The sequence below is a fragment of the Rathayibacter sp. AY1E6 genome (assembly GCF_002931115.1).
Classification (GTDB): domain Bacteria; phylum Actinomycetota; class Actinomycetes; order Actinomycetales; family Microbacteriaceae; genus Rathayibacter.
The window spans coordinates 1-56,674 of sequence record NZ_PSVK01000017.1 but is presented as its reverse complement, the minus strand read 5'-3'; the positions used below and the strand labels follow the sequence as shown (position 1 = coordinate 56,674).

Sequence of the window (56,674 nt, the reverse complement as noted above, 5' to 3'; positions counted from 1 at the left end):
ATCGCGACCGCCAGCAGGAGCAGGCCGACCGGGTCGAGGGACCGGTCTCCCTCGGGCCGCGAGCGCTTCTTCGGGATGAGCTTCCAGGCGAAGACCAGCGCGGCGACGCCCAGCGGGATGTTCATCCAGAACAGCAGGCGCCAGCCGTCCTGCTCGCCTCCGATCGCGATCAGGAGGCCGCCGAGGGTCGGGCCGAAGGCGGTCGACAGGCCGATGGTCGCGCCGAAGACCCCGAAGGCCCGGGCCCGCTCGGCGCCGGTGAACATCTGCTGCACCAGCCCGAGGACCTGGGGCATCTGGATTCCCGCGGCGACGCCCTGCAGGAAGCGCGCGACGACGAGCAGCTCGATCGACGGCGCGAGCGCGCAGAGCAGGCTCGTCACCGTGAACGCGGTCAGCCCGATGAGGAACAGCAGGCGGCGCGAGCGGATGTCGCCCAGCCGACCGGCCGGCACGAGCGCCAGTCCGAAGGCGAGCGCGTAGCCCGCGACGATCAGCTGCAGCTGGCTCGCGTCCGCTCCGAGCGAGCGCTCGATCGACGGCAGGCCGACGTTGACCTTCGAGAGGTCGAGGATCGTGATGGCCGCGACTCCGACGCTCACCGCGAAGGCGCGCCACCGCGTCTTCTCGTCGGCGGCGCTCAGGGCGGCGGGGGCGCTGTTCTCGGGGGAGGTCACGCGCCCCAGTCTCCCAAAGCACGGGGCGCGAAGAAGAGGCTTGCGCGGCACCCGTCGGACAGTGCCCGCCGGGGCCTACTCGCCGAGGCGGCGGCGGGTCGACATCGCACGGTCCGCCTCGCGGCGGTCCTGGCGCTCTCGGAGGACCTGGCGCTTGTCGTAGTCCTTCTTGCCCTTGGCCACGGCCAGCTCGACCTTGGCCTTGCCGTCGCTGAAGTACAGCGAGAGCGGGATCAGCGTGTACCCGCCCTCCTTCACCTTGTTGTGGATCTTGAGGATCTGCGCCTTGTGCAGCAGCAGCTTCCGCTTGCGGCGCGGCGGGTGGTTCGTCCAGGTGCCCTGCGCCCACTCGTTGATGTGGACGGCGTCGAGCCACGCCTCTCCCCCGTCGACGAAGGCGTAGCCGTCGACCAGCGAGGCGCGGCCGGCCCGGAGGGACTTCACCTCGGTGCCGGTGAGCACGAGGCCCGCCTCGTAGGTGTCCTCGATGAGGTAGTCGTGGCGCGCCTTGCGGTTGGTCGCGACGACCTTCTGTCCCTGTTCTCTGGGCACGGCTGCTCCTCGGGTCGCGAGCGGATGAAGGGGGCGGGCATCGTCGGGGCGATGCACCGGTGGGCCGCCCCGAACGGGACAGCCCACCAGTATACGTCCGGTCCGGGATCAGACCCGCAGGTACCGCGCGATCGCGACGTTCGCCGAGACGGCGGCCAGGACGATGCCGACCACGATCAGGATCGGCACGACGATCAGAGCGTCGTCGAGTCCCACGAAGGAGGTCAGCGGGATCCGGTACGCCAGGAACCCCTGCACGAAGACCTGCACGATGGCGACCACCGCGACTCCCGCGAGGATCGAGCCGACCAGCGCGGCGAAGACCCCCTCGAGGATGAACGGGGTCTGGATGAACCTGTTCGAGGCCCCCACGAGCCGCATGATGCCCAGCTCCCGTCTCCGCGAGAACGCCGAGAGGCGGATCGTGGTGGCGATGAGCAGCACGGCCGCGACGAGCATCAGGACGGCGATGCCGATCGCCGTGTAGCTCGCCGCGTTGAGGATCGAGAAGATCTGGTCGAGGTACTGCCGCTGGTCGGTGACGCTCTCGACTCCCGAGACGCTCGACAGGCTCTCCACGATGACGTCCGACTGGGTCGGGTCCTTCAGATTGATCCAGAAGGTCTGGTTGAGCAGGTCGGGAGTGACGTACTCGGCGACCGGGTTGCCCGCGAACTGCTCCTGGAAGTTCGCGTAGGCCTGGTCGTGGTCCTCGAAGTAGGAGCGGTCGATGTACGGCGCGAGCGTGGCGCCCTCGAGCTGGCCCTGCACCGCGTCGATCTGCTCGGCGGTGGCGTCGGAGCCGCTGCAGTTCGAGCCGCCGGAGGTGGCGGTGCACATGTACACCGCGACCTGCGCCTTGTCGTACCAGAAGTTCTTCATCTGGCCGATCTGCATCTGGAGCAGGATCGCCGTGCCGACGAAGGTGAGGGAGATGAAGGTCACCAGGATCACCGAGACGACCATGGAGACGTTGCGCCGGAGGCCGCTGGCGACCTCCGACCAGATCAGTGCGAATCTCACTTGACGGGTCCTACGTTCTGCTGGTCGTCGCCGGTCTCGTCGCCCTCGCCCGCGTGGGCGCGGAGGCCGAGGCGTGCGGCGAGCGACTCCTCGGGCAGGGCGCCGGTGTCGGCGGGGAGGAAGATCGGACCGGTCTGGCTCTGCAGCTCGACGACGCGCGGGGCGGCGGCGGGCCCGGCGGCCGGCTCCGGCTCGCGCTCCGGCTCGACGGCGGCGGAGCGGCGGCCCTCGGGGACGCGGGGCTGGGCGGCGGTCTGCGAGAGGCGGGCCGGCTCGGGCGGCGGGGCCGGGGCCTCCTGGCGCAGGTCGATCTCGGGGACCTCGGCGGGCGCGAGCTCGCTGTCGATGATCGCCGGGGGCGCGGGCTGCTCGGCGACAGCGTGGTCGTCGGCCGCCACGACCACGACGCCGTCGTGGACGACGGTGATGCTCTCGGTCTGGCCGTAGCCGCCCTGGCTCTCGTCGCGGACGATGCTGCCTGCCGAGAGCTCGATGACGCGGCGCTTCATCTGGTCGACGATGCCGGCCTCGTGGGTCGCCATGATCACGGTCGTGCCGCCCGCGTTGATCCGCTCGAGCAGCGCCATGATGCCGGCGCTCGTGGTCGGGTCGAGGTTGCCCGTGGGCTCGTCGGCCAGCAGGACGGCCGGCTTGTTGACGACGGCGCGGGCGATCGCCACGCGCTGCTGCTCGCCGCCGGAGAGCTCGTGGGGCAGGCGCGACGCCTTGCCCGCGAGGCCCACCATCTTGAGCGTGTCCGGGACGGCCTCCTGGATGTAGCCCTTCGACTTGCCGATCACCTGGAGGCTGAACGCGACGTTGTCGAAGACCGACTTGTTCGGCAGCAGCCGGAAGTCCTGGAACACGACGCCCATGTTGCGGCGGAAGTACGGGACCTTGCGGCTCGAGATCTTGCCGAGGTTCTGCCCGAGCACGTGGATCGACCCGGAGGAGGGGCGCTCCTCCTTGAGGATCAGGCGGAGGCAGCTCGACTTGCCGGAGCCGGAGGCGCCGACGAGGAAGACGAACTCGCCCCGGAGGATCTCGAGATCGATGGCGTTGAGGGCGGGTCTCGTGCCGCCCCGATACTGCTTGGAGACGTTGTCGAAGCGAATCATGTCGGTACGAGGGTAAGCGACGATCCCGAAGAGTCCGCCGAGGGGGCGCGCGGCGCGTCGGTGGGGACGCGCCCGAGCCGCGCTAGGAGGACTTCCGCCAGCGGATCCCGGCGGCGATGAAGCCGTCCAGATCGCCGTCGAACACGTGCGAGGGGTTGCCGACCTCGTGGTCGGTGCGCAGGTCCTTCACCATCTGGTACGGAGCGAGGACGTAGCTGCGCATCTGGTCGCCCCAGCTCGCGGTGATGGTGCCGGCGAGCTCCTTCTTGGTGGCCGCCTCCTGCTCCTTCTGCAGCAGCAGGAGCCGCGACTGGAGCACGCGCATCGCCGCGGCGCGGTTCTGGATCTGGCTCTTCTCGTTCTGCATCGACACGACGGTGCCGGTGGGCAGGTGGGTGAGGCGCACCGCGGAGTCGGTGGTGTTCACCGACTGGCCGCCGGGGCCGGAGGAGCGGAAGACGTCCACGCGGATGTCGTTGTCCGGGATCTCGATCGCCCCGGCCTCCTCCATCAGCGGGATGACCTCGACCGCGGCGAAGGAGGTCTGGCGCTTGCCCGCGGCGCCGAAGGGGCTCATCCGCACGAGGCGGTGGGTTCCGGCCTCGACCGAGAGCGTGCCGAAGGCGTAGGGGGCGTCGATCTGGAAGGTGGCCGACTTGATGCCCGCCTCCTCCGCGTAGCTGGCGTCCATGACGGTCGCCGCGTACTTGTGCTTCTCGGCCCAGCGGAGGTACATGCGCATGAGCATCTCGGCGAAGTCGGAGGCGTCGACGCCGCCCGCTCCCGCGCGGATGGTGACCACGGCGGGGCGGTCGTCGTACTCGCCGTCGAGCAGGGTCTGCACCTCGAGCTCGCCCATGACCTTCTGGAGGGAGGAGAGCTCGGCGATCGCCTCCTGCTCGGACTCGGCGTCCTCGGCCTCGTTCGCCATCTCGACGAGCACCTCGAGGTCGTCCAGGCGCCGGTCGATCGCGGTGATCCGCGCGAGCTCGGACTGGCGGTGGCTGAGGGCGCTGGTCACCTTCTGCGCGTTGGCCGTGTCGTCCCAGAGGTCGGGGGCGCCGGCCTGCTCGCTGAGCTCGGCGATCTTCGAGCGGAGGCCGTCCACGTCGATGACGGCGCGGATGTCGGCGAAGGTGGAGCGGAGAGCAGTGATCTGCTCGGTGAAGTCGTTGTCCAGCATGGTGCGTCCAGACTACCGGGGGCCGGGGGCCGCCCTCCGGCCCGGGCGTACCCTGGGGACGGTGACCAGCACCGCTCCGCGCCCCTTCCCCGTCGGGCCGCTGCTGCTGTCGACCTTCCTCCCCACCCTCCTCTTCTCCATCGGCGAGGGGGCGATCATCCCCCTCCTGCCGGCCGCGGCCGGTGACCTCGGCGCGACACTGGCCCTGGCGGGCCTCGTGGCCGGGATGATCATGATCGGCGAGCTGGCGGGCGACATCCCCAGCGGCTGGATCGTCTCGCGGATCGGCGAGCGCGGCGCCATGCTCGGAGCCTCGGCCGCGTCGATCCTCGGGCTCGTGGTGTGCCTGCTCTCGACGTCGTGGGTCGGGCTGACGATCGGCGTCTTCGTGATCGGCCTCGCGACCGCGGTATTCGCGCTGGCGCGCCACGCGTTCATGACGTCGTTCGTCCCGATCACGCACCGCGCCCGCGCGCTCAGCGCCCTCGCCGGGGCGTTCCGCGCCGGCTGGCTGATCGGCCCGTTCCTGGCGGCCGGGGTGGTGCACCTCACCGGCTCCGTCGAGTCCGTCTTCTGGGTGCACATCGTCTGCTGCGTGGCGGCGGTCGTGGTCCTGCTGCTCGTGCCCGACCCCGCGACGGTGCTGCGGCGGGCGCAGGCCGCGGCCGACCGCGCCGCTCCGGAGGACGTGGTCGCCGCGGAGGCGTCGGCGACCGTCCCGGAGTCGCCGCAGTCGCTGCTCGGGACGCTGCGCGAGCACCGCGGGGTCCTCGCTCGGATGGGGACCGGCGCCGCCGTGATCGGGGCGCTGCGGGCGAGCCGGACGCTGATCCTCCCCCTCTGGGCGGTGAGCATCGGGCTCGCCGAGACCGACACCGCGATCATCATCGGCATCGCCGGCGCGCTCGACTTCGCCCTCTTCTACGCCGGCGGCCAGCTGATGGACCGCTTCGGCCGGGGCGCCACCGCGATCCCCTCGATGATCGGCCTCGGGCTCGGCCACCTCGCCCTCGCCGCCTCGGTGCTCGCCCTCGATCCGGTGCCCTGGTTCGTCGCCGTGGCCTGCGTGCTCGCGGCCGCGAACGGCATCGGCTCCGGGATCCTGATGACCATCGGCGCCGATCTCGCGCCCCCCGCCGATCCGGCCCCGTTCCTCGGCGCGTTCCGCTTCACCGGCGACGCGGGCAACGCCGCCGCCCCGATCGTCGTGTCGGCGCTCACCGCCCTGATCTCCCTCCCCTTCGCCGCCGTCGTGATGGGGGTGCTCGGTCTGGGCGGAGCGGGGGCGCTCGCCCGCTGGATCCCGCGGTACCTCCCCCGGGCGGCCTCCCGCGGCTGAGGCGCGGGGCCCTCCTCCTACACTGGAGCCCGCACGCGGGAGTGGTGGAATGGCAGACACGCAGGATTTAGGTTCCTGTGCCGAGAGGCGTGAGGGTTCGAGTCCCTCCTTCCGCACGGGATCGGCCGGTACGCTGAGCGCGCTCGCGTGACCGCCGACCGGCCACCGGCCCCCGTCGACTGGAGATCCGTTGAATCACGCCGCCCTCGTCCCCTGGCTCGATCCGGAGACGATCCTGACCTCGTTCGGCCCCTGGGGTGTGCTCGTGGTCTGCCTCATCGTGTTCGCCGAGACCGGACTGCTGATCGGCTTCCTCTTCCCGGGCGACACGCTGCTGATCATCACGGGCCTGCTGGCGCACGAGAACGCGTCGAACGGCGGCCTCGGCGTCCCGATCTGGGTCATCTGCCTGGCCGTCGGGTTCTCGGCCTTCGTCGGCGGCGAGGTCGGCTACCTGATCGGGCACAAGGCCGGCCCGCGCATCTTCGAGCGCAAGGAGTCCGGCTTCTTCAGCATCGAGAACGTGAAGCGGACCAACGCGTTCTTCGAGCGCTTCGGCGGCCTCGCCGTGATCCTCGCGCGCTTCGTGCCGATCGTCCGCACCTTCGCGCCGATCGCGGCCGGCGTGGCCCACATGAACTACCGCAAGTACAGCCTCTACAACCTCATCGGCGCCCTGATCTGGGGCAGCGGGGTCACCCTGATCGGGTGGTTGCTCGCCTTCATCCCGCCGGTCGCCGACTTCGTCTCGCACTACATCGACGTGATCCTGATCGGCGCGGTCGTGCTCGCGCTGGTGCCGACGCTGTTCCACTTCTTCCAGCAGCAGCGCAAGGCGAAGCTCGCCGCCGACCCCGAGACCGACTCGACCGAGTCGGCCGCCTACGTGCTCGACGCCGACACGCTGGACGACAAGCACCCGAAGTCCTGACCTCCGCCTCCGCGAGACGCCACTCCGGCACGCGGCACGCCGACAGGCGTGCACCGGAGTGACATCCCGCGGTGGGAACCCGCCGGGGTCAGAGCCGGGCGGACAGGGCGGCGAGCTCGGCGCGCAGCGCGGTGAAGGCGCGGGCGCGGTGGCTCCGGGCGTTCTTCTGCTCGGGAGCGAGCTCGGCCGCCGTGAGCGCCCCGGCCTCGGGGACGAACACCGGGTCGTAGCCGTGGCCGTTCGCACCGCGGGGAGCCGTCGCGATCGCGCCGTCCCAGCGGCCCTCGACCACCGTCTCCTGTCCGCCCGGGAGCACGGAGTCCGGCACCACGAGGGCGATGGTGCAGCTGAAGTGCGCACCGCGGTGCTCCGCCTTCACGTCGTGCAGCTGCGCCAGGAGGAGCTCGAGGTTGGCTGTCGCGTCGTGCGCGCGTCCCGACCAGCGGGCCGAGAAGATGCCCGGCGCGCCGCCGAGGACGTCGACGCAGATCCCGGAGTCGTCCGCGAGCGCCACGAGGCCGGTGTGCGCCGCCGCCGCGCGCGCTTTGATCAGCGCGTTCTCGGCGAAGCTCACGCCGTCCTCGACGGGCTCGGGTCCGTCGTAGGCGCGGACGCCGACTCCGGGGAGCGCGCCGGCCATCATGGCGCGGAACTCCTCCACCTTGCCCGCGTTGTGCGTGGCGAGGACGAGGTCCAGGCTCACGCTCCGGGCTCCGCGGCGAGCGCTTCGGCCTGGATGCGGGCGAGGTCGGCGGCACCGGCGACCGCGAGGTCGAGCAGGGCGTCGAGCTCGCGGCGGTCGAACGGGGCCCCCTCGGCGGTGCCCTGCACCTCGACGAACAGGCCGCGTCCGGTGACGACGACGTTCATGTCGGTCTCGGCGCGCACGTCCTCGACGTAGGCCAGGTCGAGCATCGGCACGCCGTCGATGATGCCGACGGACACGGCCGAGAGGCTGTCGATCAGCGGCTGCGCCTTCTGCCCCACGTACTTCTTGCCGCGCGCCCACTCGATCGCGTCGGCCATCGCCACGTAGGCGCCGGTGATCGCCGCGGTGCGGGTGCCGCCGTCGGCCTGGAGGACGTCGCAGTCGATCACGAGGGTGTTCTCGCCGAGCGCCTTCGTGTCGACCACCGCGCGCAGGCTCCGGCCGATCAGCCGCGAGATCTCGTGCGTGCGCCCGCCGACCTTCCCCTTGACCGACTCGCGGTCCATGCGGGAGTTGGTGGATCGGGGCAGCATCGCGTACTCGGCGGTGACCCAGCCCTTGCCCTTGCCCTGCAGCCAGCGCGGCACGCCGTTCGTGAAGGAGGCGGTGCAGAGCACCCTGGTGTTCCCGAACGAGACGAGCGCGGAGCCCTCCGCCTGGGTGCTCCAGCCGCGCTCGATCGTCACGGTGCGCAGCTCGTCGGGCGCCCGCCCGTCCTTGCGCGCGGCCTTCGATGCGGTGCTGTCGGTCACTCGGGTCTCCCTCGATCGTGCGGGAGCGCGGCCCGGTCGAGCTCGCGCAGGTTGATGGTGCCGGTCTCGACGAGGTCGACGCTCGAGACCTCCGGACCGAGGAAGCGGCGGGCGAGGCGGACGAAGTCGCTCGAGCCCGTCTCCTCCCACCGGTAGGTCGGAGGGGCGGCGGAGGTGCGCTGCAGGCCGTGCGCCACGAGGGTCCGGTAGACGTCGAGCGCGGTCTCCTCGGCGCTCGAGACGAGGCGGACGTCCGGCCCCATCACGTACGCGATGGCACCACGCAGCAGCGGGTAGTGGGTGCAGCCGAGGACGAGCGTGTCGACCCCCGCGGCCTTGAGCGGCGCGAGGTACTCCTCCGCCACCGCGAGCAGCTCGTCGCTCCAGGTGACGCCCGCCTCGACGAACTCGACGAAGCGCGGGCAGGCGGCGGTGAACAGCTGCAGGTCCGGCGCGGCGACGAAGGCGTCGTCGTAGGCGCGGGAGCGGATCGTCCCGACCGTGCCGATCACCCCGACGCGGCGGTTGCGGGTGTCGCGGACAGCGCTGCGGACGGCGGGCTGGATGACCTCGATCACCGGGATGCCGCGGCCGAGCGTGTAGCGCTCGCGGGCGTCGCGCATCATCGCGGCCGAGGCGGTGTTGCAGGCGATGACGAGCAGCTTGGCGCCCTGGTCGACCAGGGTGTCGAGGGTGTCGAGGGCGTAGGCGCGGACGTCGGCGAGCGGCTTGGGGCCGTAGGGCGAGTGCGCGGTGTCGCCGAGGTAGACGATCGACTCGTTCTGCAGCTGATCGATCACGGAGCGGGCGACGGTGAGCCCGCCGACTCCGGAGTCGAAGATGCCCAGCGGTGCGTCCGTCACGGAGGAACAGCCTACCCGCGCCCTGCGGCCCGGTCCCGGCCGCACGCCGCTCCCGGGCCCGGCGGCGTGCGCAAGCCCCGGCACCCGCGCCTGGGCCGCGCGGCGGCGGCCGTGGAACACTGAGCGGATGGACTCCACGGCCTTCCTCACCGACCGGTACGAGCTCACGATGGTCGAGGGCGCCCTCGGCAGCGGCACCGCCGACCGCCGCTGCATGTTCGAGGTGTTCGCCCGGAGCCTCCCGCCCGGACGCCGCTACGGCGTGCTCGCGGGCACCGGCCGGCTCCTCGAGCTGATCTCGCGCTTCCGCTTCGGCGACGACGAGCTGTCCTGGCTCCGCGAGAACCGCGTCGTCGACTCCCGCACGCTGGACTGGCTCGCCGACTACCGCTTCCGGGGCGACGTCTGGGGCTACCGCGAGGGCGAGGTCTACCTCCCGGGCTCCCCCGTGCTCATCGTCGAGGCGCCCTTCGCCGACGGCGTGCTGCTGGAGACCCTGGTGCTCAGCGTCCTCAACCACGACAGCGCCGTGGCGAGCGCCGCCGCGCGGATGATCTCGGCCGCCGACGGGCGGCCGCTCGCCGAGATGGGCTCGCGCCGCGCCGGTGAGCGGTCCGCCGTCGCGGCCGCTCGCGCCGCCTACATCGCCGGATTCGGCGCCTCCTCGAACCTGGAGGCGGGCCGCAGCTTCGGCGTGCCCACGATGGGCACCTCCGCGCACTCCTTCACCCTCCTCCACGACTCGGAGGAGGAGGCGTTCCGCGCGCAGGTCGCCGCGCTCGGCCCCGGCACGACCCTCCTGGTGGACACCTACGACGTGACAGCCGCCGTCGACCTGGCGGTCCGCGTCGCCGGCACCGGCCTCGGCGCTGTGCGCATCGACTCCGGCGACCTCCCCCAGCAGGTGGCCGCCGTCCGGCAGCAGCTGGACGCGCTCGGCGCGACCGGCACGCGCATCACCGTCACCAACGACCTCGACGAGTACGGGATCGCCGCGCTCGCGGCCTCGCCGGTCGACTCCTACGGTGTCGGCACCTCGGTGGCGACGGGCTCGGGCCACCCGACGGCGGGCCTGGTCTACAAGCTGGTCGCGCACGAGGACGACGCGGGCGAGTGGGTCGCGGTGGCGAAGAAGTCGGTCTCGAAGGCGTCGATCGGCGGGCGGAAGGCCGCCGGCCGTCTGCTCTCGGACGACGGGGTCGCCGAGGCCGAGGTCGTGCACGTGGGCGCCGGCCCCGAGGGCGCCGTCGGCGAGGGCGAGCGGGCGCTGCTCGTCCCCCTGATCGAGGACGGGACGATCCGTCCCGAGCACCTCGGCATCGAGGGAGTGGCGGCAGCCCGCGCGCACCACGCGAACGCGGTCCTCGAGCTGCCGATCGACGCGCTCCGGCTCGGCCGCGGCGAGCCCGTCATCCCGACCCGCTACGAGTGAGCGGGCGGGCGCTCACTTCATCTTCGCGTAGATCTCCTTGCAGGCCGGGCACACCGGGAACTTCTCCGGGTCGCGGCCCGGGAGCCACTTCTTGCCGCAGAGCGCGCGGACCGGCTTGCCGGTGATGGCGCTCTCGAGGATCTTGTCCTTCGGCACGTAGTGGGAGAAGCGCTCGTGGTCGCCCGGCTCGATGGACTCCTGGTTGAGGAGCTCCTCGAGCTCGCGGTCGAGCGTGGCGGTTCCTCCGCCTCCCTCGAGGGGGTCGGTGCTGCTGTTCTGGACGCGCGGAATCATGCCGACGATCCTACGCGCGGAGCCCGGGCCCGCGGCCGTGCGCTCCGGATCGGGCGGCGCTAGTAGCGGCTGGTGAACGCGACCAGCTCGGTCGCGCGGCGCTCGAACAGCCGGCCGCCGAGGAGCACGCCGAGGGCGAAGACGACCACGGCGCTGCCGAAGCCGACGAGCACGGCGTCGCCCGCCGCCTCCGGGTCGACGAACAGGGCCCGGACGCCGAGCACCACGGCCGGAGCCGAGAGGAGCAGCCCCAGGCCGAACGCGAGGGACTGCGGACCGGCGCCACTGGCTCCGGGGGCCTGGGGCTGCGTGAACGCGCTGTCGCCCGGGCGCGGAGCCGGATAGGCGAGCCGTGCCGAGACGGCGCTGGCGACGCCGGCGGGGACGAGCAGGAGGCAGGTGTTCACCGCGAGCACGACGGGCAGCGCATCGGGGAGCCCCGAGGTCGCGCTGCTGATCAGCGAGCCGAGCACGACGACCGGCACGCCGAGCAGGAGGGTCGGGAAGGCGCGGCCGAGCCGGTCCGACCAGCCGCGGACGCCCGCGGCCACGTGGAGCCAGAACGCCGAGCCGTCGTAGGCGACGTCGTTGTGCAGGAACCAGCCGAGGAACAGCGCGATCAGCGGGACCGGGAGCAGCGAGAGCAGCGGGAAGGGGACGCCGACGACCGCGAGCAGCAGCAGGGCCGCGACCGGCAGCACCGGCACGGCGACGAGCGACGCCTGGTAGCGCGGATCCCGGAGCCAGTAGGTGATGCTGCGCGCCGCGATCGCGCCGGTCCGGGTCGAGCCGAGGACGTCGAACCAGCCCAGCCGGAGGCCGCGCGGCGGCCGGTGCGTGCGCTCGGGGCGCCCGGTCAGCAGGCGGACGACGAGCCACCAGAGCGCGCCCGCCGCGACGAGCGTCGCCAGTGCCAGCAGGAGCGGGCCGAGCGCGTCGCCGGTCCGGGCGGCCGGGGCGATCATCCACGCCGCGCCGAACGGAGTGGCCCCCACCGCCGCGCCCCAGCGCTCGAGCACCGGGGTGTCCCCCGTGTCGACCAGCGCGGCGGCGCCGAGGGCTGCGGGACCGCCGAGCATCAGCACCAGGCCGAGGACGGCCAGCAGCTCGCGGGCGGTCCGGGAGGGGACGAGGGCGGCGGAGGCGGCGAGGCCGATCCGCGCGAACAGCGAGGCCGTCGCCACCGCGAGGAGCGGGCCGACCACGGCGAAGGCGCCTGCGCCCGGGACGAGCGGCGCGCTCGCGAGCCCGACCACCAGCAGGGCGAGCGTGGGGACCGAGACGAGGCCGGCCAGGGCGAGCGCCCCGGCGAGGCGGAGCGGCGGAAGGCCGAAGAGGCGGAACGCGCGCGGATCCATCGGGTCGAGCGGGCCGAGCAGGAAGGGCAGCACCAGGAAGCCGACGGAGACGAGGCCGCCGGCGGTCACGAGAGCGCCCGCCGCCGCGTCCGAGGAGCGCAGAGCGCCGATCGCCGCGATCAGCAGGGCCGTCACCGCGACGACCACGAGCACGCCCAGGACGGCGCCGGCCGAGCGCGCGGGCCCGGAGCGGAACGCGCCCAGGAGGACGTCGACCCTCAGCCGGAGAAGTCGTGCAGCCACTGCAGCCCCTCGGCGATCTGCTTGCCGCCCGCGAGCTCGAGGAAGCGCTCCTCCAGCGTCGCGGTGCCGGCGACCTCCGCGACCGTCCCGGAGGCGAGCACGCGCCCGCCGACGATCACGGCCACGTCGTCGCAGACGCGCTCGATGAAGTCGAGCCCGTGGCTGGAGAGGACGACGGTGCCGCCGCCCTCGACGAAGCGGCGCAGCACGGTGATCACGGCGGCCGAGGAGACCGGGTCCACCGACTCGAACGGCTCGTCGAGGACCAGCACGCGCGGGGCGTGGATCATCGCCGCCGCGAGGGCGACCTTCTTCGCCATCCCCGCGGAGTAGTCCGAGATCAGGCGCTCCAGCGCGTCGGAGAGGCCGAGCGCCTCGGCCAGCTCGACCGTGCGCTGCTTCGCCGTGGCGAGGTCGATGCCGCGCAGCGCGGCGGAGTAGGCGAGGAACTGGGCGCCGGTGAGCCGGTCGAACAGCCGGAGGCGGTCGGGCAGGACCCCGATCAGCGGCTTCGCGGCCGACGGGTCCTTCCAGACGTCGACGCCGTGCACGAGGACGCGGCCGGTGTCGGGTCGCAGAAGGCCCGTCATCATCGAGAGCGTGGTGGTCTTGCCCGCGCCGTTCGGGCCGATGATCCCGTAGAAGGTCCCCGCGCGGACGGCCAGGTCGATGCGGTCGACCGCCACCGTCCTCCCGAAGGTCCGGGTCAGCTGGTGCAGCTCGAAGACGACGGGCGAGGCGCCGTCCGGATCCGCGGCACCCTCAGCGGGCTCGGCGTTCGTCACGGACGTCATCCGGCTACGGTACCAACTCGCCCGCGGGCCCCCGACGCCCGCGCCGACGCCCGGCGACACGGCGAGAGGTCAACCACCCTGGCCCCGGGGGGCGTGAACTGTACACTAGGTCTCTACCCGAGGAGTCGATCAGATCGAGACGCAGCGGTTAATTCGAGGAGAACACACGATGATGCACACAGGTTCGACGAGCAGCAGCCCCGCCACCGTCGTCATCCTCGCCGCAGGGATGGGCAGCCGGCTCGGCCGCTCCCTCCCCAAGCCGCTCACGCCGCTCAGCGACGGGCGCACGATCATGCAGCAGCAGTTCGACAACATCCACCACGCCTTCGGCACGAAGGTCCCGGTGAGCATCGTCGTCGGCTACAAGCTCGAGCACATCATCGAGGCCTTCCCCTCGGCGACGTTCGTCTACAACGAGCAGTACGACCAGACCAACACCTCCAAGAGCCTCCTCCGCGCGCTGCAGGCGAGCGGGCAGGGCGGCGTGCTCTGGATGAACGGCGACGTCGTCTTCGACCCGCGCATCCTCGACCGGGCGGCCGCGCTGATCGCGAAGGACGTCTCCTTCGTCACCGTCAACACCTCGAAGGTGTCGGACGAGGAGGTCAAGTACACGACGAGCGCCGAGGGCTTCATCCAGGAGCTCTCCAAGACGGTGCGCGGCGGCCTCGGCGAGGCGGTCGGGATCAACTACGTGTCCGCCTCCGACAAGGCCGCGCTGGTGCGCCAGCTCGCCCGGGTCGACGCCCAGGACTACTTCGAGCGTGGCATAGAGTTGGCGATCGAGCAGGACCGCCTGCTCGTCGAGCCGATGGACATCTCCGACCTCTACGCCGTCGAGGTGGACTTCGCCGAGGACCTCGAGCGCGCGAACCTCTTCGTCTGACGCTCCCGGCTCCTCCCCCGGCTCGAGCGGAGCCGACGGGAGGAGTCGCGCAGTGAGCACGGCCGACACCCTCGCGACCGAGACGGCCCTGCGCCACCGGCGCTCCCGGGCCTGGCGCTACCGCCACTCCCTCTGGCTGCTCACCAGGCGCGACCTCACCGTCCGGTACGCCACGAGCGCGCTCGGCTACGTCTGGTCGGTTCTCGACCCGCTCGTGATGTCGGGCATCTACTTCTTCGTCTTCACCGTCGTCTTCCAGCGGACCGTCGGCGAAGACCCGTACATCGTCTTCCTGCTCGCAGGCCTGCTGCCGTGGATGTGGTTCAACCAGGCGACCTCCGACGCGACCCGCGCGTTCCTCCGCGAGGCGAAGCTGGTGCGGTCGACGTCGATCCCGCGGACCATCTGGGTCGGGCGGATCGTGCTCTCGAAGGGCATCGAGTTCGTGGCGAGCCTGCCGGTGCTGGTGCTCTTCGCCGTGATCGCCGGCGCGCACCTGACCTGGGCGGCGCTGCTGTTCCCCGTGGCGATCCTGCTGCAGGCGGTGCTCACGCTCGGCGTGGGTCTGCTGGTGGCCCCCCTCGTGGTGTTCTTCCGCGATCTGGAGCGGGCCGTGAAGCTCGTCCTCCGGTTCCTCTTCTACGCGTCGCCGATCATCTACTCCACGGCCAACCTGCCGGAGCAGATCCGGCCGCTCGCGGCGCTCAACCCGCTCAGCGGGATCTTCGCCCTCTACCGCTCCGCGTTCTTCGAGAGCGAGCTCGACGTCCCGCTCATCCTCGCCTCCGCGGGCATCTCGGTGCTCGTGCTGGCGCTGGGCCTCGTCGTCTTCCGCCGCTCCGAGCGCGCGGTGCTGAAGGAGCTGTGATGGCCGACGCCCCGGTGGTCATCGAGTGCCGCGGCCTCGGGATCCGCTTCCGCCGCAACCGGCGGGGCCGCCGCTCCTTCAAGGACCTCTTCGCCGGCCGCTCCCGCCGCTCGCGGCCCGGCGAGTTCTGGGCGCTGCGCGGGCTCGACGTGCAGGTGCGGGCGGGCGAGGCCATCGGTGTCGTCGGCCGGAACGGTCAGGGCAAGTCGACGCTGCTCAAGCTCGTCGCCGGCGTCGTGCTGCCGGACGAGGGTGCGGTGGAGGTGCGCGGGGGCGTCGCTCCGCTCATCGAGATCACCGGCGGCTTCGTGGCCGACCTGAGCGTCCGCGAGAACGTCTACCTGACCGCGGGTCTCCACGGGATGTCCAAGCGCGAGGTCGACGCGCGCTTCGACTCGATCATCGAGTTCGCCGAGATCGGCGACTTCCTCGACACCCCCTACAAGCACCTCTCGAGCGGGATGAAGGTGCGCATCGCCTTCTCCGTCGTGTCGCGGCTCGAGGAGCCGATCATCCTGGTGGACGAGGTGCTCGCGGTCGGCGACAGGGCGTTCCGCGAGAAGTGCTACGCGCGGATCGAGGAGCTGCTCGCCTCCGGCCGCACCCTCTTCTTCGTCTCGCACAACGAGCGCGACCTCCGCCGCTTCTGCACGCGCGGGCTCTACCTGGACAAGGGCCGCCTGGTGCTGGACGCGCCGATCGAGGAGGTGCTCGCGCGTTACGCTGAGGACTACGCGCCGACACCGCGGAGCAGCACGGCGCCGGCCGAGGGCCCGCCCGTCCAGGGCACCGTCTCCGACGGCTGACCCCTCCCGCACGCGGCACCCGAGGACGCAGGAGTGCACGACATGGCCCAGAAGGACCGCAAGCGCGAGCGCGCCGTGGAGAGGGCCGGCGAGGTGGAGCAGGCCGACGGCTCCGAGAACGCGCAGCTGGCGAAGCTGCTCGACCGGCTCCTCGCGGTGCAGCGCCCGGCCGTGCTGGCGAACATCCGCCTGCTGCGGCGCCGGCGTCCCGGGGCGACTCCGGAGCAGATCATCACGTCGCTCGAGCGGCAGTACCTCTCGAGCGTGGCCGCGGGAGGCGCGGCGATCGGGGCGACCGCCGTCGTCCCCGGCATCGGCACGGCCGCCTCGGTGGCTCTCTCCGGCGCGGGAGCCGCAGGGTTCCTGGAGGCGAGCGCGCTCTTCGCGCAGTCGGTGACGGAGGTGCACGGGATCCCGCTCGAGGACCCGGACCGCGCGCGGGCCCTCGTGCTCACGCTGATGATGGGCTCCTCCGGCAGCGAGATGGTGCGCCAGGTGGCCGGGCAGGCCGTCGGCGGGGGCAGCGGCCTCAACCAGTACTGGGGCTCCGTGGTCACGAAGGGCCTGCCGTCCTTCCTCGTGGGCGAGCTGGCGGACCGCGCCAAGAAGTCCTTCGCCAAGCACTTCCTCGCCCAGCAGGGCGCGGGCCTGATCGGCCGGGCGATGCCGTTCGGGATCGGAGCGGCACTGGGCGGCGTCGGCAACGCGATGCTCGGCCGCAAGGTGATCCAGAGCGCGCGCGATGCGTTCGGGCCGGCACCGCAGGCGTTCGGCAACACCCTCGTGCTCGAGCCGACCCGTGCCGAGCGGAAGGCGCTGGCCGCCGCGCCGGCCGAGCCGCTGGCGCTGTTCGTCCGCGACTACGGCGGAACGGGCGAGCGGACGGCGCTCCTCCTCCACGGCCTCGGCTCCGACTCCCGGATCTGGTACGCCCTGGTCCCGACGCTGCACGAGCACGGCTACCGCGTGGTGGCCCCCGATCTCGCCGGTCACGGCGGCTCGCCGGCGTCGCCCGTGTACTCGCCGGAGCGCTGGGCGTCGGACGTCCGCGCCTCGGTGCTGCAGACCCCCGATCTCGTCATCGGCCACGGCCTCGGCGCCGTCGTCGCCACCCGGCTCGCCCCGGAGTACGGCGCCGACCGGCTCGTCCTGCTCGACCCCGCGTTCTCGGACGCCCGCGGACTGACGAGCGCGCTCCACCGCGGCGGCTCGGTCGCGCACGTCGAGAAGGGCGACGCCGGCTCCCTCCGCCACCGCCACCCGATCTGGACGGACGAGCAGATCGAGCTCGACGTGTCGGCCCACGCGCTCTGGGAGCAGGACTCCGCCGGCGGGCTGACGGCACGGGGTGCGGCCGAGGCCCCCGAGACGTTCCCCGTGCCGACGCTCGCCGTGATGCCGGAGGACCCGCTGGGCCACGGCTCGCTGGGCGGCGTCCTCGCCGCCCGCGGCGTCGAGGTGCGGACCGTGCCGGGGGGTGGGGCCTCGATCCTCCGTGAGGACCGCGCGGCGCTGATCGCGGCGCTGGAGGACCGGATCTAGCTCAGACCATCCTGCTCGGCGCGGGCCGCGCGCTGTGGTCCGGAGCCGTCGGAGGCGTTCGGTCAGCGTTCCCGAGGCCGGCGCCCGGGCCCGACGAGCGGCATCCCGAGCACGGTGCGGACGAGTCCGCCGCCGTCGCGGTCCTCGGCGATCACGCGGAGGCCGGTCTTCTCGGCGACGCGCCTCGAGGCGGCGTTGTCCGGGTGCACGAGCGCCACGAGTCGTCCCGCGAGGCGGTGGGCGAGCGCGAGGTCGCGGCAGGCCGCAGCCGCCTCGGTGGCGTAGCCGCGGCCGTGCAGACCGGCCCGCACGTGGTAGCCGACCTCGAGCTCGATCCCGCCGTCGACGCGCTGCCAGGTCAACCCGCAGTCGCCGACGAACTCGCCGTCGAGGGTCTCGACGATCCACAGCCCGAAGCCGTGCTCGCGGTAGTTGCGCCGGTTCCACTCGATCCAGGCGGCTGCCTGCTCGCGGTCCTTCGGCGCGGGGTAGTACCGCATCACGACCGGGTCGCCGAGCAGGTCCGCCATGTCGGGGAGGTCCTCGGCGGTCATCTCACGGAAGCGCAGCCGGGCGGTGGCGGCGGGGATCATCGGGTCAGGCTGCTCGGCCTGCGACTGCGGAGACGGCGACCGGGACCGTCGTCGAGCGCTCGATCCATCCGGCCGCCGCCCCCGGCCCTACTTCTCCGCCTTGGCGGCGGCCTTCGCGGCCTGCTTGGTGGCGCGGACCTTCGTCAGCGACTCCGGAGAGACGATGTCGGCGACGGAGCGGAAGGCGCCCTCCTCTCCGTACGCGCCCGCGGCCGAGCGCCAGCCCTCCCCCGAGAATCCGCGCTGCTTGCCGAGCAGGGCGAGGAAGATCCGCGCCTTCTGCTCGCCGAAACCGGGCAGCGCCTTCAGACGCGCGAGGACCGTGCGGCCGTCGGGCTCGTCCCGCGTCCAGACCGCCGCGGCGTCGCCGTCCCAGTCGTCGACCAGAGCGCGGCAGAGGACCTGCACGCGCCCCGCCATGTTCGCCGGGTAGCGGTGGATCGCGGGCGGAGTCCGGCAGAGCTCCGAGAACGCGTCCTCGTCGAAGCCCGCGATCGACGCGGCGTCGAACGAGGCGCCCTCCGCCTCGAGGCGCTCCTCGATCTTGCGGGGCCCGGAGAAGGCCGTCTCCATCGCGACCTGCTGGTCGAGGAGCATCCCGATCAGCAGCGCCAGCGGGTCGCGGCTGAGCAGCGCGTCGGCGTCGGGATCGTCGGTGATGTGCAGGGCGGAGTCGCGGGTCATCCTCCAGGGATACCACGGACGGCCCCGGCGGCGAGCGCGCGGACGGTCCGGTCGACGAGGTCCAGCGCCGCAGCGAGCTCGAGGTCGCCGACATGGCCGTAGCCGAGGACCAGCGCCTCGGTCGCAGCCCGTCCCGACAGGGCGTACTCGTGCAGAGTGGCGACGAGCAGTCCCTCCCGGAGCAGCGCGGCCGCGACGGCGTGCGCGTCCAGAGGCGCGGGCAGGGAGAGGACGACGTGCAGACCCCCGTCGAGTCCGCTCGCGCGCCCCCACGGCACCGACTCCCCGAATGCGTGGACCAGCTCGCGGCGGTGGGCGTAGCGCCGTCTCGAGCGCGTGAGATGCCTCCGGAACGCCCCGCTCGCCATGAACTGCGCGAGCGCCGCCTGCGTCGGACCCGAGGCGGAGGCGTCCTTCTCGTCGTCGAGGCCGGTCAGCGCCCCGCGGAGCCAGGACGCCCGCGGAACGGCCAGATAGGCGATGCGGAGCCACGGCGAGACGGTCTTCGAGAACGACCCGACATGGGCGACTCCGCCGCCGGAGTCGAGCGAGGCGAGCGCGGGCAGCGGGGCGCCGACGTAGCGGAACTCGCTGTCGTAGTCGTCCTCCACCACGAGCAGGGGGCCGGCCGACGCGCGGCGCACCAGCTCCAGGCGCTCGGCGAGGGCGAGCCTGCCTCCGGTCGGGTACTGGTGCGACGGAGTCACGACGACCACGTCCGCGCCGGAGCTCGCGAGAGCGTCGAGGTCGATGCCGTCGCCGCGCACCGGGACGCCGACGACCTCGTGCCCGTCGGCGCGCAGGCGGCGCCGGACGGCCGGGTAGCCGGGGTCCTCGACGGCGACGCGCACCTCGCGTCCGAGCGAGGCCGAGGCGGTGCGGGCCAGGAGCGCGACGGCGCCCGCGGTGCCGCTGGTCACCACCACGTCCGACGCCTGCACGTCGACGCCGCGGGACCGGCGCAGCTGCTCGGCGATCCGCTCCCGCAGGGCCGGGTCCCCGGAACCCCGAGGAGGCGCCGAGGGCGGCGAGGCGAGCGCCAGGCGCCAGGCGGCCCGCCACTCCGGGGTGTCGAGGGCGCGGGTGTCCGGCCGGCCCGGCCTCAGGTCCGCCGCGGCGGGCGGGACGACGGTCTCCCGGGACTCCGGCCGCGGCTCCTGCGGCGCCGGCGCCAGCAGTCCGTCGGAGGCGACCGTCACCGCTGCGCGGGGGTGGGCGACGAGGTAGCCCTCCCCCACCAGCTGATCCACCGCGGCGACGACGGAGCCCCGCGAGACGCCGAGCCGCTCGGCGAGCACGCGGCTCGACGGGATCGGATCCCCCGCCCGGTAGCGCCCGTCCAGCACCGCCTGACGCAGCGCCTCGGCGAGCCCGGCGCGGACCGAGCCGCGCGGCGACGGCCCGAGGAGGAGCGGGATCTCCAGATCGCCCGACGCCATCGACCGCTCCGCTCTGGACCACTCCGATCGCGGCCCAGTGGCATCCTGGCAGATCCAGTCGGCGCGGGACGATTCCGACATGGACAGCCTCCCCGTCACCGACCGCACCCGCGTCTCCCGTCTCCGCGACCGCCAGCGCACCGATCCCGCCGAGCTGCACGCCCTGCTCGACGAGGCGCTCGTCGCCCACGTCGCCGTCGTGCGGGACGGCGCCGCGATCGTGCTGCCGATCCTCTTCGCCCGCGACGGCGACTCCCTCCTGCTGCACGGGTCGAGCGGCGGAGGACTGCTGCGGGAGGCGGCGCGGCACTCGCTCCTCACCGCCTCGGTCACGCTGGTCGACGGACTGGTCGTCGCCCGCTCCACCTTCGACAGCTCGATGAACTACCGCTCGGCGATGGTGATCGGCCGGGCCGAGGCGCTGGAGGGCGAGGAGAAGGCGCGGGCCCTCGATCTGCTGGTGGCACGCCTCCTCCCGGGGCGCGACGAGGAGGTGCGAGCGAGCACCGCCCGCGAGATCGCGGCCACGCTGGTGCTGCGCCTCCCCCTGGCCGAGGCGAGCCTGAAGGTGCGCGCGCACGGAGCCGGCGACGAGCCGGAGGCCGGGGTCTGGGCGGGCGTCGTGCCGCTGGTCACCCGCACGCTCGCGCCGGTGCCGGCGGAGGAGGGCGTCGCGGTCCCGGAGTCGGTCCGCCGCTTCAGCGCTGCGGTCGACGGCGCGGTGCCGCCCTGGCGCTGAGCGGACCGGCCGTCGCGGCGCGGTACGCTACTTGGCGTCCTGACGGGGGAAGACGACCTTCTGCACGACGATGATCACCGAGGCCGCGACCGGGATCGCGACCAGGGCGCCGAGCACGCCCGCGATGGTGCCGCCCGCCACCGCCGCGATCACGACGACCGCACCGGGGACCGAGACGGCCTTGTTCATGATGCGGGGGCTGAGGAGGTACGCCTCGACCTGCATGTAGACGAGGTAGTAGATCGCGGCGACCAGCGCGGTCAGCGGCGAGGCCAGGAGGCAGGCGAGCGAGATGATCACGGCGCCCGAGAGCGTGCCGACCAGCGGGATCAGGGAGCCGAGGAACGCGACGCAGGCCAGCAGCGCCGGCACCGGGGCGCCGATCGAGAGCAGCAGGATGAACGTGAGCACGCCGTTCACGCCGGCGAGCGAGACCTGGCCGACCACGTAGCGGCCCACGGCGCCGGTGATCTCGTCGCCGACCTCGTGCGCCTTCGCGCGGTGCGAGGCGGGGGCGAAGCGGTAGGCGACGGCCTTCATCGAGCGCAGCGACGCGAGGAAGTACAGCGTCAGGATCAGCACGATGACGGCGCCGGTCACGCCGCTGGCGATTCCGGTCCCGACCGCGATCAGTCCGCCGCCGAGCGAGAGCAGGTTGTTGGGGTTGCCGATGAAGCTCTGGACGCTCTCGATCAGCTCGTCGATGTCGATCACGCCGCGCAGCTGCTGCTCGAGGTCGAGCACCCACTGCTGCGAGGCGATGTCGGTGACGATCTGCGGGGCGCTCGTGACGAACATCGTCAGCTGCTCGACCAGGATCGGGATGATGTAGACCAGCAGGCCGGCGAAGATCAGCACCACCGCGGCGAAGACCGCCGTGATCGCGAGCGGCCTCGGCAGGCGCTTGCTCTCGAGCCAGGAGACCAGCGGATCGAGGCCGAGCGCGAAGAACAGCGCCACGAAGATGTAGGTCAGCACCGTGCCCAGCTGCACGACGAGGCCGCCCAGGACGAGCGCCACCAGCACGCCGAGCGCGCCGAACAGGCCGATGCGGAAGGAGCGGATCGTGAAGACCGGCTTCTCCGGGTCGGCGGAGACCACGATGTCCGGCTCGACCGCGGGCTGGGCGGGTGCCGACCGGCGCCGGCGGGAGCGGGCGAAGGCGCGCGGGGTCATCATGGGACGAGCGTAGCGGGGCGCCGGGAGGCCGCCCGGCGACCGGCCCACCCTTGACGCGGCCGTTCGAGCGGTGCTCCCGCCCGCTCAGCCCTCCGGATCGTGGTCGTCGACCGCGCCGTCGCCCCGGTGCAGAGCGGCGTGCCGCTCCCACTCGGTGAGCAGGTGCTCGATCGCCTCGTGGAAGCGCCGCGTGGCCGCTCCGGGCGACGTGTCGCCGAAGTAGCGGTGCACCCAGCGCTCCAGCCGCTCGACCGACTCCGGATCGTGCTCGGCGCTGTCGATCCGCGCGATGATCGCGGAGGCGTCCTCGGCGTGCAGCCACTCCGCGTCGCCGAGGTAGCCGCTCTCGTCGACCTCGGCCTCGGCGCTGACGGGCCGGGTGACCAGCAGCGGGCGCCCCGTGGCCAGCCGGTCGTAGACCATCGCCGACACGTCGAGGATCGCGAGGTCGGCGGCGGCGAGCTGCCAGCCGAGCTCGGCACCGGTGTCGTGCACGTGACCGGCGCGCGGATCGGCCGCGTTGGCGGCGGCGATCATCGCGACGATCGCCCGGTCGGCCGCGGCGTAGTCGGAGTCGACCGCGCCGCTGCGGGGATGCGGGCGGTAGACGAGCCGGAACCGCGGGTCGGCCAGGAGCCCGCGCACGAGGGCCGTGCCGTGGCTCCGGATCGAGCCGTAGCCCGCGGCGGGGCGGTCGCCCTCCCAGGTCGGCGCGTAGAGCACCACGCGGCGCTCGTCGGGCGTGAACGGCACGGCGCCGGCGAAGTGGTCCGCCTGAGGACGGCCGATGGCGAGGGCGCGCCTGTCGAAGTCGTAGTCCCAGAGCACGCGGCGCAGCCGGGCCAGGGCGGCGTCCCCGGCGATCATGCTGTAGTCGTACGCCTTGAACTGGTTCGTCGTCATGTACATCTTGTCGCTCTCGCCGTGGTTGACGAAGACGTGCCAGCGGCGCCCGTAGCGCATCATCTGGAAGTTGCGGGCGTTCTGGTTGACGTAGAGCACGATCCGCAGCGGCTGGCTCGCGATGGTGCTCTCGAGGTCGGCGACGGAGCGGACGTAGGCGACGGGGACCGGGCTCTCGCGCAGCAGCACCTCCGCGGCGCCGGCGTTGCGGCTGAGCAGCACGACCGGGTGCGTCTCCGCCAGCTCGGCCAGCGGCCGGTACCACTGCCGCAGCTGGTACAGGTTGATGTCGCCGTCGGCGAAGTAGACGCCGATCTCGAACCGGCCCTCGGGCAGCGGCCCGCGCTCCGCGAGCAGCCGGGTCACCGCGTGGCGGGCCCGGCGAGCCGCGAGCAGCTCGCCGCCCACCTTGCGCGCGAGTCGCGCGTCGGTGCGGAGGCGGGCGATCAGGGCACGGGGAGCGGGAGTCATCCGCCCCAGGGTACCGGCGACGGCCCCCGCGCCGGGGGCCTCGCACGGGCCGATCAGGCCGGGGTCACCCTCAGCCAGACGAACTGCAGCGGAGCGAGACGGAAGCCCTCGCGCAGGTCGACCGCGATCTCGGTGACCAGGTCGACCGCCTCCGCGGCGAACCCGCCGAACCGCTCGGCCGCGACCTCCTGGACCTCGTCCGACACGTTCGCGAGCACGAGCACCGACTCCCCGTCGCCGGGGCGCTGGTAGCCGAGCACGTGGTCGTTGACCGGGTCGAAGACGCTCAGCTCGGTGCCCGCGAACATCGGAACGGCCTTGCGCACGGCGATGAGGTGCAGCAGCCCGCCGAAGACCTCGCTCGCGGCCGTCCCCGGGACCTCGCGCTCGTCGTAGCGCTCCGCGGGGCGGCGCGGCCGGTTCACCCAGCGCGAGTCGCCGGCCGTCGTCGGGTCGTCGAGGTAGCCGTGGTCGTTGAGCTGGCCGACCTCGTCGCCGAGGTAGAGCAGCGGCAGCCCGCCGGTGCTCAGGGCGATCGAGTGCGCGAGCAGCACGCGGTCGATCCCGTAGGCGTCGCCCGCCTCCACTCCGGCGAGGGACGCGGTGGTGCCCGAGACGCGGCGGTCGCCGGTGCGCGGATTCTCCTGGAACGGCACTCCGCGGGCGAATGTGCCGTCGAACCGGTCCGTGTAGAAGTCGTTGAGGAACCGGCGGTGGCCGGCCGCGTCGATCCCGAGCTCGGCGGCGTCCTCGTCGGCGAAGGTCCAGCCGATGTCGTCGTGCCCGCGCACGTAGTTGACCCAGGCCGTGCCCTCGGGGAGGGCGTGCCGGCGCTCGAGGGCCTGCGAGAGGAGACGGACGTCGCGGGTGGCGAGCGCCTCCCAGGTGAGCGCCATCTGCAGCGGGTTGTACGAGAGCTGGCACTCCTCGACGTCGATGTACTCGATCACCTCGTCGGGGTGCACGATCGCCTCGGACTTGAACAGCAGCGCCGGAGCGGCCAGGCGGCAGACCTCGTTGAACGCGCGCAGCAGCAGGTGCGCCTGCGGCTGCGACTCGCAGGTGGTGCCGAGCTCCTTCCAGATGAACGCGACCGCGTCCATCCTCAGGGCGTCGATCCCCTGGTTGGCGAGGAAGAGCATCTCTCCCGCCATCGCCCGGAACACCTCGGGGTTGGAGTAGTTGAGGTCCCACTGGTAGCGGTGGAACGTGGCCCAGACCCAGCGCCCGTCCTCCAGCTGCACGAAGGAGCCGGGATGGTCGTCCGGGAAGATCTCGCGCGTCGTGCGCTCGAAGGCGTCGGGCTGCTCCCGGTCCGGGTAGATCCAGTAGTAGTCCTCGAAGCGCTGCTCGCCGGCGAGCGCGCGCTGCGCCCACTCGTGCTCGTTCGAGGTGTGGTTGAAGACGAAGTCGACCACGAGTGCGATGCCCTGCTCGCGCAGCTCGGAGGCCAGCCCGCGGAGCTGCTCCATGTCGCCGAGGTCCGGCCGCACGCGCCGGTAGCTCGAGACCGCGTAGCCCCCGTCCGACTCGCCCTCGGGCGCATTGAAGAGCGGCATCAGGTGCAGGTAGTTCAGGCCGATCTCGCGGAGGTACGGGATCTCGGCGCGCAGCCCCTCGAGGTCGCCCGCGTAGCGGTCGACGTAGCAGACCCCGCCCAGAGCCTTGTTCGAGAGGAACCAGGTCGGGTGCTGCTCGCGGGCGCGGTCGAGCGCGCGGAGCTCCTCGGGCCGCTCCTCCCAGGAGGCGGCGGCGAGCTCGACGATCGCGACCAGCTGGTCCTCGAGGTCGTCGCGGCCGGCGTACACCGTGGCGAGCAGATCGACCAGGCGCGGGAGGTGCTCGTCGAGGCGGCCGGAGAACTCGTCGTCGACGGCGCCGAGGCGCTCGCGGACCGCCGTCAGGAGGTCCGGTCCGGCAGGGGTCGCCTCCGCCTCGGCGCGCTCGGGCGGGGAGAGCTGGGTCGAATCGAACACCGTCGTCCTTTCGGGGGCCCCGGCGGGGGCGGATTCCCCGATGCTAGACGATCGGCGGACGCCCGGCGAACGCCATCCGGAGCACCGTGCGGGCCGAGAGGACGCGCCGGCCGCCCGGATCCGAGCGCCATCCCTCCCGCCAGCCGGCGAACCAGGCACGCAGGGCGGCCGGGTCGCGACGCCAGCGGAGGCACTGGATCGCGGTCCAGGACCCCACGTAGACGAGCGCCAGAGGTGCGGCGAGGTTGCGGCGGGCGAGCCAGACGCGGTTGCGCGCGTTCAGCCGGTAGTAGTCGGCGTGCCGGGTCGGCTGGATGACCGGGTGCTGGGCGACGAGCTCTCCCGCGTACCAGGCGGTGCGACCCGTGTCCCAGACCCGCCAGGCCAGCTCGATGCCCTCGTGGGCGTAGAAGAACGGAGCCGCCCAGCCGCCCGTCCGGGCGAACACATCGCGCCGCAGCACGACCGCTCCCTCCCAGACCGAGAAGACGGGGCCGGAGCGGCGGGGGTCGCCCTTGAGGATCCGCGGGATCCAGCGCCTTGGGCTCGGCGTGCCGTCCGTGCTGTCGACGCGGGGCTGCACCAGGCCGATGCGGCGGTTCGAGGCGAGCAGCGCGATCGCGTCGACGAGGAAGCGGGGAGACGGGATCCGGGCGTCGTCGTCGAGGAAGAAGAGGTACTCCCCCGCGACGGCGTCGACTCCGGCGTTCCGGCCCGCGGGGATGCCGAGGTTCTCGGGCAGCGCCAGGGCGCGCACTCCCTCGGGCAGGCCGTCGGGCTCCCAGCCGTTGCCGACGCAGACGACGTCCAGCTCGACGCCCTCCTGCGCGAGGACGCCGGCCAGCCCCGCGGCGAGGTCGTCGGGCCGGGTCCCCTGCGTCAGGACGACGACGCCGACCCGCGGCTCAGGAGCGGACACGCTTGGACGCCATGATCGCGACGAAGTGGCCGACCAGGGCGAGGAGGGCGAGCGGCAGCAGCGCCCCGACGAGGACCCGGTCGGCCGTGCCCGCTCCGACGACGAGGCCCACGAGGGCGGTCGCGAAGGCCAGCATCGTCAGCTCGACGGAGTGGTAGAGGCGGTGGAAGGGCAGGAAGCGGGCCGCGCGGCGAAGCCTCGCCAGCCCGGACGAGGACGGCGCAGCCTCACCCTTCGTGTCCGCCAGCTTCGTGAGACCGGCGTTCGCGCGCGCCACGTGCACCATGTCGTTGAGCGCCTTGTTGAGGACGATCACCAGGGCCAGGGCGAAGCCGATCGTGGTCCAGAGGAAGTCCGCCGGCGCCTCGAACGGGACGCCCGCCGCCCGCAGCCCGAGCGCGATCGGAATCAGCGCCTCGGTCGTGTAGTGCCCGACCTTGTCGAGGAACACGCCCGCCGGCGAGGACGTGCGGCGCCAGCGCGCGACCTCGCCGTCGCAGCAGTCCACCAGCATCTGCAGCTGGCCGAGGAGCAGCGCCAGCGCCGCTCCGGCGATCCCCGGGATCAGGAGGGCTGCCGCCGCGCTCCAGCCGACCAGGATCATCAGCCCGGTGACGCCGTTCGCCGAGATCGAGGTCTTCAGCAGCAGCCAGGTCAGGTAGGGCGAGAAGCGGCGCAGGTAGAGCGACGCCGTCCAGTGCTCGGCGTTGCGGCGCCCGCGCACCTCCGGGGGCTGCGCGACGGCGCGCAGCTCGGCGATGGAGCGGGGTCTCGTCGTCGTGGTCATGCGCCCCTCGGCGAGTCGGACCGCGGCTGGTGGCGGTGGGCGGAGATGTTGCTGGTCAGCCCGGCGAAGCCGAGCACGAAGCCGGTCCCCCAGGCCACGTGGACCGCCGGGATGACCACGGCGAACCACAGCATCGCACGCGCGCCGTCCGGCCGCGCGACCACGAGAGTGGCCGCCGCCACCAGGAGGAGGTAGGCGGCGGGCACCGCGAACCCGAGCAGGAGCCAGGGCGCGGCTCCGGCGAGCGCCTGGACGACTCCCGCCAGCCCGACGAGCAGCCCGATGGCGAGCATGGCGACGAGCACGGGCGGAGCGAAGTAGCGCAGCGACCGCGAGGCCGGGAACATCCGGGTGAGCTCGCCGCGCCACATCCCGGTCGAGAGGAACTGCCGGAGCAGCGCGCGCATCGAGGGCCGCGGCCGGTAGGTGACGGTGAGGCGCGGAGTGAACCAGACGACCTCGCCGCGCTCGCGCAGCCGCCGGTTCAGCTCCCAGTCCTGCCCGCGCTTGAAGCGCTCGTCGAACAGGCCGGCGCGCTCGAGGGCGGAGCGGCGGAAGACGCCGAGGTACACCGTGTCGGCCGGGCCCTCCTCGCCTCCCACGTGGTGGGGCGTGCCGCCCAGGCCGATGCGGGAGCCGTACGCCCGGGCGACCGCGCGCTGGAACGGGGTGAGGCCCTCCGCCGCCATCACTCCGCCGACGTTCGCCGCTCCGGAGCGCTGCAGCGCCTCGACCGCCGTGCGCGCGTACTCGGGCGGCAGGACGGAGTGCGCGTCGACCCGGACGACGACCGGGTGGCGCGAGGCGCGGATCGCGGCGTTGAGGCCCGCAGGAGTGGAGCCGACCTCGTTCGGCACGACGCGGATCCGCGGGTCGGCCGCGCTCAGCTCGGCGACGAGCTGCTCCGTGCCGTCGATGCTCGGGGCGACGGCGAGGACGACGTCGAAGGGGCCGGTGTAGTCCTGATGCAGCAGCGAGTCGACCGCGGCGCGCACGTGGGCGACCTCGTTGAGGACGGGCATGACGTAGGAGACGCCGGGCAGGTCGGAGAGGTCGTCTTCCGGGATCTCGTGCTGCATGGGTCCAGTTCGTGCGGGAGGAGCGCGGGCGCAGGGATCCACCACCCTACCAGCGGGGAGCGCCGCGCCCCGGGCCGGGCCCGGACGCGGAACAGCCCCCCGGGGACGGATCCTCGAGGGGCTGTGCACGGTGGCGGAGCACAGCCCCCCGGGGACGGATCCTCGAGGGGCTGTGCGCGGCGGCGGAGGGTCAGCCGGCGGCCATCTGGCCGAGCGTCGCCTTCGCCTGGTAGCTCTGGCCGTTGCGGACGTAGGTCAGCTCGACCGCGGCGTTCGCGGCCTGCGCGCGGACCTGCGCGGTGAGGTCGGACGCGCTCGTGATCGGAGTGCTGTCGATCGCGGTGATGATGTCGCCCTTGGCGAGACCGGCCGCCTGCGCGGCACCGCCTCCGGAGACCTCCTCGATGCGGGCGCCGAGGACGTCCGCGGTCGAGTCGGAGACGCTCGCGCCGAGCAGGCCGTGCGAGGCGGAGCCGTTCGCGATGATCTCCTTCGCGATGCGCTCGGCGATCGCGCTGGGGATCGCGAATCCGACTCCGATGTTGCCGGACTGGCCGCTCGAGGAGGACTGGCCGGCGCTCGCGATCGCGACGTTCACGCCGATCAGCTCGCCGTCGCTGTCGAGCAGCGCGCCGCCGGAGTTGCCCGGGTTGATCGCCGCGTCGGTCTGGATGACGGGCAGCGAGATGGTGCTCTTCGCCTGGGTCGGCGCCTGCTGGCCCGGGATGTCGAAGTTGAACGGGCTCTCGGTGCCGCCGCTCGAGCTGTCGCCCGAGTCGTCCGGAGCCGCCGAGGAGGCGACCTGGATGCTGCGGTTGAGCGCGCTGACGATGCCGTCGGTCACGGTTCCGGAGAGGCCGAGCGGGGCGCCGATGGCGACCGCCGTGTCGCCGACGTTGATCTTGGTGGAATCCGCGAACGTCATCGGGCTGAGGTCGGTCGCGCCGGTCAGCTTGATGACGGCGAGGTCGAGGGTCGGGTCGGTGCCGACGACGGTCGCGTCGAAGATCCGGCCGTCGCTGGTCGTGACCGAGACGGTGCCGTTCGCGATCTCGCCGTCGAGGGTGACCACGTGGGTGTTGGTCAGGACGTAGCCGTCCTTCGAGAGCACGATGCCGGAGCCGGTGCCGGCGGACGAGCTGCCGCTCACCGCGATGGTGACGACGCTCGGAGTGGCCTTGGCGGCGACCGCGGTGGCGGTCGTGGCGTCCTCGGCGTTGTTGACCGTGATCGTCTGCGAGCCGCCGGCGGAGACCACGCGGGTCCCGCCGCCGTTGGAGGCGGACCAGAGGCCGAACACGCCCGCTCCCGCGACTCCGCCCACGACCGCGCCGATGGCGAGCGCCGCGACGACGCCCACTCCGGCGCGGCGCTTCGTGGCGGTGGGGGCGGGGGTGTACTCGGCGCCCGGGCCGAAGGGGCTCGAGGAGGGCGGCTCCTCGGAGCCGTGCAGGGTGTTCGCCGCGGGCGGCGCGTACTGCCCGTAGCGGGCCGGCTGGGAGACGGGCTGCGCCTCGTTGCCGGCCGTCGCGTTCGGCGTGTACGGCGGCTGGGTGGCCGAGGAGGAGGGGTAGGGGACGGTCGGGTTCTCGCTCTCGCGGTGCGCTCCGCCCCGGTGGATCGGCTCGGTGGGCCCGGTGGTCGAGGACGACTCTCCGGAGCTCTCGCCGGGGGTGCGCTCGGTCGCCTCTCGGGCGCCGGACTCCGTCGGCGTGGTGGGTTCCTCCGGCTGACGAGGACCCTCGTGACTCTCGGTCATGGGTGCTGCTCCTTCCAAGCGGGGATAGCTTGGCGATCGTACCTGGGGGTTTCTTATGACGGGCCTGCGAGCGGGAAATGAAACCGGCCGGACTGCTCGAGCGGGCACACTGGGCACGTGAGCATTCCCGGATCCTGGTCCCGCGCCGCGGCGGGCGCCGGCCTCCTCGGCCCCGGTGGCGAGGTCGCCGCCACCGTCTTCAGCGAGATGAGCGCGCTCGCCCTGCGCACCGGAGCGGTGAACCTCGGCCAGGGCTTCCCGGACGAGGACGGCCCGCGCGAGATCCTCGACGCCGCGCGCGACGCCATCGCGTCCGGGCTCAACCAGTACCCGCCGGGTCCCGGCTTCCCCGTCCTGCGCGAGGCGATCGCCGCGCACCGGCTGCGCTTCTCCGGGATCTCCCTCGACCCCGACGGCGAGGTCCTCGTCACCACGGGCGCCACCGAGGCCCTGGCCGCGGCTCTGCTGGCCCTGCTCGAGCCGGGCGACGAGGTCGTCACCTTCACGCCCCACTACGACGCCTACGGAGCCCTGATCGCCCTGGCAGGAGGGGTGCATCGCACCGTGCTCCTGCGCGGCCCCTCCTTCGCGGTCGACCACGACGAGCTGACCGCCGCGGTGAGCGACCGCACGCGCGTCATCCTGGTGAACGACCCGCACAACCCGACCGGTGCCGTCCTCCCGGCCGAGACCCGCGAGCTGATCGTGCGGCTCGCCGAGCGGCACGACGCCGTGATCCTGACGGACGAGGTCTACGAGCACCTGCGCTTCGACACCCCGCACGTCCCGCTGGCCTCCCTTCCCGGAGCCTTCGAGCGGACGCTGTCCGTCTCCTCGGCGGGCAAGACCTTCAGCACCACGGGCTGGAAGATCGGCTGGGTGACGGGCCCGCGCGAGCTGATCACGGCCGTCCTCGCCGTGAAGCAGTTCCTCACCTACGTCAGCGGCTCGCCGTTCCAGGGGGCCGTCGCCCTCGGGCTCGGGCTCCCGGACGCCTTCTTCACCGGCGCGGCGCAGACTCTTGCGGCCAAGAAGGACCTGCTGTCGGCGGGCCTGGCTGCTGCGGGCTTCGGCGTCGCGCCCTCCTCGGGCGGCTACTTCGTCGTCGCGGACGCGGCACCGCTCGGCTACGACGACGGGGTCGAGCTCTGCCGGGCGCTCCCGGATCTCGCGGGAGTGGTGGCGGTGCCCGTGTCGGCGTTCTGCCGCCCCGAGGACGCCGCTCCCTACCGCTCGCTCGTCCGCTTCGCCTTCTGCAAGCGGTTCGAGGTGCTGGAGACCGCGGTCGCGGGCATCGCCCGCATGGCGCGCTGAGGAGCCGGCCTCAGCGGATTTGGTCGCATGCCCGGCGCCGTCGGCCCGGGGGCGGCGGTCAGAGCGGCAGCACCCGGAAGCGCCGCAGCGCGAGAGCGGGGTTCTTCGCGCGCGCCGCGTCGATCCGCTCGCGCGAGACCCAGGCGACGGCGACATCCTCGACCTCGCCGAGGGTGACGATCTCGACGCCCATCGGATCGACGATCATGCTCGTGCCGACCCCGATCGGCGGGGTCTGGTCGGCTGCGACGAGGTACACCGTGTTCTCGAGCGCGCGGGCGGTGACCAGCGTCCGCCAGTGCGCCTCCTTGAGCGGGCCGCGCACCCACTCGGCCGGTGCCGCGATGACGTCGACCCCGGCGTCGACCAGCCAGCGGCTGACCTCCGGGAAGCGCAGGTCGTAGCAGGTCTGCAGCCCGACGACGAGGCCGCCGACCTCGAACGTCTCGGGTGCGGCGATCTCCCCCGCGGCGACCCACTCCGACTCGGTCTGGCCGAAGGCGTCGTACAGGTGCAGCTTGCGGTAGCGGGCCACGAGCGCGCCCTCGGGGTCGAGCGCGACGAGCGTGTTCGCGATGCGGCGCCCGTCCACCGCCTCGACCATGCCCGCCACGAGGTGGATCCGGAGCTCGCGCGCGAGCGCCGCGAGAGCCGTGACGAACGGGCCGTCGAGCGCCTCGCCCGCCGCGACCAGCTCGGGCCCGAGCGGATCGGTGAAGGCGGAGCTGTACTCCGGCAGCACCACCATGCTCGCGCCGCGCTCGGCGGCGATCCGGGCCAGGCGCCCGATCGTCGCGATGTTCGCCTCCCGGTCCGTCGAGGGGGCGAACTGCGCGACGGCCATGCCGACGGCGCCGGTCATCAGCTCGGCGGGTAGAGGAAGAGGGCGACCTGGGAGGCCGGGATGGTGCGCTTGTGGTACGCGTGGTCGTTGCCCCAGTTGTACTCCTCGAGCGAGACCGTGCCGTCGGAGTTGACGGCCTGCACGTACGCGACGTGGTTGCCGGTGAACCAGGCGACCGCGCCGGGGACGGGCGTGCTGCTGGTCACCCAGCCGTGGGAGGCCCACTGGCCGGCCCACGCGTAGGCGCTGCCTCCACCCGGAGTCATGTTGCCCCAGGTCCACTTGAAGGGTGCGCTCGTCGAGCCCTGGTCGCGGTTGATCCGCCAGGCGACGAAGTCGACGCACTCGCGGTAGTAGTACCGCAGCGGCGAGAGGCCGCCGCCCTGGTCGTCGGTGAGCTGGTCGCGCCAGGGGTAGTCGTCGCCCTCCTCGCGGGGCGTGACCGAGGTGCTGGTGCCGCCGCTGCCCGCGGCGGCGCCGTCCGCGCCGGTCGTGCCTGCCGCGGCCTGCGCCTCCTGGGCGAGGCGGGCGGTCTCGGCGTCGCGGGCGGCCTGCTCGGCGGCGGCGAGCGCGCGCGCCTGGGCGGCCGCCTCGTCGAGCTGGGCCTGGGTCGGTGCGGTGAAGGAGTCGCGGATGACCTGCTCCTGGACCGCGGTCGGCGCGACGGTGAGCTTCTGGTTGCCGAGCGCCTGCACGCGGGCGGCGGCCTCGACGGCGGCCTGCGAATCGGGTGCCGGGTCGAAGGAGTAGGCGGGGAGCGCGGAGACCGCCACGAGGCCCGCGATGGCGGCGAGGGCGACCGTGCTGACGGTCGCGCGGAAGACACGGCCCCGGCGGCGCCGCACGGGGCGGACGGGCGTGAGGACCGGAGTGGCGACGCGTGCCGCGGGCAGCGCGTGCGGCGCCTGCCGCGGGCTCCGCCGGGTCAGGCGGTCGCCGAGCCCCTCGTCCGAGCCGTCGTCCCCGCGTTCGTCCCTCACAGCAGCACCCCTCGCATCGGGGTCGAGCCTAACGTGCGGGCCGGTCCGGCACACGCGCCGGCGCGGAGCGTCGGGAGGCCGGTCCGCGGATGCGGGTCGCGCGAGGCCGGCACGAAGTCGGCGGCGGCGCCGGGCGGATCCGACGGTGACGCGGACGGGCGACCGGAGTAGCGTCCGGAGCGGAGCGGGCGCGACGGTGCGGCCGCGGGACGGAGGACGGCGATGATCCGGAGCGAGAGGGCCTTCAGCGGCTTCAGCGTGGACGACGTGGAGGCGGCGCGGGCCTTCTACGGCGGAGTGCTCGGGCTCGAGGTCGAGCTGAACGCGATGGGGATCCTCGACATCCGGCTGCCGGGCGGAGGCCGCGCGATCGCGTACCCGAAGCCGGACCACGAGCCGGCGTCGTTCACGATCCTGAACTTCTCGGTGGAGGACGTCGACGCGGCGGTCGCCGAGCTGCACGCGGCAGGCGTCACCACGGCGATCTACGACGACCCGTCGCTGCCGACCGATGCGGACGGAGTGATGCGCGGCCACGGGCCGACGATCTGCTGGTTCCGCGATCCGGCGGGCAACGTGCTGAGCGTGATCGAGGGCGACTGAGGTCTCCGCCCGCGCACTGTCAGCCGCGGGCAGCACGTCCGCGACCTGTGTTAACGACGAAAGCCGGCCCTTCTCAGGACCGGCTTTCGCTTTCTTGTTGCGGGGGCAGGATTTGAACCTACGACCTCTGGGTTATGAGCCCAGCGAGCTACCGAACTGCTCCACCCCGCGGCACAAGAAGAGACATTACACGCGTTCCGGCGCCGGTGCAAATCGACGCGGCGGTGGGAGCGGGCTCCGGTCTCAGGCGGGCTTGGCGGCGCGCAGCACGGCGCTCCCGTCCACGCTCAGCCCGACCGCCGTCAGGGCGGCTGCGAGCTCGGACGAGGTGCGCGACCAGGTGCGGACGTCGGCGTCGACGGGAGCGGACGACGACGGGACGACGAGCACCGCGCCGCCGGGGGCGACGAACCACTCCACCAGCCGCGCCCACTCCTCCAGGTCGGGGAGCCACGAGACGACGCCGGCGCTGCAGAGCACGACGTCGAACGAGTCGGGCTCCGGCAGCATGTGCCGCAGCTCGTAGAGGTTCGCGCAGACGAAGCGGGCGGAGCCGGCGAGGTCCCTGTCCGCGGCGCCGGCGCGTGCTCGGCGCACGGCGGGCATCGAGAAGTCGACGCCCACCACGCGGGCGCCGCGCTCGGCGAGCTCGAGCGCGTCGAGCCCGTCGCCCGAGCCGAGCTGGAGGATCCTCGGACCGGGGTCGAGGAGCGCCGCGGTGACGAGCTCCGGGTGGAGCGCACCCTCGCCGGTGCGCTCCTCCCAGTACGTGCGGTTCAGCTCGAGCCACTCACCCGAGCGGAGGTGCTCGCCGCGGTCGACCTGCACCATGCGGGCTACTGGCCGCCCTCGGCCTGCAGCGCCCGCGAGAGCGCCTCGGTCAGCTGCTCGTCCGCCGCCGCGAAGGCGGTGAGGTCGCCCGCCTTGAGGGCGTTCTCGCGAGCCGTGAGGGCGTCCCGCGCGTCGTTCAGCGCCTGCTGCAGCGCCGTCTGGTCGCCCGTGGCCGGCGTGGAGCCGGTGCCGCCGGTCGTGCCGCCCGCGTCGCCTCCGGTGTCGCCGCCCGAGGTGCCGGTGCCCGCGTCCGGAGTCGTCGGCGTGCCGGTGTCGCCCGCGTCGGCTCCCGAGTCGCCGCCGAAGAGGCTGTCGAGGGCCGCGTCGAGGGTGTCCTCGAAGGCGATGTCGTCACCGAACGCGACCAGCACCTTCTGCAGGAGCGGGAAGCTCGTGTCTCCGTTGGAGCGCACGTAGATCGGCTGGACGTAGAGCAGGCCGCCGCCGACCGGCAGCGTGAGCAGGTTGCCCCTCGTGACGGTGGTGTCGCCGCGGGAGAGGATGTTCAGCTCGTTCGCGACCGTCGGGTCGGTGGTGAACGCGTTCTGCACCTGGCCGGGGCCGGGCACCGTGTCGTCCTTCGGCAGCTCGAGCAGGCGGAGCGTGCCGTAGCCGTCGGCCACGGAGCCCGCCGTCGAGCCGGCGTCGGAGTCGGCCACGAGGTAGCCGGTCAGCACGTTGCGGCTGGCCTGCGCGCCCTGGACGCTCGCCGGGATGTACGTCGAGTAGAGCGAGTACGACGGCACGTCCTGATCCGGCGTCTGCAGCGTCAGGTAGTACGGAGGCTGCAGGCTGGTGCCGGTCGCGGCGGCCGTGGTCGCGGCTCCGCTCGTCGGGTCGTTCGGCGTCGCCCAGGCGTCCTCGCGGGAGTAGAAGGAGCCCGCGTCGGTGACGTGGTAGGTGCCGAGGACCGCGCGCTGGACCTTGAAGAGGTCCTCCGGGTACCGGACGTGGCTGAGCAGCTCGCCCGACATGTCGCTCACGGGCTTCACCGTGGTCGGGAAGATCTTCTGCCAGGTCTGCAGGATCGGGTCCTCGGTGTCCCACGCGTAGAGCGTGACGCTGCCGTCGTACGCGTCGACGGTCGCCTTCACCGAGTTGCGGATGTAGTTGACGTCGTCGGTCGGGAACTGCTGCTGCGTGTTCGTGTCGGCGATCGCCTGCGAGAGGCTCTGCACCTCCGAGTACGGGTAGTCGGCCGAGGTGGTGTACCCGTCGACGACCCACTTCACGCGGCCGTCGACGACGGTCGGGTAGGCGTCGGAGTCGAGCTTGAGGTACGGCGCGACCTTCTGGACGCGCTGCACGGGATCGCGGTCGTAGAGGATCTGCGAGTCGTCGTTCACACCGTCCGAGAGGAAGATCTGCTCGGACTGGAACTTGATCGCGTAGACGAGCTTCTTGAAGACGTTGTCGAGAGCGGGGCCGCCCTCGCCGTCGAAGGTCGTGTAGGTCTGCTGCGCGCCGTCGGTGCCCGAGGGGTAGTCGAGCTCGATGTCGCGCGAGTCGTTGCCGCCCACGATCGAGTACGGCGGGGAGTTCTCGCCGAAGTAGATCCGCGGCTCGTAGTCGCCGAGGTCGCCCGTCGTCGGGACGCCGGACTCGATGAACACCGGCTCGCCGTCGGCCGACCGCTGGTTGCCGTACGCGGCGACCAGGCCGTAGCCGTGGGTGTAGACCAGCGTCTGGTTGTACCAGGTCTGGTTGGTGCCGAGGCCGTTGAGGTTCAGCTCGCGGACGCCGACCACGGCGTCCTGCGTCGATCCGTCGATGGAGTAGCGGTCGACGTCGAGCGCGTTCTGCGTGTCGCCGAACTTGTAGTACTGGCGGAACTGCTGCAGCTGCGAGAACGCGTCGGTGACGACGGCGGGGTCGAGGATGCGGATGTTCGCGGTGGTCTCGGCGTCCGAGCGCAGGGCGCCCGGCTCCGCGTCGGTGGTCGCGTCGTAGGGGATGACGTCGACGTCGCTGACGCCGTAGGCCTGGCGCGTCATGTCGATGTTGTTCTGGATGAAGGGCTGCTCGAGCGTGCGCTCGTTGGGCTCGACCTGGAACTTCTGCACGATCCACGGGTAGAGGGAGCCGACGAGCAGGCTCGACACGATCAGCAGCGCGGTGCCGATGACCGGGAAGCGCCAGCGGCCGATGAAGGCGGTGACGACGAAGAGGATCGCGACCAGCGCCGCGATGCCGGCCAGGATCTGCAGGCCCGGGATCGTCGCGTTGACGGTGGAGTAGGTGGCGCCGGTGATGCGGGGCCCCTGCTGCGCGAGCGTCGCGTACTGGTCGAGCCAGAGGCTGACCGCCTGCACGGCGAGGTAGAGGGCGGCGATGACCGCCAGCTGGATGCGCGAGGCCTTCGAGATGCGGATCTCGCGGCCGTTCACCCGGATCGCTCCGTAGAGGTAGCCGGTGGCGAGGGTCGCGAACGCCGAGATCAGCAGGACCGCCGACGCGAAGCCGACGATGCTCTGGTAGAAGGGCAGCTCGAAGAGGTAGAACGACGTGTCGAGGCCGAACTGCGGATCCGTGGTGCCCGAGGGCGTGCGGTTCCAGAAGGTGAGGCTCGTCTGCCAGCGGGTGGCGGAGGAGACGCCGGCGAAGAGGCCGAGCACCGCGGGGATCCCGAAGGTGGCCAGGCGCCGCAGCGGCTCCACGACCTGCTGGTAGCGGTCGATCTGCGAGTTGAGCTTCGCGTAGACCGGCCGGAGGCGGTAAGCCAGCATCAGGCTGATGAACACCGGCACCGCCATGGCGACGAAGCCGATGACGAAGAGACCGCCCGCCGCCGCCCACTGCGTCGTGAGCACGGAGAGGAAGCCGAGCTGGTCGTACCAGAGGATGTCGGTGTACAGACCGGCGAAGACGAAGAACGCCACCACCAGGACGGCCACCACCACGACAGTGACGGCGAGGACGCTCCGTCTCTTCCGCGGCGGGGTTTCGGTTGCTGTGGAACTCACGTGAGGGCCTCTTGCTGTCGAGATGTGAGGGGAGGCCACCCATGCTATGCGACGGCTGTCCGGCTCACCTGGGCGTCGACCCGGGGTCGGCGGGCGGGATCAGTCGAGGGGAGCGGCGGTGCTGCAGTCCGGCAGCCCGGAGGTGTCGCCCGCGGCGATGCCCTTCAGTGCGGCGAGGGCGTCGTCGAGGGTCGAGACCGCGAGCACGTCGAGCCCGTCGGGGACGTGGCCGACGACCTCGTTGCAGTTGGTCGCGGGGGCGAGGAAGTACTCGGCTCCGGCGCCCTCCGCCCCGTAGAGCTTCTGGCGGATCCCGCCGATGGCGCCGACCTCGCCGGCCGCGTCGATCGTGCCGGTCCCGGCGACGCTCCGCCCGCCGTTGAGCTCGCCCTCGGTGAGCTTGTCGATGATCCCGAGGGCGAACATCATGCCCGCGCTCGGCCCGCCCACGTCGTCCAGCTGGATGTCGACCTCGAACGGGAAGTCGAAGGCCGCTCCGGGGAGGACGCCGATGACGGCGGCGCCGTTCGAGTCGCGCGGCGTGACCTCCACCTCCTGCCGGGCGCCCTCGCGCTCGATGCTGACCTGCACCGGGGAGCCGGTGCCCACGGTCTGCAGGGTCGCGCGCAGGGCGGTCGCGTCGGCGACGGGGGTGCCCGCGACCGCGAGGATCTCGTCCCCCGCCTCCAGGACGCCCTCGGCCGGGGAGCCCTCGGGCACCTGCACGACCGAGACGCGCTGCTCGACGGGGTAGCCGAGCTCGGTGAGCGCGGCGGCGATCGCCTCCTGCTGGGAGTCGGTCATCTCGGCCTGGTTGGCCTCGTCGCGCTCCTCGACCGTGGAGGAGGGAGGGAAGATCGCGTCGACCGGGACGACCGCCTTGGTCCTGTCGAACCAGGCGCTCGCGACCTCGACCCAGGTGGGCAGGCTCTGCGGGTTGCCGACGACCGACACGGTGAGCATGTCGAGCGTGCCGGCCGTGGGGTAGGTGGTGCGGTCCGGGATCGAGATGAGGGGCACGTCCTTGCTGCTGCCCAGGGTGTCGAACACGGGGCCGGGCTGCTCGATCACGTAGGGGGCGGGCGCGACGCCCAGACCGACCACGACGGCGACACCCGAGAGGAGGACGACCGGTCCGACCCACGGGCGGCGCGGGGAGGAGGAGGGGCGCGGGTCGTCGGAGAACAGCGACACGGGGGCCTTTCTGGCAACGGATGGAGCGGCTCCGCCGGGATGTTCGCGGCGGGCGGAAGCGGGCTGGGCCCGAGCGGTGCTCTGCACGCCGAGGCCCCGGGCGCTCGGGCTAACGTAGCTTGCACGACTGGGAGTCGCGCCGGAACCGGCGCCCTGTGCAGGGCCTTGGAGGCGGTGCGGCGACCGGATTCACGTGAGCGACGGAGGGCTGATCCCGATGGCCGATGGCGACAGTGCGGACCGAGCGGGCGGCGGCTCCGAGGACGAGTTCCGGGAGATGCTGCGGCAGTTCCTCTCGGGGAACGGCCCGGTCGACCCCTCGCAGCTCGCCGGAGCGGCGGGACTGCCGAACGACCCGGTGGCCCTGCAGAACCTGCTCTCGCAGCTGCAGAGCGCGATGCAGCAGAACGGCGACGGCGGCGTCAACTGGACGCTCTCGCTCGAGCAGGCGAAGCAGCTCGCGCGCGCCGAGTCCGCGCCGGTGTCCGACTCCGTGCGGGCTCCGATCGACGCGGCCTTCGGCGTCGCCGCGCTCTGGCTCGACGAGGTCGCGTACGTCTCCGAGCTGAGCCGCACGCCGCGCTCGATCAGCCGCCTCGAGTGGATCTCCCTGACGATGCCGGTCTGGACCCAGCTCGCCGAGCCGGTGGCGCTGAGCATCTCGGACGCGCTGACCCGCGTGCTCCGCGAGCAGGCCCCGGAGGAGATGCAGGCGATGATCGCCGGTGCCGAGGGCATGATGCGCGGGATCGGCGGCACCCTGTTCGCCCTGCAGCTGGGCCAGGTCGTCGGGCAGCTCGCCGCCGAGGTCGTCTCGGGCGGCGACATCGGCATCCCGCTGCTGGAGGAGAACGACGCGGCGATCCTGCCGCAGAACGTCGCCGCGTTCGGTGAGGGCCTCGACATCCCGCTCGACCAGGTGCAGCTCTACCTGGCGGTCCGCGAGCTCGCGCACGCCCGCCTCTTCCGGCACGGCAAGTGGCTCCGTCTCGCCCTCATCTCGCAGATCACCGACTTCGCGCGCGGGATCAGCATCGACACCACCCGCCTCGAGGAGCTGGCCGAGGGCTTCGACCCGTCGAACCCCGAGGAGCTCCGCGACGCGATGACCTCCGGCGCGCTCATCCCGCCGAAGACGGAGGAGCAGCTCGCCGCGCACGGCCGCCTCGAGACCGTCCTCGCCCTCATCGAGGGGTGGGTCGACGTCGTCACCGCGGCGGCGACCACCCGCCTGCCCAGCGCCGGGGCGATCGCCGAGACGGTCCGCCGCCGCCGCGCCTCTGGCGGGCCGGCCGAATCCGCCTTCGCCACCCTCGTCGGCCTGGAGCTGCGCCCGCGCCGCCTCCGCGAGGCCGCCGCGATGTGGCAGGCCGTGACCGACGCCGTCGGGCCCGAGGCCCGCGACTCCCTCTGGTCGCACCCCGACCTGCTCCCCGGCTCGGAGGACCTGGACGACCCGAGCGCGCTCGTCGCCCGGCTCACGGCCGAGGCCCGCGGCGAGACCCCGGAGCCCGACGAGATGGACCGCGCGCTGGAGGACCTGCTGAACGGCACGATGCCGCGCGAGGGCGACGGCGCCTCCGGAGACGCCCCGGACACGACCGACGACGACGGCCCGCCGGACGACGACGACCGCGGCTCCTCCCCCACGGGCGACCGCCCCGTCTGACCCCCGTCCGGCGCCCGCCTGTGGACAACTCGCGCGGCGCCGGGCCGGTCTCGGCCATGATCGCCGGATGGTGCTCCGGCTCGATCCCCGACTCCCCCTGCTCTGGCGCTCAGCGACCGCGGTGCAGCTCGGCCTCGACCGGCCGCACGCGGTGCTGGACGGCGTCGGCTACCCGGAGGAGCTGCTGCTCGACGCCCTCCGCGTGGGCACCAGCGCCGGCACCGTCCGCCTGATCGCGGCGCGCGCCGGAGCGAGCGAGGCGCGGGTCGACGAGGTGCTCGAGGCGCTCCGGCCGGTCCTGCTGCGCAGCGTCGAGCCAGGCCCTCCCCCGGCACCGCGGGTCGTCGTCGAGGGGACGGGCGCGGCACCGGACGCACTGCGCACGCTGCTCCGGAGCGAGGGCTGCTCACTGCTCGCCGACGACGGGACGCCGGACCTCGCCGTGCTGATCGCCGACTTCGCGGTCGCCCCCGCCCGCGCCGCGCACTGGCTCGCGGCCGACGTGCCGCACCTGGCGGTGGTGTTCGGCGACGAATCGGTGCGCCTCGGGCCCCTGGTGGAGCCGGGGTCCGGACCGTGCCTGCACTGCGCCGAGCGGGACCGGATGGACCTCGACCCGGATCGCGCGCGCCTCGTGATCCAGGTGCTCGGCCGCACGGCCCCCACCCGCACGCCGCTCGCGAGCGCGGCGATCGCCGTGGCGGCCGCCGACGCCGTGCTGCGGCGGCTGCTCGCGGGCTGGCGAGGGCTCCGCGGGGCCGAGCGGATCTACAGCGACGCCTCCGGAGCGTTCACCGTGCGGGAGCGGGAGCCGCACCCCGAGTGCGCGTGCCGAGCTCTTCGAGGAAGCGCGACGGCTCCCTCCGCGTGACGCGGCCGACCGTCGAGCGCGCCCATGACAGGCGCAGGCGCCGGCGGGCCCGGGTGATGCCGACGTAGAGGAGGCGCCGCTCCTCGTCGATCGCCTCGAGGCCGGCGGCGTACGAGATCGGCAGCAGGCCCTCGGCGAGCCCCATCAGGTGCACCGACTCCCACTCGAGGCCCTTCGCCGAGTGCAGCGTGGCGAGGGTGACCGCGCCGCGGTCCGGCTCGTGGTGCACCTGCTGGCGTGCGATCAGGTCGTCCGTGAACTGCCGGAAGGTCCATCCGGCAGGGGCCTCGTCGACGAGGCGGGCCAGCGTGTCCAGCGACTCCCACCGGTCGCGCACCGCACCGGGCGCCGACGGGGGCTCGGCGCTCCAGCCGAGCGAGCGGAGGACGTCGCTCACCGACTTGAACAGCGGCTCGCCGCTGATCGACACGGACGCCGCGCGCAGCTGCATCACGGCCTGCTTCACCTCGGGGAGGTCGAAGAAGCGCTTGCCGCCGCGCATGTGCGCGCTCACTCCCCGCTCGTGCAGGGCGTGCTCGATGACCGCCGACTGGCTGTTCGTGCGGAAGAGGACCGCGATGTCGGAGAGGCGCACCCCCGCCTCGATGTCGGCCGCGACCCGCGCCGCGATCCCGCGCGCCTCCGCGATGTCGTCCGGGTAGGCGTCGATCGCGGGCTCCGGCGCCTCGGCGGCGGCGACGGCGTGGAGCGAGAGGGCGCCGGGCCTGCCCCGCATGAGGCGGTTCGCGGTCTGCACGATCGGCGCGGCCGAGCGGTAGTTCTCCTCCAGACGCACCACGGTGGCGGCCGGCCAGCGGGACGGGAAGTCGAGGAGGTAGTCGGCCCGCGCACCCGCGAAGGAGTAGATGGTCTGGCTGGCGTCGCCGACGACGCAGAGGTCGCTCCGGTCGCCGAGCCAGAGCTCCAGGAGCCGCTGCTGCAGCGGCGAGACGTCCTGGTACTCGTCGACGACGAAGAAGCGGTACTGCTCGCGCACCTGCATCGCCATCGCGGGCTCGGACTCGAGCATCCCGGCGGTCACGAGCAGGACGTCCTCGAAGTCGATCTGGCGGCGCTGGTCCTTCAGCCCCTCGTACTCGTCCACGAGCGCGACCGTCTGCTCCAGGGTGAGCCGTCCGGGCAGGGGGCGCGTGCGGGCGGCGACGGCGTACTGCTCGAGCGAGAGGGCGGACACCTTCCGCCACTCGATCTCGGCCGAGAGGTCGCGGAGCGTCGCCGTGTCGAGCTTCAGGCGGAGCCGCTCGGCCGCGTGCCCGAGCAGGCGGGCCTTGCCGTCGAGCAGCTGCGGCATCGTCCCCCCCACCAGCTGCGGCCAGAAGTAGCCGAGCTGCGAGAGAGCCGCTGCGTGGAACGTGCGGGCCTGGACGCCCCCGGCGCCGAGCACCCGCAGGCGCGAGCGCAGCTCGGCCGCGGCGCGGCTGGTGAAGGTCAGTGCCATGACGCGACCGGGCGTGTAGACGCCGGTCGCCACTCCGTGCGCGATGCGGTGCGTGATCGTCCGGGTCTTGCCGGTGCCCGCTCCCGCGAGGACGCAGACCGGCCCTAGCAGCGCCTCCGCCGCCTCGCGCTGCCCCTCGTCGAGTCCGTCGAGCAGGGTCACGCGATCGGGCCGTTCTCCAGCTCGCCTCCGTACCAGTCCTCGATCATCGCGCGGGCGATGGACGAGCGGCCGGGCAGCAGCACGGACTCGAGCGAGTCGTGCAGCTGCTGCCGGGTGAACCAGCGCAGCTCGACGATCTCCTCGCCGTCCGGGAGCAGATCCTCCGGGGACTGGTCCTCGGCGAGGCGGGCGGTGAAGCCGACCATGAGGGAGGCGGGGAAGGGCCAGGGCTGCGAGCCGAGGTACTGCGGGTCGACGACGCGCATGCCCGACTCCTCGCCGATCTCGCGGATCACGGCGGCCTCGAGCGACTCGCCCGGCTCGACGAAGCCGGCGAGCAGGGAGAAGCGGCCGGTGCCCCACATCGCGTTCGAGCCGAGGAGGAGGCGGTCGTCCGCGTCGAGGACGCAGACGATGATCGCCGGATCCGTGCGCGGGAAGACCTGGCTGCCGTCGGTGGGCGAGCGGCGGACCCAGCCGCCCTGCTCGACGACGGTCGGGTCGCCGTTGCGGGGCGAGTAGCCGTGCGAGGCGTGCCAGTTCGCGATGGCGAGAGCCTCGGTGAACAGGCCCGCGTCGCGGTCGCTCAGGCGCTCGGCGATCGGGCGCAGGCCGTTCCACCGCTCCTCGTCGGGCTCGAGCTCGGCGGCGGCCGCGTCGGTGAGGACGGTCGCGATGACGGGGGTTCCGACCGGCTCGCCGGGGGCCTCGGCGAGCGTGCGGCCGAGGTAGATCCGGAGGGTTCCGGCGGTCACGTCCTCGGGGCGGCGCAGGAGGAGGCGGTCGGCCTCGACCAGAGTCCGGTCGTGGTGCAGGACGAGCACGCGGGTGGCGGGATCGGCGAGCAGCTCGTCGAAGAGCGCGGGCCGCGAGCGTCCGACGCCGTCGCGGTCGGCCGCCTGTCGCGAGAGCGGGAGGCGATCGGCGAAGGGCAGTGACATCCGGGGCTCATTTCGTGACGGGGGCCGCGAGGACCGCTGTCGCGGGCCTTCGACGGCATCGGCGGGACAGCGCGTGGCGGCGGGCCGGCCGGGCACGAGCCGCCTACCCTGGAAACCATGGCCAGATCCCATCTCACTCTAGCCGCGCTGGCCACCTCGGCCGTCGAGGGCCTCGACGTCCGCTCCGCGCGCCCCTTCACCTCCTCGACGCACGGCGACTTCGACTCCGCCCTGCTGACGACGCGCGAGGGCGCCCGCCTCGTCGTGCGCGTTCCCACGTCCGCGCTCGCGGAGCAGGAGCAGCTCGGCGACCTCTTCGCGCTCCGAGCGCTGACCGCCGGCATCCGCAGCCGCCTGCCCTTCGATCTGCAGGAGAGCGTCGGGCAGACGCCGTTCGACGGCACCCGCGCGGTCGTCTACGAGTACCTCGAGGGAGATCGCGTCCTCATCGACGACGTGGCCGCGCAGAGCGGGCTCGCGGACTCGATCGGCCGGGCCGTCGGGGCGATCCACTCGCTCCCGGTGTCGTTCGTCCAGGAGGCGGGCCTGCCGATCGCGACCGCGCGCGACAGCGTGAACGAGACGGTCGCGGTGATCGAGCGCGCGGCCGACACCGGCCACGTCCCGGCGGCGCTCGTCGCGCGCTGGGAGTCGGCCTCCTCCGACGAGGCGCTCTGGCAGTTCGACCCGACCGTGGTGAACGGCTCGATGACCGCCGACTCCTTCCTCCGCTCGGGCGACGTCGTCGCGGCCGTGCTCGGCTGGGCGGCGCTGCGGGTCGGCGATCCGGCGCGCGACCTGCACTGGCTGCTGAGCGCCCCGGGCTCCGAGACGGCGCTCTCCGCCTACTCCCGGATGCGCGCGGGAGCAGTGGACCGCACGATCCGCCAGCGCGCCCAGCTCTACGCCGAGCTCGAACTCGCCCGCTGGCTGCTGCACGGCACCGAGACCGACGACTCCGCCATCGTGGACGACGCGGTCGCCATGCTCGACACGCTGGTGGACAGCGTGCTCGGCGACCTCTCCGCGCCCCTCTCGACCGACACCGGCCCGGTGCTGGAGGTCTCGGAGGTCGAGGAGCTGCTCAACCGCACGCCGGGAGCCCGCACGGGCTCCTCCGCTCACGGCCGCGGGCTCGCTCCCGTCGCCGAGGAGAGCGACTCCGCGAGCTCGCGCTCGGAGTAGAACCGCTCGGGCCGCAGCACGAGGTCGTCGGCGACGAAGTAGAACACGGCGTCGACGCTCTCGAGCGGCACCCCCCGCCAGCGCGAGTAGGCGAGCCGGTACAGCGCGAGCTGGAACTGCTTGAGCTCGAGGTCGGCGGCGTCCTTCGGCGCCCGCCCGGTCTTCCAGTCGACGATCTGCACGCCGTCCTCCGTCGGGTACACCGCGTCGAGCTTGCAGACGACGACGTGGCCGGCGAGCTGGAGGTGGATCTCGATCTCGACCGCCTCCGGGCGCCGGTCGGCCCACTCCGAGCGCTCGAACGTGGCGATCAGGGCGTCGAGCCGCTCCTGCTCGACGCTCGCGGGGCCGGCGTCGTCGAGCTCGTCGGGGAAGGTGTCGACCGCCTCCGCCCCGCCCTGGACGCCGAAGCGGTTCTCGACCCAGGAGTGGAAGGTCGTGCCGAGCCGGGTCTGCCGGTAGGGGCGCTCCGGCATCGGCCGACGCAGCTGCGCGGCGACCTCGTCCGGAGTGCTGACGATGTCCTTGAACCGGGAGGCGGGGATGCGGGTGGGCAGCGGCGTGCGCTCGCCCCCGGCCAGCCGCACCGCCCGCTCGGCGAGCAGCAGGCGGATGTCGTCGCCGTGCGCTCCGAGCAGAGCGGGCTCGGCGCTGCGGACCCGGGCGGCGGCGGCGCGGACCCGGTCGCCGCGGGAGCCGAGCGGATCGTGGGGCCAGCGGAACGTGCGCGGGGCCCGCTCGAGCGGGTTCTCCTCGTTCGCGGGCTCGGTCGGCAGCGGCGGGATCGTGCCGGCCTCCTCGAGGTCGCGGAGGAAGACGCCCGGTCCGCGCGGCTTGGCCTGGCCGGCCCACCACGAGCCGCTGAGCAGGAGGTGGTGACGCGCCCGCGTGACGGCCACGTAGGCGAGACGCCGCTCCTCCGCCTCGTTGCGCTCGCGGAGGGTGTCGCCGAACGCTCCGATCGCGTCGACGACCTCCTTCTGCGTGCTGCAGCCGCGCCAGGCGAGATCGGGGAGCTCGGCGGCGTCGCCGCGGAACGCGTAGGGCATCGCACCCAGTCTGACCCACCCGCGGAAGCCCTCGACCGGCGTGCCGGGGAGCTCGCCGTCGACCATCCGCGGGACGGCGACGAGGTCCCACTCCAGACCCTTGGAGCCGTGGATCGTCAGCAGCTGCACCGTCCCCGGCTCCGGGTCCTCCGGTCGCGGGGCCAGGCCGTCGCGCTTGTCCGCGAGGACGAGCCATCGGAGGAATCCGCGGAGGGAGGAGCCGGTGCCGGCGCCGCGGTCGTCCGTCTGCAGGTACCCGGCCACCGCCTCGCGGAAGGCCTCGAGGTTGGCGCGGCCGTCCCCGCGCGACTCGTTCGCCTCGACCTCGATGTCCAGGCCCAGCTCCTGCTCGACCAGGGTGACGAAGTCGAGGAGGTCGAGCCCGGCCCGGGCGCGCAGCCGGGCGAACAGGGTGCCCGCCTCGTGCAGGCGCCGCAGGCCCTCGGCGCTGAACCCGCCGAGCGCGGAGTGGTCGATGCGCCCGTCGTCGCCGGGGCGGCGCGCCGCGATGAAGTCGAGGGCCTCGACGATCGAGCCGCCCTCTCCCTCGGTGACGGAGGCGCGCATCCGCTCGCGCACCTCCTCCGGAAACAGCCTGTGCGCGTGGTCGCGCGCCGCGAGCCACGAGGCGAGGTCGCGCAGCGCCTTGAGATCGCGGACGCCCAGACGCCAGCGGGCGCCGGCCAGGAGGCGGACGAGCTCGCTGCCGGCGGCCGGGTCCTCGACCACGGTGAGCGCGGCGACGAGGTCGGCGATCTCGGGCTGCCGCAACAGGCCCCCGATGCCGAGGATGTGGTACCGGACGCCGTGCTTCGCCAGCGCGGCGGCGAAGCGGTCCATGTGCGCGCGCACCCGGAAGAGCACCGCGGCCGACGGCGGCTCGGCGCTCTGGCGCAGGCGCCCGGCGAACCAGGCGGCGACGTCGTCCGCCTCCTCCTCGATCGTCTCGGGGAAGGTGAGCTCGACCGGGTGCTCGGAGGCCTGAGGACCCGCGCTCAGCGTGTCGACCGCGACCGCGCTCCCCGCCGACAGCGGCTCCACGATCGCGTTCGCGGCGGTCAGCACGCGGCGGCCGTTGCGCCAGCTCGTGCTGAGGGAGAAGCGGCCCGCTCCCCCGAAATCGGTGCCGAAGCGGCCGAGCCCCTCGGCGCTCGCACCGCGCCAGCCGTAGATCGACTGGTGCGGGTCGCCCACGGCCATCACTCCCTGCCCGGCGAAGAGCCGCGAGAGGAGGCGGGTCTGCAGCACGGAGGTGTCCTGGTACTCGTCGAGGAGCACCACCCGGTACCTCGCGCGGTGCTCGTCCACGATCCGCGGCACCCGGTCGACGATCCGCAGCGCGAGGGCCACCTGGTCCGAGAACTCGACGAAGCCGCGCTCGGCCTTCGCCTCCTGGAACCGCTCGGCGAGCGCCGTCAGCACCGGCAGCGCGCCCACGGCCTGCAGCGCCTTCTCGAGCTCGCGGTAGAGCCCCGAGCCGCTGCCTCCGCGCGGCAGCTCGCCCAGGCGGAGGAAGTCCTCGGCGAACGCGGCGACCGCGGCCGGATCGGCGAGGTTGTCGGCGAGGTCGTGCGCGAGCGAGACGACGAGGTCGGTCAGCCGGTCGATGCCTGCCTCCACCTCGAGGATGCGCGGATCGGCCGTGTCGGCCACGACTCCCCGCGCGAGATGCCAGGCGGAGGCCTCGGAGAGCACGGTCGCATCCCCCTCGCGGCCGACCAGGGCTGCGTTGTCGCGGAAGATCGTGTTCGCGAAGGCGTTGTAGGTCGAGACGGTGGCGGCCTCGAACGGGTCGGGCGCCGACTGCCCGGGCGCGAGCGGGAGCAGGCCCGCCGCGCCGAGCTGGTCGATCCTCCGCCCGATGCGCTCGCCGAGCTCGGCCGCCGCCTTGCGGGTGAAGGTGAGGCCGAGCACCTCCGACGGCGCCGCGTGGCCGTTCGCGAGGAGCCAGAGGACGCGGTTCGCCATCGTCTCGGTCTTGCCGCTGCCGGCACCGGCGACCACCAGGGCAGGCTCGAGCGGCGCCTCGATGACGGCGCGCTGCTCGGCGGTGGGCGGGCGCAGGTCGAGGCGCTCGGCGATGGCCAGGGCGTCGATCACGGCAGCTCCTCCTCGAGGACGGCGGAGGGGTCGGGGTCGGCGGGGCCGGAAGGATCGGCCGGCGCATCGGGACCCGGCTCCTCGGAGTCCTCCGGGTCCTCTGTCTCGTCGACCTCGTCGATCGCCAGGAGTCCGTCCCCCGGGACCTCGGGCACCGCGTGGATGCGGTACCGCAGGGCGTCGCCGGGGGAGAACGGGGTCGCGTCGAGCAGGCCCGAGAAGCCCGCCGCGGCCATGCCCAGGGCCGCGGCGCGGACGCGGTCGCGCAGCCGCTCCAGCTCCTCCTCGCCGAAGCGCTCCTGGACCACCTCGCGGTACGGCTTCCCGCGCACTCCCGTCGCCACGAAGAGCAGCTTCGCGCCTCCCCCGTCGGCCGGGTCGGCCGCCTCGATCGCCCCTTCGGCGACGGCGAGCTGATAGCTGCCCAGCTGCGCGTGCTCGGCGATGTCGTCCTTGCGGGGGGTGCTGCGGCCCGTCTTGAGATCGACGATCGTGACGGAGCCGTCGGGCGCGCGCTCGACGCGGTCGATCGAGCCCCGCACCCGGGCGGGCGGGACGTCGAGCTCGAACTGCTGCTCGCGGCCGAGCACCACGCCTCCCCCGCGCTCGAAGTCGGCGAGGTAGCCCGCGAGGCCGTCGATCAGCCGCCGTGTGACGCGCTTCTGCCGCTCCCCCAGCCAGGGCGACTCGAAGACCAGCTCGGGCCACCGCGACTCGAGAGCCGCCCACAGCTCCTGCGGATCGGGCCGCTCGGCGTTCTCGAGGACCCAGTGCACGAGGGTGCCGACCCCCATCGCCGTGCTCGTCGTGGAGCCGGAGACGGCGTCGACGAACCAGTCCAGAGGGGACCGCTCGAAGGCCTCGAGGCGGCTCGGCGAGACGGAGACGGGACGCTCGGGGTCGCCGACGTCGAAGAGCGGCTCCGTGGTCGAGGGCTCGAGCACCCCGGACCAGGAGGAGGGGTCGGCGCCGGGGACCTCCGCGAGCGCCAGGGCGCTGAGCCCTCGGATGGCGGCGGGAGCCTCGGTCGAGTCCGGTGTGGTGGCGGTCCGGCGCAGCGCCGCCACCGCCCCGCGCAGCGTGAGCGGCACCGCGGAGGCCGGATCGAGCCGCGGCGCGTCCGGCGGGGTGAGCCGGAAGAAGAGGGAGGGCGTCTCGTCCTCGCCCGCGACGGCGCTGAGCACCAGCTGCCGCCGGGCGCGCGAGGCGGCCAGGGCGAACATCCGGAGCTCGTCGTCGAGAGTGGCCTTGCGGGCGTCGAGCGGCAGTCCGCCCTCGCCGCGGGCGTGCCGCAGCAGGCCGTCCGGATCGAGCAGCGAGCCGCGCTGGCGGAGGTTGGGCCAGACGCCGTCCTGCAGCCGCGCCACCACCACGACGTCGAACTCCAGGCCGACGACCGAGGAGGGCGTGCCGATGAGGACCGCGTCCTCGACGGAGCGCGGAGCGAGAGTGTCCTCGGGGACCTCCGCCTCGAGGATCTCGGTGACGAAGCCGATCGCGGAGTGCCCGGTCGCCCGCTCCACGAACCGGCGCGCGGCGCTGAAGAGGGCGACCACGCCGTCGAGGTTGCGGTTGGCCTCGGCGGCGGTCAGGCCGGTGCCGAGGGCGAGCTCGCGCCAGGAGGACGCGACGCGGCTGGACTCCCACGCCGACCACAGGAGCTCCTCGATCGAGCCCCCCTCCTCGTGCAGGCGGCGGACCCGGTCGATCGTCACGGCCAGCCGCTCGGCCTGCCGGGCGGGAGCGGAGTCGATGGTCGCGAATCGGCCGGGCGCGGCGAGGGCCTCGACCAGCAGCGGGTCGCTCGCGCGGATGCCGCCGCCGGCCAGCTCCTCCGCCCGGAGCGCGAGCCGGAGCCTGCGCAGCCCCAGCCGGTCGACCCCGCCGAAAGGGCCGAGCAGCAGCTCCGCCGCGAGCTCCGCGTCGAGGGGCCGCTCGCCGATCGCGACGCCGACCAGCACGAGCAGCGCCCGGGCCGCGTGATCGTCGCGCAGCGCCCGTCCGGCGAGCACGGAGCGGGTCGGCACCTCCGCCACCGCGAGCGCCTTCACCAGCGGCTGGACCGCGGCTCCGGAGCGGACGACGACCGCCATCCGCCGCCACGGCACTCCGTCGCGCAGCCGCCGCTCGCGCAGCAGCCGCGCCACCGTCGCCGCCTCCCGCGCCGCCGTCGGGGCGTGCAGCACCAGGACGGGCGCCGGGCCCGCCTCGGGGGCCGGAGCCGCGACCGCCGCCCGCTGCCGGCCGGCCGCCGCGGTGCCGATCCGCTCGGTAGCCGCGGACACGACCGCCCGCAGCGCGGCCGAGTGGCGGTGCACGCGCGCGAGCACCAGCGTCTCGACGTCGGACGCGCCGATGCTCGCGGCGAACCGGCCGAGGGTGTCGGAGGCCGCGCCGCGGTAGGCGCTGGTCGCCACGTCCGGATCGCCCAGCGCGATCACGGTCACCCCGCGCTCCGTCAGCGCCCGCAGCAGCACGAGCGTCGACTCGCTCGCCTCCTGGAGGTCGTCGACGACGACCAGACGCAGCGCGTCGATCCGCTCGCCGCCCTCGCCCGCGCGGATCGCCTCGGCCGCATAGGCCGCGAACTCCGCAGCGTCCAGGCGGGTCCCCGCCTGGGGCGCCATCCACTCGACCACCTCGCGCAGCTCGTCGAGCACGTCGGCCGCCGCGCTCCACTCCCCTCGCTCCGCGTCGATCCCGAGGGCGCGGATCGCGTCCGAGTCGAGCCCGTGCTCGGTCGCCCGCATCCCGAACTCGCGGAGCTCGGTCCGGAAGGTCCGCAGCCGCAGCACCTCGGGGCTGAACTCCTCCGGCCACCGCGGGCCGGTCCCCTCCTCGAGGTGGCCCTCGACGAGCTCCGACAGGAGTGCGTCCTGCTCGCCGCCGGTCAGGAGGGTCGGCCGCTCGAGGCCTCGCTCCTTGGCGGAGGAGGTGACCGCCTCGAACGCGAGCGAGGTCGCGGTCCGGGCGAGCGGGCCCCGGGTCGGCACTCCCAGCCGCAGGGCGAGCACGTCGCGCAGGGCGGTGGCGGCGGTGCGGCTGGCCGCGAGCACCACGACCGACTCGGGCGGGTACCCCCGCTCGAGGACGCGCTCGGCGACCAGCTCGACGACCGTCGTGGTCTTGCCCGTCCCCGGCGCCCCGAGCACGGCGGCGCTGCGGCCCTCGGGCAGCGCGAGCACCGCGCGCTGGGAGTCGTCCAGCACGACCGCGGGCTCGCCCGGGAGCGCCTCGCCGACGGAGGCTGCGGTGGAGGGAGCGGGGGTCGCGGGAGCGGTCACACGACCACGGTAGCCACCGGGTCCGACACTCCCGCCCGTCCCCGCCGGGAGCCCCGGCCGCCCGCTCCGCTCACCGCGAAACCGGCGCGGTCGTCCGAGCGCGGTCCCGTATCCTGACACCCTCGTCCCCTCCCGAAAGGCACTGCTGGTGGAAATCCGTATTGGAATGGTCAACACCCCGCGCGAGCTCAACTTCGAGTCGTCGATGTCCGTGACCGAGGTCGAGAAGACGGTGACCACCGCTCTCGAGGCCGGCACCGCCGTCCTCCGCCTCCGCGACGAGAAGGGCAAGATCTACATCGTCCCGACCGCCACCATCGCCTTCGTCGAGGTCGGCTCCGAGGAGTCGCGCCGCGTCGGCTTCGTCGCCTAGAGCGTCCCGGGCGGACACGTCGTGGAGCTCCTCTTCATCACCCTGTTCGGGGTCCTGATCGGTCTCGCCGCGCGCTACGGGCTGCCGCACCGGCACCTGCACGGCTCCGTGCTGGTCCCGGCGATCGGCGGCCTCGTCGCCGCAGTCGTCTGGGTCGCACTGACCTGGGCGGGCCTGCCGTGGGACGGCGGCCTGATCTGGGTCCTGTCCCTCGTCGCGACCGCCGTGGTCGTCGTCCCGGTCGGCCTCTCGCTCGGGCGCAGCCGCGCCCGCCGCGACGAGGCCTCCCTGCAGGCGATGCTCTCGGGACGCGTCGCCCCCTGATCCGAGCCGGAGGCGCGGGAGTCCTCGGACTTCCGCGCCTCCGTCGTTCCGGATTCCGGGGCAGTGCGACGCCGGGAACCGTCAGGCCGTGAGCCCCAGCGCGTCCATCCGGCGCGTGTGCGAGGCGATGAGCTCGGTGAACACCGGCTCGATCCGCGACTCGTCGGAGTCGTGGTTGCCCGACCCCATCAGCGCGGAGCGCGCCACGAGAAGGGTGTCGCCCACCAGGCGGCGGCCCCAGACGGCCAGGCGCGAGCCCAGGCGCTCGTCCGCGGCGATCTCGCGGCGGAGGATCGCGATCACGCCGTCGACGCCCGTGTCCGCGCCGAGCGTCTGCGCGATGCGCGGCCCCACGTCGGTGGGCAGCCCGCCGGTGAGGCGGATGAAGAAGTCGTCGAGCAGGCCCGCCGTGATGTACGCCGAGAGCAGCGTCTCGTGGAGGTCCGCACCGCGGGTGAGCCGCTCGAAGGTGTCGATCGCGGGGCGGAACGGAGTCATGGCCTCGCCGGGCTCCACGTCGCGGCGGCGCAGCTCGGCGACGACCGCGTGGTGCTTCGCGAGCGCCGTGCCGGCGGCGGAGGAGATGGCCTCCTTGTCCGCGAGGTCGTCGGTCTCGGCGACGGCGCGCGCCAGCACCTCGAACACCGCGAGCTGGAGGTAGGCAACCTGGCCGAGGTAGGGCAGCACCTCGGGGGTGAGGTCGGCGAGGTCGACGCGGTCGCGCTTCTGGCTCGACTCCCCGCGGGGCGTCAGGCGGGGCACCTCGAGCAGGGGACGTCGACGTCGGAACCAGGCAGCCATTTCCTCAGCATAGGGCGCCGGAGGAGCGGGGTTCCGGGGCCGGCGGGGCCGGGAGCAGTAGACTCGCCGGGATGTCACCGGCGTTGGATCGGTGACCCTGCGCCCGGAGTCGTACAGGGGCGTAGACCGTTCGACACGACAGGCGCTTCACTCCGTGACTTTCTCCGATCTGAACATCGACGACGACATCGTCGCCGCACTCGCCGCCAAGGGCATCCTCGAGCCGTTCCCCATCCAGGAGCAGACGATCCCCCTGGCCCTGCAGAAGCAGGACATCATCGGCCAGGCCAAGACCGGCACCGGCAAGACCTTCGGCTTCGGCCTCCCCCTCATCCAGGCCCTCGGCACCGACCCGGAGCCGGGCGTCAAGGCGCTCATCGTCGTCCCGACCCGCGAGCTCGCCGTGCAGGTCACCGAGGACATCGAGCTGGCCGCCTCCAACCGGCCGACCAAGATCGTCTCGATCTACGGCGGCAAGGCCTACGAGGGCCAGATCGAGCAGCTGAAGGCCGGCGCGCAGATCGTCGTCGGCACCCCCGGCCGCCTCCTGGACCTCGCCGGGCAGCGCCTGCTCTCGCTCGCCAACGTGCAGGTGATGGTCCTCGACGAGGCCGACAAGATGCTCGACCTGGGCTTCCTCTCGGACATCGAGAAGCTGTTCGCGCAGACGCCGCCCACCCGCCACACCATGCTCTTCTCGGCGACGATGCCGGGCGCGATCGTCGCGCTCGCGCGCCGCTTCATGAACAAGCCCATCCACATCCGCGCGACCGACCCCGACGAGGGCATCACGCAGGCGAACATCAAGCACATCGTCTACCGGGCGCACTCGCTCGACAAGGACGAGGTCATCGCGCGCATCCTGCAGTCCGAGGGCCGCGGCAAGACCGTCATCTTCACCCGCACGAAGCGCGCCGCGGCCCGCATCGTCGAGGAGCTCAACGACCGCGGCTTCAACGCGGCGGCCGTGCACGGAGACCTCAACCAGGAGCAGCGCGAGCGCGCGATGGCGGCGTTCAAGGCCGGCAAGAAGGACATCCTGATCGCCACCGACGTCGCCGCGCGCGGCATCGACGTGAACGACGTCACCCACGTGATCAACCACACGATCCCGGACGACGACCAGACCTACCTGCACCGCGTCGGCCGCACCGGGCGCGCGGGCAAGACCGGCATCGCGGTGACCTTCGTCGACTGGGAGGACCTGCACAAGTGGGCCCTCATCAACCGGGCGCTGGAGTTCGGCCAGCCCGACCCGGTCGAGACCTACTCGTCGTCGCCGCACCTCTACACCGACCTCGACATCCCCGCGGGGACCAAGGGACGGCTGAAGCCGACCCCGATCCCCGCCGAGGCGAAGGCCGACGCGCGCCCGGACCGGGGCGAGCGCTCCGACCGCGGCGAGCGCTCCGAGCGGGGCGACCGGCCGCCGCGTCGCCGCACCCGCTCGGACTCCGCCGACTCGACCGCTCCGCAGCAGACCGGCCCCGCTCCCTCGAGCGAGAGCAAGGAGCACCACGACGGCAACAGCGAGCCGCGCCGCCGCACCCGGTCGCGCCGCCGCTCGCCGCGCCCCGACGCGCAGGCCTGAGCCTCCGCGCCCCGAGCCCGTCCCCCCGCGATCCGTCGCGGGAGGGCGGGCTCTCGGCGTCTCAGCGGCTCTCCCGCGACTCAGCGGCTCTCCGCCTCTCAGCGGTCACGGTGATCCGGCGGCTCTCCGCCTGTCAGCGGCTCTCCGCGACTCAGCGGGCGGAGGAGCGGATCGCGTCGACGGTCGCGCGCGCGGTCGTGTTCTCGCCCAGGCGGTTGGGCTTGCCCGTGCCGTGGTAGTCGCTCGAGCCCGTGGTGACGAGCGAGTACTGCTCGGCGAGCTCGCGCAGGCGGCGCTTGCCGTCGGCCGTGTTCTCGCGGTGCTCGACCTCGAGGCCGAACAGGCCGGCGTCGACGAGCTGCGGGAGGATCGACTCGACCGCGATCCCGCGGGCGCTCGCGGCCGGGTGCGCGATGACCGGGACCCCGCCCGCCGCGCGGACCAGGCGCACGGCGTCGACCGGGTCGGGCGCGTAGTGCGGGCGGTAGTAGCCGCCGCGCCAGTCGAGGATCCCCGCGAAGGCCGCGGAGCGGTCGGTGGCCAGGCCGCGGGCGACGAGCGCGTCGGCGATGTGCGGACGCCCGATGGTCGTGCCCGGGCTGGTCTGGGCGAGGACGTCGTCCCAGGTGAGGTCGTAGTCGGCCGCGATCGCGGTGACGATCGCCTCCGCGCGGTGCGTGCGGGCCGAGCGGATGCGCGCGGTCTCGGCCACGAGCCCCGGATCCGCCGGATCGACGAGGTACGCGAGGACGTGGACGCTGGCCCAGCCGACGCGGGAGGAGAGCTCCATGCCGGGCAGCAGGTCGATGCCCGCCTCCTCGGCCGCGGCGAGCGCTTCGGCCCAGCCGCCGGTCGTGTCGTGGTCGGTGAGCGCCACTCCGGCGAGCCCGGCCGCGGCCGCGGCCCGCACCAGGACGGCCGGAGTCTCGGTGCCGTCGGAGACGACGGAGTGGGTGTGGAGGTCGTAACGGCCCCCGTCGACATGCATGCGCTCATCGTAGACGCGCCGCCTGCGAGCCCTCCGATGCCCTAGTAGCCTGGGCGGCGATGGGGACGAGACTGGTGAAGACCGCGGTGGCGGTGAGCGTGGCGATCGCTCTGCTGGTGGTCGCGGCGCCCGGCTTCTTCGGGATCGCCCGGGAGGCCCCCTTCGCCCAGCTGGTGCCGTTCCGGCTCGCGACGGGCGCGGCGGCCGTCGGGCTCGCCGCTGTCCTGGTCGTGATCGCGGTCCTCGTCGCTCCGGTCAGGCGCCTCGCGCTGGCCCTCGCGGCGCTCGGCGTCGTCTTCGCGCTCGTGCTCGCGGGAGTGCAGGGAGCGCGGGGCTACGACTCCGCCGCTCCGCGCGCCCACCGCCTCGCCGACGTGCGCCTCGCGACCTGGAACGTGCTGCACGACGGCGTGCCCGTCGACACGATCGCCTCGCTCGCCCGGGAGAGCGCGGTCGACGGCATCGCCCTCCTCGAGGTCTCGCAGACGCACGCGCAGGACGTCGTGAACGCGCTCAGCGCCCAGGGGATGTCGATGACCCTCCACTACGCCGGGTCGGGCGCCGAGGACGGGGCGGCCCTGCTGCTCTCCCCCTCGCTCGGCGGCTACAGCGTCGACACCGCCGCGGTCGTCACCGGATCGACACCGTCCCTCGTCGCACGCCCCGACACTCCCGAGCGCCCCGTCCTCGCCGCGGTGCACACCATGGCGCCGATCCCCTCGCGCCTCGCGGAGTGGCGGAGCGATCTGCTCTCGGTCTCCGCGCTCTGCTCCGCGGAGGAGGACGTCGTGGTCCTCGGCGATCTGAACTCCACGGTCGACCACTGGACCGGGCTGCCGGGCTCGGCCGCGCTGGGCGGCTGCCGCGACGCGGGGACCGTCGCGGGCGGCGCCGCCCTGGGCACCTGGCCGTCCTCGGTCCCGCCCGCGCTCGGCGCCCCGATCGACCACGTCCTCTTCTCGGGACGCTGGGAGGTCTCGGGCTACCAGGTCGTCGACGACCGCGACGACGCCGGGAGCGACCACCGGCCGCTGGTCGTCCAGCTCTCGGTCCGCGGGATGGTGAAGGACGCGTCCTGACGCTCCTCCCCGGACGCCGACTCCCCGTCCTCCTCCCCCGCTCGGCCCGTGGCGGCCCCCGCGGCCGTGCGGAGGAGGACAATGGGAGCCATGACGAACACGGAGGAGCGGACCGCCGCTCAGACGCCCGACCCCGCCGCCGCCCCGCGCCCCCGCGCCACCGCGAAC

The 56,674-nt window shown here is 73.3% G+C and carries 49 protein-coding genes and 2 tRNA genes (1 of these 51 cut by a window edge); 18 read left to right on the top strand and 33 right to left on the bottom strand.

Translation table 11 applies throughout. The features are described 5' to 3' along the window. The 5 genes from C5C46_RS12925 to prfB form a co-directional block, all read right to left on the bottom strand. A protein-coding gene (locus C5C46_RS12925; protein ID WP_104223557.1) for an MFS transporter crosses the window boundary here: on the bottom strand, positions 1-677 show its 5' portion. Its footprint begins 811 nt before the window's first position; 677 of the gene's 1,488 nt are visible here — the first part of the coding sequence; it begins with the start codon at positions 675-677; its stop codon lies off the left edge, out of view. A 75-nt stretch (positions 678-752) separates the two neighbouring features. After that, the gene (smpB, locus tag C5C46_RS12920; protein ID WP_104223558.1) at positions 753-1,229 is read right to left on the bottom strand and encodes an SsrA-binding protein SmpB; all 477 of its coding nucleotides are present in this window, start codon (positions 1,227-1,229) and stop codon (positions 753-755) included. Positions 1,230-1,337: 108 nt separating this feature from the next. Then, the gene (gene ftsX / locus C5C46_RS12915) at positions 1,338-2,252 is read right to left on the bottom strand and encodes a permease-like cell division protein FtsX (protein WP_104223559.1); all 915 of its coding nucleotides are present in this window, start codon (positions 2,250-2,252) and stop codon (positions 1,338-1,340) included. Further along, on the bottom strand, positions 2,249-3,370 hold the full coding sequence (gene ftsE, locus C5C46_RS12910) for a cell division ATP-binding protein FtsE (protein ID WP_104226968.1): 1,122 nt from the start codon (positions 3,368-3,370) through the stop codon (positions 2,249-2,251). The genes ftsX and ftsE overlap by 4 nt, the downstream gene beginning before the upstream one ends. A gap of 82 nt (positions 3,371-3,452) precedes the next feature. Then, positions 3,453-4,553: a peptide chain release factor 2 gene (prfB, locus tag C5C46_RS12905; protein ID WP_104226967.1), complete on the bottom strand. Its 1,101-nt coding sequence runs from the start codon at positions 4,551-4,553 to the stop codon at positions 3,453-3,455. 61 nt (positions 4,554-4,614) lie between these two features. On the opposite strand from prfB, the gene C5C46_RS12900 reads away from it, so the two are divergent. The 3 genes from C5C46_RS12900 (at position 4,615) to C5C46_RS12890 (ending at position 6,823) form a co-directional block, all read left to right on the top strand. Then, entirely contained in the window at positions 4,615-5,892 is a 1,278-nt protein-coding gene (locus tag C5C46_RS12900) for an MFS transporter (protein ID WP_258059482.1), read from the top strand. Positions 5,893-5,927: 35 nt separating this feature from the next. Beyond that, positions 5,928-6,008: transfer RNA gene (locus C5C46_RS12895), tRNA-Leu, on the top strand. A gap of 74 nt (positions 6,009-6,082) precedes the next feature. Further along, on the top strand, positions 6,083-6,823 hold the full coding sequence (locus tag C5C46_RS12890; protein WP_104223563.1) for a DedA family protein: 741 nt from the start codon (positions 6,083-6,085) through the stop codon (positions 6,821-6,823). 88 nt (positions 6,824-6,911) lie between these two features. Here the strand turns inward: C5C46_RS12890 and rdgB are convergent, their stop codons facing one another. The 3 genes from rdgB to murI are packed head-to-tail and all read right to left on the bottom strand — an operon-like array spanning position 6,912 to position 9,147. Beyond that, positions 6,912-7,526, bottom strand: coding sequence for an RdgB/HAM1 family non-canonical purine NTP pyrophosphatase (gene rdgB / locus C5C46_RS12885; RefSeq protein ID WP_104226966.1), 615 nt, complete (start codon positions 7,524-7,526; stop codon positions 6,912-6,914). Beyond that, on the bottom strand, positions 7,523-8,284 hold the full coding sequence (gene rph / locus C5C46_RS12880; RefSeq protein WP_104223565.1) for a ribonuclease PH: 762 nt from the start codon (positions 8,282-8,284) through the stop codon (positions 7,523-7,525). Before rph ends, rdgB begins: the two co-directional genes overlap by 4 nt. Beyond that, positions 8,281-9,147 carry a glutamate racemase gene (gene murI / locus C5C46_RS12875; protein WP_104223566.1) on the bottom strand — a complete coding sequence of 289 codons (867 nt, stop codon included), beginning with the start codon at positions 9,145-9,147 and terminating at the stop codon, positions 8,281-8,283. Before murI ends, rph begins: the two co-directional genes overlap by 4 nt. Before the next feature lie 127 nt (positions 9,148-9,274). On the opposite strand from murI, the gene C5C46_RS12870 reads away from it, so the two are divergent. Next, the gene (locus C5C46_RS12870) at positions 9,275-10,579 is read left to right on the top strand and encodes a nicotinate phosphoribosyltransferase (protein ID WP_104226965.1); all 1,305 of its coding nucleotides are present in this window, start codon (positions 9,275-9,277) and stop codon (positions 10,577-10,579) included. A gap of 12 nt (positions 10,580-10,591) precedes the next feature. Here the strand turns inward: C5C46_RS12870 and C5C46_RS12865 are convergent, their stop codons facing one another. Genes C5C46_RS12865 through C5C46_RS12855 form a run of 3 tightly spaced genes read right to left on the bottom strand, consistent with a single transcriptional unit; the run spans position 10,592 to position 13,268 of the window. Further along, a complete protein-coding gene (locus C5C46_RS12865; RefSeq protein WP_104223568.1) occupies positions 10,592-10,873 on the bottom strand; it encodes a DUF3039 domain-containing protein in 282 nt (93 codons plus the stop codon). Positions 10,874-10,932: 59 nt separating this feature from the next. Beyond that, on the bottom strand, positions 10,933-12,474 hold the full coding sequence (locus tag C5C46_RS12860; RefSeq protein ID WP_104226964.1) for an ABC transporter permease: 1,542 nt from the start codon (positions 12,472-12,474) through the stop codon (positions 10,933-10,935). Next, positions 12,450-13,268 (bottom strand): ABC transporter ATP-binding protein, encoded by an 819-nt coding sequence (locus C5C46_RS12855; protein WP_104223570.1) that lies wholly within the window; start codon positions 13,266-13,268, stop codon positions 12,450-12,452. Before C5C46_RS12855 ends, C5C46_RS12860 begins: the two co-directional genes overlap by 25 nt. A gap of 172 nt (positions 13,269-13,440) precedes the next feature. Between C5C46_RS12855 and C5C46_RS12850 the strand changes: the two genes are divergently transcribed. The 4 genes from C5C46_RS12850 to C5C46_RS12835 are packed head-to-tail and all read left to right on the top strand — an operon-like array spanning position 13,441 to position 17,373. Further along, positions 13,441-14,157 (top strand): NTP transferase domain-containing protein, encoded by a 717-nt coding sequence (locus tag C5C46_RS12850; protein WP_104226983.1) that lies wholly within the window; start codon positions 13,441-13,443, stop codon positions 14,155-14,157. Between the two features lie 52 nt (positions 14,158-14,209). After that, positions 14,210-15,025 carry an ABC transporter permease gene (locus tag C5C46_RS12845; RefSeq protein WP_374953048.1) on the top strand — a complete coding sequence of 272 codons (816 nt, stop codon included), beginning with the start codon at positions 14,210-14,212 and terminating at the stop codon, positions 15,023-15,025. Next, entirely contained in the window at positions 15,025-15,831 is an 807-nt protein-coding gene (locus tag C5C46_RS12840; protein WP_104226963.1) for an ABC transporter ATP-binding protein, read from the top strand. Before C5C46_RS12845 ends, C5C46_RS12840 begins: the two co-directional genes overlap by 1 nt. A 42-nt stretch (positions 15,832-15,873) precedes the next feature. Further along, positions 15,874-17,373, top strand: coding sequence for an alpha/beta fold hydrolase (locus tag C5C46_RS12835; RefSeq protein WP_104226962.1), 1,500 nt, complete (start codon positions 15,874-15,876; stop codon positions 17,371-17,373). 62 nt (positions 17,374-17,435) lie between these two features. Here C5C46_RS12835 and C5C46_RS12830 read toward each other — a convergent pair whose 3' ends face one another. From C5C46_RS12830 to C5C46_RS12820, 3 genes are all read right to left on the bottom strand, one after another. Further along, positions 17,436-17,966, bottom strand: a complete 531-nt coding sequence (locus C5C46_RS12830) for a GNAT family N-acetyltransferase (protein WP_104226961.1) — start codon at positions 17,964-17,966, stop codon at positions 17,436-17,438. 87 nt (positions 17,967-18,053) lie between these two features. Beyond that, a complete protein-coding gene (locus C5C46_RS12825) occupies positions 18,054-18,650 on the bottom strand; it encodes an HhH-GPD-type base excision DNA repair protein (protein ID WP_104226960.1) in 597 nt (198 codons plus the stop codon). After that, complete coding sequence (locus C5C46_RS12820) at positions 18,647-20,089, bottom strand: PLP-dependent aminotransferase family protein (protein WP_181136525.1); 1,443 nt, start codon at positions 20,087-20,089, stop codon at positions 18,647-18,649. Before C5C46_RS12820 ends, C5C46_RS12825 begins: the two co-directional genes overlap by 4 nt. A gap of 79 nt (positions 20,090-20,168) precedes the next feature. Here C5C46_RS12820 and C5C46_RS12815 point away from each other — a divergent pair, with 79 nt between their 5' ends. After that, positions 20,169-20,828, top strand: a complete 660-nt coding sequence (locus C5C46_RS12815) for a pyridoxamine 5'-phosphate oxidase family protein (RefSeq protein ID WP_104226958.1) — start codon at positions 20,169-20,171, stop codon at positions 20,826-20,828. A 27-nt stretch (positions 20,829-20,855) separates the two neighbouring features. On the opposite strand, the gene C5C46_RS12810 is transcribed toward C5C46_RS12815, so the two are convergent. From C5C46_RS12810 to C5C46_RS12780, 7 genes are all read right to left on the bottom strand, one after another. After that, positions 20,856-22,007, bottom strand: a complete 1,152-nt coding sequence (locus tag C5C46_RS12810) for an AI-2E family transporter (protein ID WP_244229611.1) — start codon at positions 22,005-22,007, stop codon at positions 20,856-20,858. An 84-nt stretch (positions 22,008-22,091) separates the two neighbouring features. Beyond that, positions 22,092-23,381, bottom strand: a complete 1,290-nt coding sequence (locus C5C46_RS12805; protein ID WP_244229610.1) for a hypothetical protein — start codon at positions 23,379-23,381, stop codon at positions 22,092-22,094. A 53-nt stretch (positions 23,382-23,434) separates the two neighbouring features. Next, positions 23,435-25,285 carry an amylosucrase gene (locus tag C5C46_RS12800; RefSeq protein WP_104226980.1) on the bottom strand — a complete coding sequence of 617 codons (1,851 nt, stop codon included), beginning with the start codon at positions 25,283-25,285 and terminating at the stop codon, positions 23,435-23,437. A 115-nt stretch (positions 25,286-25,400) separates the two neighbouring features. After that, a complete protein-coding gene (locus tag C5C46_RS12795; protein ID WP_104226957.1) occupies positions 25,401-26,276 on the bottom strand; it encodes a glycosyltransferase family 2 protein in 876 nt (291 codons plus the stop codon). After that, the gene (locus C5C46_RS12790) at positions 26,263-27,063 is read right to left on the bottom strand and encodes a CDP-alcohol phosphatidyltransferase family protein (RefSeq protein WP_104226956.1); all 801 of its coding nucleotides are present in this window, start codon (positions 27,061-27,063) and stop codon (positions 26,263-26,265) included. The genes C5C46_RS12795 and C5C46_RS12790 overlap by 14 nt, the downstream gene beginning before the upstream one ends. Further along, on the bottom strand, positions 27,060-28,142 hold the full coding sequence (locus C5C46_RS12785; RefSeq protein ID WP_181027226.1) for a glycosyltransferase family 2 protein: 1,083 nt from the start codon (positions 28,140-28,142) through the stop codon (positions 27,060-27,062). The genes C5C46_RS12790 and C5C46_RS12785 overlap by 4 nt, the downstream gene beginning before the upstream one ends. A gap of 190 nt (positions 28,143-28,332) precedes the next feature. After that, on the bottom strand, positions 28,333-29,901 hold the full coding sequence (locus C5C46_RS12780) for a S1C family serine protease (RefSeq protein ID WP_104226955.1): 1,569 nt from the start codon (positions 29,899-29,901) through the stop codon (positions 28,333-28,335). A 117-nt stretch (positions 29,902-30,018) separates the two neighbouring features. On the opposite strand from C5C46_RS12780, the gene C5C46_RS12775 reads away from it, so the two are divergent. Then, positions 30,019-31,215 carry an aminotransferase class I/II-fold pyridoxal phosphate-dependent enzyme gene (locus C5C46_RS12775; RefSeq protein ID WP_104226954.1) on the top strand — a complete coding sequence of 399 codons (1,197 nt, stop codon included), beginning with the start codon at positions 30,019-30,021 and terminating at the stop codon, positions 31,213-31,215. A 58-nt stretch (positions 31,216-31,273) separates the two neighbouring features. On the opposite strand, the gene C5C46_RS12770 is transcribed toward C5C46_RS12775, so the two are convergent. Next, complete coding sequence (locus C5C46_RS12770) at positions 31,274-32,077, bottom strand: carbon-nitrogen hydrolase family protein (protein ID WP_104226953.1); 804 nt, start codon at positions 32,075-32,077, stop codon at positions 31,274-31,276. Continuing rightward, entirely contained in the window at positions 32,077-33,039 is a 963-nt protein-coding gene (locus C5C46_RS12765; RefSeq protein ID WP_146078989.1) for a CHAP domain-containing protein, read from the bottom strand. Before C5C46_RS12765 ends, C5C46_RS12770 begins: the two co-directional genes overlap by 1 nt. Before the next feature lie 222 nt (positions 33,040-33,261). On the opposite strand from C5C46_RS12765, the gene C5C46_RS12760 reads away from it, so the two are divergent. Then, complete coding sequence (locus C5C46_RS12760; RefSeq protein WP_104226951.1) at positions 33,262-33,642, top strand: VOC family protein; 381 nt, start codon at positions 33,262-33,264, stop codon at positions 33,640-33,642. A gap of 97 nt (positions 33,643-33,739) precedes the next feature. On the opposite strand, the gene C5C46_RS12755 is transcribed toward C5C46_RS12760, so the two are convergent. The 4 genes from C5C46_RS12755 to C5C46_RS12740 all read right to left on the bottom strand — a co-directional run bounded on the left by C5C46_RS12755 (position 33,740) and on the right by C5C46_RS12740 (position 38,630). Next, positions 33,740-33,813 (bottom strand) — tRNA-Met (locus C5C46_RS12755). Positions 33,814-33,885: 72 nt separating this feature from the next. After that, positions 33,886-34,473 carry a class I SAM-dependent methyltransferase gene (locus C5C46_RS12750; RefSeq protein ID WP_104226950.1) on the bottom strand — a complete coding sequence of 196 codons (588 nt, stop codon included), beginning with the start codon at positions 34,471-34,473 and terminating at the stop codon, positions 33,886-33,888. A gap of 5 nt (positions 34,474-34,478) precedes the next feature. Further along, the gene (locus C5C46_RS12745; RefSeq protein WP_181027225.1) at positions 34,479-37,436 is read right to left on the bottom strand and encodes a UPF0182 family protein; all 2,958 of its coding nucleotides are present in this window, start codon (positions 37,434-37,436) and stop codon (positions 34,479-34,481) included. 99 nt (positions 37,437-37,535) lie between these two features. Next, a complete protein-coding gene (locus tag C5C46_RS12740) occupies positions 37,536-38,630 on the bottom strand; it encodes a PDZ domain-containing protein (RefSeq protein WP_104226949.1) in 1,095 nt (364 codons plus the stop codon). A 217-nt stretch (positions 38,631-38,847) separates the two neighbouring features. Between C5C46_RS12740 and C5C46_RS12735 the strand changes: the two genes are divergently transcribed. Beyond that, positions 38,848-40,299 carry a zinc-dependent metalloprotease gene (locus C5C46_RS12735; RefSeq protein ID WP_104226978.1) on the top strand — a complete coding sequence of 484 codons (1,452 nt, stop codon included), beginning with the start codon at positions 38,848-38,850 and terminating at the stop codon, positions 40,297-40,299. 67 nt (positions 40,300-40,366) lie between these two features. Next, positions 40,367-41,170, top strand: coding sequence for a hypothetical protein (locus C5C46_RS12730; protein ID WP_104226948.1), 804 nt, complete (start codon positions 40,367-40,369; stop codon positions 41,168-41,170). Here the strand turns inward: C5C46_RS12730 and C5C46_RS12725 are convergent. Together C5C46_RS12725 and nudC are read right to left on the bottom strand one after the other, a co-directional pair. Further along, entirely contained in the window at positions 41,091-42,791 is a 1,701-nt protein-coding gene (locus tag C5C46_RS12725) for an ATP-dependent helicase (RefSeq protein WP_104226947.1), read from the bottom strand. The two genes, C5C46_RS12730 and C5C46_RS12725, sit on opposite strands and share 80 nt — an antisense overlap. Next, positions 42,788-43,732 carry an NAD(+) diphosphatase gene (nudC, locus tag C5C46_RS12720; protein WP_104226946.1) on the bottom strand — a complete coding sequence of 315 codons (945 nt, stop codon included), beginning with the start codon at positions 43,730-43,732 and terminating at the stop codon, positions 42,788-42,790. Before nudC ends, C5C46_RS12725 begins: the two co-directional genes overlap by 4 nt. 117 nt (positions 43,733-43,849) lie before the next feature. On the opposite strand from nudC, the gene C5C46_RS12715 reads away from it, so the two are divergent. Further along, positions 43,850-44,917 (top strand): phosphotransferase, encoded by a 1,068-nt coding sequence (locus C5C46_RS12715; RefSeq protein ID WP_104226945.1) that lies wholly within the window; start codon positions 43,850-43,852, stop codon positions 44,915-44,917. Here the strand turns inward: C5C46_RS12715 and C5C46_RS12710 are convergent. Next, positions 44,854-48,066, bottom strand: a complete 3,213-nt coding sequence (locus C5C46_RS12710) for an ATP-dependent DNA helicase (protein WP_104226944.1) — start codon at positions 48,064-48,066, stop codon at positions 44,854-44,856. The genes C5C46_RS12715 and C5C46_RS12710 overlap by 64 nt on opposite strands. After that, a complete protein-coding gene (locus tag C5C46_RS12705; RefSeq protein ID WP_104226943.1) occupies positions 48,063-51,350 on the bottom strand; it encodes an ATP-dependent DNA helicase in 3,288 nt (1,095 codons plus the stop codon). Before C5C46_RS12705 ends, C5C46_RS12710 begins: the two co-directional genes overlap by 4 nt. Before the next feature lie 148 nt (positions 51,351-51,498). Between C5C46_RS12705 and C5C46_RS12700 the strand changes: the two genes are divergently transcribed. Next, positions 51,499-51,723 (top strand): DUF3107 domain-containing protein, encoded by a 225-nt coding sequence (locus tag C5C46_RS12700; protein WP_104224841.1) that lies wholly within the window; start codon positions 51,499-51,501, stop codon positions 51,721-51,723. Between the two features lie 21 nt (positions 51,724-51,744). After that, on the top strand, positions 51,745-52,047 hold the full coding sequence (locus C5C46_RS12695) for a hypothetical protein (protein ID WP_104226942.1): 303 nt from the start codon (positions 51,745-51,747) through the stop codon (positions 52,045-52,047). A gap of 81 nt (positions 52,048-52,128) precedes the next feature. Here C5C46_RS12695 and C5C46_RS12690 read toward each other — a convergent pair whose 3' ends face one another. Continuing rightward, entirely contained in the window at positions 52,129-52,848 is a 720-nt protein-coding gene (locus C5C46_RS12690) for a ferritin-like fold-containing protein (RefSeq protein ID WP_104224843.1), read from the bottom strand. A gap of 154 nt (positions 52,849-53,002) precedes the next feature. Here C5C46_RS12690 and C5C46_RS12685 point away from each other — a divergent pair, with 154 nt between their 5' ends. After that, entirely contained in the window at positions 53,003-54,439 is a 1,437-nt protein-coding gene (locus C5C46_RS12685) for a DEAD/DEAH box helicase (RefSeq protein ID WP_104224844.1), read from the top strand. A 151-nt stretch (positions 54,440-54,590) separates the two neighbouring features. Here C5C46_RS12685 and C5C46_RS12680 read toward each other — a convergent pair whose 3' ends face one another. After that, a complete protein-coding gene (locus tag C5C46_RS12680; protein ID WP_104226941.1) occupies positions 54,591-55,427 on the bottom strand; it encodes a PHP domain-containing protein in 837 nt (278 codons plus the stop codon). Positions 55,428-55,486: 59 nt separating this feature from the next. Between C5C46_RS12680 and C5C46_RS12675 the strand changes: the two genes are divergently transcribed. Then, positions 55,487-56,506, top strand: coding sequence for an endonuclease/exonuclease/phosphatase family protein (locus tag C5C46_RS12675; RefSeq protein WP_146078988.1), 1,020 nt, complete (start codon positions 55,487-55,489; stop codon positions 56,504-56,506). The last annotated feature ends 168 nt before the right edge of the window (positions 56,507-56,674 follow it).

Excerpts from the sequence above, each read along its gene's own strand:
- ftsE (WP_104226968.1), bottom strand. The coding sequence starts at position 3,370 with ATGATTCGCTTCGACAACGTCTCCAAGCAGTATCGGGGCGGCACGAGA.
- prfB (WP_104226967.1), bottom strand. The coding sequence starts at position 4,553 with ATGCTGGACAACGACTTCACCGAGCAGATCACTGCTCTCCGCTCCACC.
- C5C46_RS12870 (WP_104226965.1), top strand. The coding sequence starts at position 9,275 with ATGGACTCCACGGCCTTCCTCACCGACCGGTACGAGCTCACGATGGTC.
- C5C46_RS12865 (WP_104223568.1), bottom strand. The coding sequence starts at position 10,873 with ATGATTCCGCGCGTCCAGAACAGCAGCACCGACCCCCTCGAGGGAGGC.
- C5C46_RS12855 (WP_104223570.1), bottom strand. The coding sequence starts at position 13,268 with ATGACGTCCGTGACGAACGCCGAGCCCGCTGAGGGTGCCGCGGATCCG.
- C5C46_RS12850 (WP_104226983.1), top strand. The coding sequence starts at position 13,441 with ATGCACACAGGTTCGACGAGCAGCAGCCCCGCCACCGTCGTCATCCTC.
- C5C46_RS12840 (WP_104226963.1), top strand. The coding sequence starts at position 15,025 with ATGGCCGACGCCCCGGTGGTCATCGAGTGCCGCGGCCTCGGGATCCGC.
- C5C46_RS12835 (WP_104226962.1), top strand. The coding sequence starts at position 15,874 with ATGGCCCAGAAGGACCGCAAGCGCGAGCGCGCCGTGGAGAGGGCCGGC.
- C5C46_RS12830 (WP_104226961.1), bottom strand. The coding sequence starts at position 17,966 with ATGATCCCCGCCGCCACCGCCCGGCTGCGCTTCCGTGAGATGACCGCC.
- C5C46_RS12825 (WP_104226960.1), bottom strand. The coding sequence starts at position 18,650 with ATGACCCGCGACTCCGCCCTGCACATCACCGACGATCCCGACGCCGAC.
- C5C46_RS12820 (WP_181136525.1), bottom strand. The coding sequence starts at position 20,089 with ATGGCGTCGGGCGATCTGGAGATCCCGCTCCTCCTCGGGCCGTCGCCG.
- C5C46_RS12815 (WP_104226958.1), top strand. The coding sequence starts at position 20,169 with ATGGACAGCCTCCCCGTCACCGACCGCACCCGCGTCTCCCGTCTCCGC.
- C5C46_RS12810 (WP_244229611.1), bottom strand. The coding sequence starts at position 22,007 with ATGATGACCCCGCGCGCCTTCGCCCGCTCCCGCCGGCGCCGGTCGGCA.
- C5C46_RS12805 (WP_244229610.1), bottom strand. The coding sequence starts at position 23,381 with ATGACTCCCGCTCCCCGTGCCCTGATCGCCCGCCTCCGCACCGACGCG.
- C5C46_RS12790 (WP_104226956.1), bottom strand. The coding sequence starts at position 27,063 with ATGACCACGACGACGAGACCCCGCTCCATCGCCGAGCTGCGCGCCGTC.
- C5C46_RS12785 (WP_181027226.1), bottom strand. The coding sequence starts at position 28,142 with ATGCAGCACGAGATCCCGGAAGACGACCTCTCCGACCTGCCCGGCGTC.
- C5C46_RS12780 (WP_104226955.1), bottom strand. The coding sequence starts at position 29,901 with ATGACCGAGAGTCACGAGGGTCCTCGTCAGCCGGAGGAACCCACCACG.
- C5C46_RS12770 (WP_104226953.1), bottom strand. The coding sequence starts at position 32,077 with ATGACCGGCGCCGTCGGCATGGCCGTCGCGCAGTTCGCCCCCTCGACG.
- C5C46_RS12760 (WP_104226951.1), top strand. The coding sequence starts at position 33,262 with ATGATCCGGAGCGAGAGGGCCTTCAGCGGCTTCAGCGTGGACGACGTG.
- C5C46_RS12750 (WP_104226950.1), bottom strand. The coding sequence starts at position 34,473 with ATGGTGCAGGTCGACCGCGGCGAGCACCTCCGCTCGGGTGAGTGGCTC.
- C5C46_RS12735 (WP_104226978.1), top strand. The coding sequence starts at position 38,848 with ATGGCCGATGGCGACAGTGCGGACCGAGCGGGCGGCGGCTCCGAGGAC.
- C5C46_RS12730 (WP_104226948.1), top strand. The coding sequence starts at position 40,367 with ATGGTGCTCCGGCTCGATCCCCGACTCCCCCTGCTCTGGCGCTCAGCG.
- nudC (WP_104226946.1), bottom strand. The coding sequence starts at position 43,732 with ATGTCACTGCCCTTCGCCGATCGCCTCCCGCTCTCGCGACAGGCGGCC.
- C5C46_RS12715 (WP_104226945.1), top strand. The coding sequence starts at position 43,850 with ATGGCCAGATCCCATCTCACTCTAGCCGCGCTGGCCACCTCGGCCGTC.
- C5C46_RS12690 (WP_104224843.1), bottom strand. The coding sequence starts at position 52,848 with ATGGCTGCCTGGTTCCGACGTCGACGTCCCCTGCTCGAGGTGCCCCGC.
- C5C46_RS12680 (WP_104226941.1), bottom strand. The coding sequence starts at position 55,427 with ATGCATGTCGACGGGGGCCGTTACGACCTCCACACCCACTCCGTCGTC.
- C5C46_RS12675 (WP_146078988.1), top strand. The coding sequence starts at position 55,487 with ATGGGGACGAGACTGGTGAAGACCGCGGTGGCGGTGAGCGTGGCGATC.